This is a genomic window from Marinobacter sp. (genome assembly GCF_048259445.1).
Lineage (GTDB): Bacteria > Pseudomonadota > Gammaproteobacteria > Pseudomonadales > Oleiphilaceae > Marinobacter.
Window position 1 is genome coordinate 1 of sequence record NZ_JBLXHQ010000017.1, and the last position, 57671, is coordinate 57671.

53 protein-coding genes and 1 tRNA gene (1 of these 54 running past the window's edge) are annotated in these 57671 nt (G+C 53.8%); 38 read left to right on the forward strand and 16 right to left on the reverse strand.

Annotation, left to right across the window (positions count from 1 at the left end):
• The 4 genes from ACN0RL_RS12810 to ACN0RL_RS12825 form a co-directional block, all read left to right on the forward strand.
• On the forward strand, positions 1 to 624 hold a 624-nt coding region (locus ACN0RL_RS12810; RefSeq protein ID WP_417517365.1), incomplete at its 5' end, for a bacteriophage T4 gp5 trimerisation domain-containing protein.
• Entirely contained in the window at positions 621 to 1448 is an 828-nt protein-coding gene (locus ACN0RL_RS12815; protein WP_417517367.1) for a DUF4123 domain-containing protein, read from the forward strand. The genes ACN0RL_RS12810 and ACN0RL_RS12815, both read left to right, overlap by 4 nt.
• The gene (locus tag ACN0RL_RS12820) at positions 1445 to 4918 is read left to right on the forward strand and encodes a toxin VasX (protein WP_417517369.1); all 3474 of its coding nucleotides are present in this window, start codon (positions 1445 to 1447) and stop codon (positions 4916 to 4918) included. The genes ACN0RL_RS12815 and ACN0RL_RS12820 overlap by 4 nt, the downstream gene beginning before the upstream one ends.
• 257 nt (positions 4919 to 5175) lie before the next feature.
• A complete protein-coding gene (locus ACN0RL_RS12825) occupies positions 5176 to 6045 on the forward strand; it encodes a hypothetical protein (protein ID WP_417517535.1) in 870 nt (289 codons plus the stop codon).
• Between the two features lie 65 nt (positions 6046 to 6110).
• Here the strand turns inward: ACN0RL_RS12825 and ACN0RL_RS12830 are convergent, their stop codons facing one another.
• On the reverse strand, positions 6111 to 7007 hold the full coding sequence (locus ACN0RL_RS12830; protein ID WP_417517371.1) for a DUF1853 family protein: 897 nt from the start codon (positions 7005 to 7007) through the stop codon (positions 6111 to 6113).
• 55 nt (positions 7008 to 7062) lie between these two features.
• Between ACN0RL_RS12830 and ACN0RL_RS12835 the strand changes: the two genes are divergently transcribed.
• The 3 genes from ACN0RL_RS12835 to ACN0RL_RS12845 all read left to right on the forward strand — a co-directional run bounded on the left by ACN0RL_RS12835 (position 7063) and on the right by ACN0RL_RS12845 (position 9346).
• On the forward strand, positions 7063 to 7503 hold the full coding sequence (locus ACN0RL_RS12835) for a VOC family protein (RefSeq protein ID WP_417517373.1): 441 nt from the start codon (positions 7063 to 7065) through the stop codon (positions 7501 to 7503).
• Positions 7504 to 7578: 75 nt separating this feature from the next.
• Positions 7579 to 9000 (forward strand): hypothetical protein, encoded by a 1422-nt coding sequence (locus ACN0RL_RS12840; protein WP_417517375.1) that lies wholly within the window; start codon positions 7579 to 7581, stop codon positions 8998 to 9000.
• On the forward strand, positions 8972 to 9346 hold the full coding sequence (locus tag ACN0RL_RS12845) for a hypothetical protein (protein ID WP_417517377.1): 375 nt from the start codon (positions 8972 to 8974) through the stop codon (positions 9344 to 9346). The genes ACN0RL_RS12840 and ACN0RL_RS12845 overlap by 29 nt, the downstream gene beginning before the upstream one ends.
• A 99-nt stretch (positions 9347 to 9445) precedes the next feature.
• Here the strand turns inward: ACN0RL_RS12845 and ACN0RL_RS12850 are convergent, their stop codons facing one another.
• The gene (locus ACN0RL_RS12850; RefSeq protein ID WP_417517379.1) at positions 9446 to 10000 is read right to left on the reverse strand and encodes a cold-shock protein; all 555 of its coding nucleotides are present in this window, start codon (positions 9998 to 10000) and stop codon (positions 9446 to 9448) included.
• 255 nt (positions 10001 to 10255) lie between these two features.
• Between ACN0RL_RS12850 and ACN0RL_RS12855 the strand changes: the two genes are divergently transcribed.
• The gene (locus ACN0RL_RS12855) at positions 10256 to 10474 is read left to right on the forward strand and encodes a SlyX family protein (RefSeq protein ID WP_417517381.1); all 219 of its coding nucleotides are present in this window, start codon (positions 10256 to 10258) and stop codon (positions 10472 to 10474) included.
• Positions 10475 to 10545: 71 nt separating this feature from the next.
• Here ACN0RL_RS12855 and dapE read toward each other — a convergent pair whose 3' ends face one another.
• From dapE to map, 6 genes are read right to left on the reverse strand one after another with little or no spacing between them, the layout of a single operon-like run.
• Complete coding sequence (gene dapE, locus ACN0RL_RS12860) at positions 10546 to 11682, reverse strand: succinyl-diaminopimelate desuccinylase (RefSeq protein WP_417517383.1); 1137 nt, start codon at positions 11680 to 11682, stop codon at positions 10546 to 10548.
• A complete protein-coding gene (gene dapD / locus ACN0RL_RS12865; RefSeq protein ID WP_417517385.1) occupies positions 11669 to 12697 on the reverse strand; it encodes a 2,3,4,5-tetrahydropyridine-2,6-dicarboxylate N-succinyltransferase in 1029 nt (342 codons plus the stop codon). Before dapD ends, dapE begins: the two co-directional genes overlap by 14 nt.
• Before the next feature lie 18 nt (positions 12698 to 12715).
• Positions 12716 to 13057, reverse strand: a complete 342-nt coding sequence (locus tag ACN0RL_RS12870) for an ArsC family reductase (RefSeq protein ID WP_417517387.1) — start codon at positions 13055 to 13057, stop codon at positions 12716 to 12718.
• Positions 13058 to 13060: 3 nt separating this feature from the next.
• Positions 13061 to 14257 carry a succinyldiaminopimelate transaminase gene (gene dapC / locus ACN0RL_RS12875; RefSeq protein WP_417517389.1) on the reverse strand — a complete coding sequence of 399 codons (1197 nt, stop codon included), beginning with the start codon at positions 14255 to 14257 and terminating at the stop codon, positions 13061 to 13063.
• Positions 14254 to 16899 carry a [protein-PII] uridylyltransferase gene (locus ACN0RL_RS12880; RefSeq protein WP_417517391.1) on the reverse strand — a complete coding sequence of 882 codons (2646 nt, stop codon included), beginning with the start codon at positions 16897 to 16899 and terminating at the stop codon, positions 14254 to 14256. Before ACN0RL_RS12880 ends, dapC begins: the two co-directional genes overlap by 4 nt.
• Positions 16900 to 17670: a type I methionyl aminopeptidase gene (map, locus tag ACN0RL_RS12885; RefSeq protein ID WP_417517393.1), complete on the reverse strand. Its 771-nt coding sequence runs from the start codon at positions 17668 to 17670 to the stop codon at positions 16900 to 16902. It lies immediately after the preceding gene.
• Between the two features lie 261 nt (positions 17671 to 17931).
• On the opposite strand from map, the gene rpsB reads away from it, so the two are divergent.
• From rpsB to ACN0RL_RS12965, 16 genes are all read left to right on the forward strand, one after another.
• Positions 17932 to 18684, forward strand: a complete 753-nt coding sequence (gene rpsB / locus ACN0RL_RS12890; protein WP_417517395.1) for a 30S ribosomal protein S2 — start codon at positions 17932 to 17934, stop codon at positions 18682 to 18684.
• Between the two features lie 93 nt (positions 18685 to 18777).
• Positions 18778 to 19647, forward strand: coding sequence for a translation elongation factor Ts (gene tsf / locus ACN0RL_RS12895; protein WP_417517397.1), 870 nt, complete (start codon positions 18778 to 18780; stop codon positions 19645 to 19647).
• 181 nt (positions 19648 to 19828) lie between these two features.
• On the forward strand, positions 19829 to 20557 hold the full coding sequence (gene pyrH / locus ACN0RL_RS12900) for a UMP kinase (RefSeq protein WP_417517399.1): 729 nt from the start codon (positions 19829 to 19831) through the stop codon (positions 20555 to 20557).
• Between the two features lie 42 nt (positions 20558 to 20599).
• Positions 20600 to 21157: a ribosome recycling factor gene (gene frr / locus ACN0RL_RS12905; RefSeq protein ID WP_417517401.1), complete on the forward strand. Its 558-nt coding sequence runs from the start codon at positions 20600 to 20602 to the stop codon at positions 21155 to 21157.
• Between the two features lie 70 nt (positions 21158 to 21227).
• On the forward strand, positions 21228 to 21998 hold the full coding sequence (uppS, locus tag ACN0RL_RS12910) for a polyprenyl diphosphate synthase (RefSeq protein ID WP_417517403.1): 771 nt from the start codon (positions 21228 to 21230) through the stop codon (positions 21996 to 21998).
• A gap of 21 nt (positions 21999 to 22019) precedes the next feature.
• Positions 22020 to 22862 (forward strand): phosphatidate cytidylyltransferase, encoded by an 843-nt coding sequence (locus tag ACN0RL_RS12915; RefSeq protein ID WP_417517405.1) that lies wholly within the window; start codon positions 22020 to 22022, stop codon positions 22860 to 22862.
• Positions 22863 to 22864: 2 nt separating this feature from the next.
• Complete coding sequence (gene ispC / locus ACN0RL_RS12920; RefSeq protein WP_417517407.1) at positions 22865 to 24049, forward strand: 1-deoxy-D-xylulose-5-phosphate reductoisomerase; 1185 nt, start codon at positions 22865 to 22867, stop codon at positions 24047 to 24049.
• Positions 24050 to 24096: 47 nt separating this feature from the next.
• A complete protein-coding gene (rseP, locus tag ACN0RL_RS12925; RefSeq protein ID WP_417517409.1) occupies positions 24097 to 25446 on the forward strand; it encodes an RIP metalloprotease RseP in 1350 nt (449 codons plus the stop codon).
• A 44-nt stretch (positions 25447 to 25490) separates the two neighbouring features.
• Positions 25491 to 27809 carry an outer membrane protein assembly factor BamA gene (bamA, locus tag ACN0RL_RS12930; protein ID WP_417517411.1) on the forward strand — a complete coding sequence of 773 codons (2319 nt, stop codon included), beginning with the start codon at positions 25491 to 25493 and terminating at the stop codon, positions 27807 to 27809.
• A 47-nt stretch (positions 27810 to 27856) separates the two neighbouring features.
• A complete protein-coding gene (locus ACN0RL_RS12935; protein ID WP_417517413.1) occupies positions 27857 to 28351 on the forward strand; it encodes an OmpH family outer membrane protein in 495 nt (164 codons plus the stop codon).
• 47 nt (positions 28352 to 28398) lie between these two features.
• Positions 28399 to 29424, forward strand: coding sequence for a UDP-3-O-(3-hydroxymyristoyl)glucosamine N-acyltransferase (gene lpxD / locus ACN0RL_RS12940; RefSeq protein ID WP_417517415.1), 1026 nt, complete (start codon positions 28399 to 28401; stop codon positions 29422 to 29424).
• 10 nt (positions 29425 to 29434) lie between these two features.
• Positions 29435 to 29872, forward strand: coding sequence for a 3-hydroxyacyl-ACP dehydratase FabZ (fabZ, locus tag ACN0RL_RS12945; protein WP_417517417.1), 438 nt, complete (start codon positions 29435 to 29437; stop codon positions 29870 to 29872).
• Positions 29872 to 30663, forward strand: coding sequence for an acyl-ACP--UDP-N-acetylglucosamine O-acyltransferase (lpxA, locus tag ACN0RL_RS12950; protein WP_417517419.1), 792 nt, complete (start codon positions 29872 to 29874; stop codon positions 30661 to 30663). The genes fabZ and lpxA overlap by 1 nt, the downstream gene beginning before the upstream one ends.
• Positions 30664 to 30683: 20 nt before the next feature.
• Positions 30684 to 31865, forward strand: a complete 1182-nt coding sequence (lpxB, locus tag ACN0RL_RS12955; protein WP_417517421.1) for a lipid-A-disaccharide synthase — start codon at positions 30684 to 30686, stop codon at positions 31863 to 31865.
• On the forward strand, positions 31866 to 32555 hold the full coding sequence (gene rnhB / locus ACN0RL_RS12960; protein WP_417517423.1) for a ribonuclease HII: 690 nt from the start codon (positions 31866 to 31868) through the stop codon (positions 32553 to 32555).
• A 67-nt stretch (positions 32556 to 32622) separates the two neighbouring features.
• A tRNA-Met gene (locus tag ACN0RL_RS12965) sits at positions 32623 to 32699 on the forward strand.
• A 122-nt stretch (positions 32700 to 32821) separates the two neighbouring features.
• On the opposite strand, the gene ACN0RL_RS12970 is transcribed toward ACN0RL_RS12965, so the two are convergent.
• On the reverse strand, positions 32822 to 34942 hold the full coding sequence (locus ACN0RL_RS12970; protein ID WP_417517425.1) for a 4Fe-4S binding protein: 2121 nt from the start codon (positions 34940 to 34942) through the stop codon (positions 32822 to 32824).
• 288 nt (positions 34943 to 35230) lie between these two features.
• On the opposite strand from ACN0RL_RS12970, the gene ACN0RL_RS12975 reads away from it, so the two are divergent.
• The 3 genes from ACN0RL_RS12975 to ACN0RL_RS12985 all read left to right on the forward strand — a co-directional run bounded on the left by ACN0RL_RS12975 (position 35231) and on the right by ACN0RL_RS12985 (position 39990).
• Positions 35231 to 36328 (forward strand): porin, encoded by a 1098-nt coding sequence (locus tag ACN0RL_RS12975; RefSeq protein ID WP_417517427.1) that lies wholly within the window; start codon positions 35231 to 35233, stop codon positions 36326 to 36328.
• Positions 36329 to 36563: 235 nt separating this feature from the next.
• Positions 36564 to 37727: a nitric oxide-sensing protein NosP gene (gene nosP / locus ACN0RL_RS12980; RefSeq protein ID WP_417517537.1), complete on the forward strand. Its 1164-nt coding sequence runs from the start codon at positions 36564 to 36566 to the stop codon at positions 37725 to 37727.
• A complete protein-coding gene (locus ACN0RL_RS12985; protein WP_417517429.1) occupies positions 37699 to 39990 on the forward strand; it encodes a NahK/ErcS family hybrid sensor histidine kinase/response regulator in 2292 nt (763 codons plus the stop codon). Before nosP ends, ACN0RL_RS12985 begins: the two co-directional genes overlap by 29 nt.
• Positions 39991 to 39997: 7 nt before the next feature.
• Here the strand turns inward: ACN0RL_RS12985 and ACN0RL_RS12990 are convergent, their stop codons facing one another.
• The 5 genes from ACN0RL_RS12990 to ACN0RL_RS13010 form a co-directional block, all read right to left on the reverse strand.
• Positions 39998 to 40675 (reverse strand): response regulator, encoded by a 678-nt coding sequence (locus tag ACN0RL_RS12990; protein WP_417517539.1) that lies wholly within the window; start codon positions 40673 to 40675, stop codon positions 39998 to 40000.
• A 258-nt stretch (positions 40676 to 40933) separates the two neighbouring features.
• Positions 40934 to 41737: an ABC transporter permease gene (locus tag ACN0RL_RS12995; protein ID WP_417517431.1), complete on the reverse strand. Its 804-nt coding sequence runs from the start codon at positions 41735 to 41737 to the stop codon at positions 40934 to 40936.
• Positions 41734 to 42459, reverse strand: coding sequence for an ATP-binding cassette domain-containing protein (locus ACN0RL_RS13000; protein ID WP_417517433.1), 726 nt, complete (start codon positions 42457 to 42459; stop codon positions 41734 to 41736). The genes ACN0RL_RS12995 and ACN0RL_RS13000 overlap by 4 nt, the downstream gene beginning before the upstream one ends.
• The gene (locus tag ACN0RL_RS13005; RefSeq protein WP_417517435.1) at positions 42456 to 43430 is read right to left on the reverse strand and encodes a YVTN family beta-propeller repeat protein; all 975 of its coding nucleotides are present in this window, start codon (positions 43428 to 43430) and stop codon (positions 42456 to 42458) included. Before ACN0RL_RS13005 ends, ACN0RL_RS13000 begins: the two co-directional genes overlap by 4 nt.
• Positions 43431 to 43472: 42 nt before the next feature.
• Positions 43473 to 44672, reverse strand: coding sequence for an ABC transporter substrate-binding protein (locus ACN0RL_RS13010; RefSeq protein WP_417517437.1), 1200 nt, complete (start codon positions 44670 to 44672; stop codon positions 43473 to 43475).
• A gap of 174 nt (positions 44673 to 44846) precedes the next feature.
• Here ACN0RL_RS13010 and ACN0RL_RS13015 point away from each other — a divergent pair, with 174 nt between their 5' ends.
• Positions 44847 to 46076 (forward strand): histidine kinase, encoded by a 1230-nt coding sequence (locus ACN0RL_RS13015; RefSeq protein WP_417517439.1) that lies wholly within the window; start codon positions 44847 to 44849, stop codon positions 46074 to 46076.
• On the forward strand, positions 46073 to 46729 hold the full coding sequence (locus ACN0RL_RS13020) for a response regulator (RefSeq protein WP_417517441.1): 657 nt from the start codon (positions 46073 to 46075) through the stop codon (positions 46727 to 46729). Before ACN0RL_RS13015 ends, ACN0RL_RS13020 begins: the two co-directional genes overlap by 4 nt.
• A gap of 34 nt (positions 46730 to 46763) precedes the next feature.
• Here the strand turns inward: ACN0RL_RS13020 and ACN0RL_RS13025 are convergent, their stop codons facing one another.
• Complete coding sequence (locus ACN0RL_RS13025) at positions 46764 to 47417, reverse strand: pentapeptide repeat-containing protein (RefSeq protein WP_417517443.1); 654 nt, start codon at positions 47415 to 47417, stop codon at positions 46764 to 46766.
• Positions 47418 to 47490: 73 nt separating this feature from the next.
• Complete coding sequence (locus ACN0RL_RS13030) at positions 47491 to 49347, reverse strand: methanol/ethanol family PQQ-dependent dehydrogenase (RefSeq protein ID WP_417517445.1); 1857 nt, start codon at positions 49345 to 49347, stop codon at positions 47491 to 47493.
• A 357-nt stretch (positions 49348 to 49704) separates the two neighbouring features.
• Between ACN0RL_RS13030 and pedF the strand changes: the two genes are divergently transcribed.
• The 9 genes from pedF to pqqE all read left to right on the forward strand — a co-directional run.
• Complete coding sequence (gene pedF / locus ACN0RL_RS13035) at positions 49705 to 50157, forward strand: cytochrome c-550 PedF (RefSeq protein ID WP_417517447.1); 453 nt, start codon at positions 49705 to 49707, stop codon at positions 50155 to 50157.
• Between the two features lie 75 nt (positions 50158 to 50232).
• The gene (locus ACN0RL_RS13040) at positions 50233 to 51189 is read left to right on the forward strand and encodes a substrate-binding periplasmic protein (RefSeq protein WP_417517449.1); all 957 of its coding nucleotides are present in this window, start codon (positions 50233 to 50235) and stop codon (positions 51187 to 51189) included.
• 211 nt (positions 51190 to 51400) lie between these two features.
• Entirely contained in the window at positions 51401 to 53176 is a 1776-nt protein-coding gene (locus tag ACN0RL_RS13045; protein WP_417517451.1) for a PQQ-dependent methanol/ethanol family dehydrogenase, read from the forward strand.
• Between the two features lie 183 nt (positions 53177 to 53359).
• On the forward strand, positions 53360 to 54880 hold the full coding sequence (locus tag ACN0RL_RS13050) for an aldehyde dehydrogenase family protein (RefSeq protein WP_417517453.1): 1521 nt from the start codon (positions 53360 to 53362) through the stop codon (positions 54878 to 54880).
• A 269-nt stretch (positions 54881 to 55149) separates the two neighbouring features.
• Positions 55150 to 55221: a pyrroloquinoline quinone precursor peptide PqqA gene (gene pqqA, locus ACN0RL_RS13055; protein WP_007153157.1), complete on the forward strand. Its 72-nt coding sequence runs from the start codon at positions 55150 to 55152 to the stop codon at positions 55219 to 55221.
• Between the two features lie 56 nt (positions 55222 to 55277).
• Positions 55278 to 56213: a pyrroloquinoline quinone biosynthesis protein PqqB gene (gene pqqB, locus ACN0RL_RS13060; RefSeq protein WP_417517455.1), complete on the forward strand. Its 936-nt coding sequence runs from the start codon at positions 55278 to 55280 to the stop codon at positions 56211 to 56213.
• Positions 56210 to 56965: a pyrroloquinoline-quinone synthase PqqC gene (pqqC, locus tag ACN0RL_RS13065; protein ID WP_417517457.1), complete on the forward strand. Its 756-nt coding sequence runs from the start codon at positions 56210 to 56212 to the stop codon at positions 56963 to 56965. The genes pqqB and pqqC overlap by 4 nt, the downstream gene beginning before the upstream one ends.
• Entirely contained in the window at positions 56965 to 57258 is a 294-nt protein-coding gene (pqqD, locus tag ACN0RL_RS13070; RefSeq protein ID WP_417517459.1) for a pyrroloquinoline quinone biosynthesis peptide chaperone PqqD, read from the forward strand. Before pqqC ends, pqqD begins: the two co-directional genes overlap by 1 nt.
• Positions 57255 to 57671: the 5' end (the start) of a pyrroloquinoline quinone biosynthesis protein PqqE gene (gene pqqE, locus ACN0RL_RS13075; protein ID WP_417517461.1), read on the forward strand. The gene runs 741 nt beyond the window's last position; the window shows 417 of its 1158 coding nt (coding positions 1–417); its start codon is at positions 57255 to 57257; the stop codon falls past the right edge of the window. The genes pqqD and pqqE overlap by 4 nt, the downstream gene beginning before the upstream one ends.

Sequence of the window (57671 nt, forward strand, 5' to 3'; positions counted from 1 at the left end):
AACGAATTGCGCTTTGAAGACGAGGCCGACAAGGAACAGGTCTACATCCACGCCCAGAAAGACCTGGACCTGCTCACCGAAAACAACCGCACCGAAGTCATCAGGAACGACAGTCATCTGACGGTCGGAAACGACCGTTTCAGCCATTTAAAAGGCAACGAACATCAAACCATAGATGGCGAAAAACGCCAGGCCATCGGCGCAGATTGTAGCCAGAGCATAGGTGGCACCTTCTACCAGAGATGCGGTGGCGCGACCTTGTGCGAAGCCGGCAATGAGATTCACCACAAGGCCGGAGCCAAAGTAGTGCTGGATGCCGGCGTTGAACTCACCATTGCCGGTGGCGGTAGCTTTATCAAGCTGGACCCCGGTGGGGTTACGTTGAGTGGGCCGGGGATCAACATTAATTCTGGGGGGAGCGCCGGGAGTGGTTCGGGACAGAGCTCTGAGATGCCTGTAATGCCGCAGTTTATTGACAGCGACCAGCCCATACCGCCCTCGAAACTGATGTTGGAAGAAGTGGCGCAGCGAAAAAACGTCAGGGCAATCAATGTGGAGTCGCAGCTAGCTGCGCTAACGAAGGGCAATTCAATATGCCCTCTCTGTGAGGTGAGTAGCACATGAATTCTGACTACTTACCAATCTCTGATTCGCCATTTGATCATATTCAATGGCCTGAACATGGCGCTGTTGGGCTAATTCTGGATGGTGTCGCCACTCCGGAACCTGGCAAAAAGATTTACCAATGGGCTGGCGATCAGCCGATCAGTGCAGAGTGCCTGTATGCTGCAACCCGCTGGGAGGCAATTTCGGATCTGTCTCCCTGGCTTGTCTGGTTAAGTGGGCCCGAAGACCCGGTGTTGGAGGGTTTTCTGGAGAAGGGGCCTGCACAAGAACAAGGCTATTTGCTGATTTCTGCCACAGATCGTACGACCTTTACGCGCTGGATGCGATCTCATCTGCAGATTGTGACGGCGCCAGAGTGTGAAGAGTTGGTGCGTATTGCTCACCCAGCGCTTGCCCGATCAGTTATCGGGAACAATTTGACCCGTTCTTCCAGTTTTGTGGTGGAGCGGCTGATCGTACCGGATCGTATCCATCAGCAGTGGCACGTGATCGAACCGCGGGGCATCTGGCCACGAGCGACAGATGATCAAATAAAAGGAATAACCGTTTCGCCGGAATTAATGAGCGCTTTCGAAGACTTTAACCGGCGCAAAGATGCGCTGAGTATATGGGACAGTCTTGAAGAACCGGTGCGCAGTCAGTTAGGTGGCCTCCGGTTGTGTAATGCCTATTCGGCACTCCGGAAAAGTCTGGATGATGCACTTGACGCTGGGTGCAGCAGCCTGCGACAGGTTATGCAGTTCCTGTTCGATACAGTACCCGGCCAGACAGGCGGAAGGCCCCTACTGAACCCGCATTCCCGATGGATCGAGGATGAATGATGGCAAGGATCCAACGCCCTGATAATGACCGAACGAGCAACGATCTGTTGTGTTGGGAGCAGCCAGGCACGCCTGTTGATGAGCCTGCCTCCTGTCCATTGCTGAAAACTGTTCATCTACTGCCTGTTCGTTACGGCAGAGTGGAAGCTGCACCTGTTGATACTGACCCGGGCTATCCATATTCATTGAGCTCCCGCCCCATTGGTTATCGCCTTCTGAGGTATGGCTACGTGTATGTACTGGATGCCGATTCAGGGCAGCTTCATGAGTATCTTCATGAAGACAGAGACCTTACTGGGCATAACGGTGGCAGGCTTGAGTACCCTGTATCTCATACGTTGTATGTCGCTTTTTCTGAGGTTGCGTGGACTTCACGAAAAAAAGCGCAGGTGCTGGATGACCCGGAAGAGCGCGATGCGTTGTTACAGAAAATCGACCTTACCAATGCCTCACCGCTAAGCGGCGGCAAGTACCTTCTTACCCCGGACCAGGCGAAAGCACGGGTAGCTGAGTTTGCCGAAGACGATACCCCGGAGCCAGTCGAAGGTGCCCACCCACAGGAAAGTGAACCTTATCACTGGGAAAATCAGCCCTATTACCATAAAAGCCGGTTCGGCAAGCTGATCAAGCAGCAAGGCATTGACGATACCTCAAATTGTCTCTGCCTGGTCCTGAGGGACGATGTAGGCGTTATGCTGGATCTTGCCCAGCATCAGGACGATGTCGTGGGTTGGATTGAGAGCTGGACAGAAGATGGAAACAGCGAGCGAGATTACGTTCTTGGCACATTGATCGAATTCATGAGCCTGCTGGATGAAAAGGGTCTGGATTCCATGATGGCTAATTCAGACCATCCTGCCATGGCTTCCATGCATGCGGATCTGGAAGCCATGTCAGAAGGTGATCGTTCGGATACCCGGTCGGCCTTGCTGTCGGCGTTGAGACAGTTGGAAGACGAGAAGCGGCCAGGCCCTGACGATGCCTCGCTTCCTGCTGAGATTAAAACGAGAGTTGATGATATTCGGGGGACAGCCAACCGAACTAACGCTTATGGCATTATTCCCAAAATGCAGAGAGCGGTGGATGAATGGTATCTGCGACAAGCAATGGAAGGGGTGCCAACGGATTTTGTGGACGCCCACATCGACGGCATTATTGCTCTGGAGAAGAGCTACCGCGACCACCTGAAGATGATTCTGGAGGGGCAAGGTTTCGGCCATCGTGGGGTCAATGATCTTATCGATCGTGGAGCCATGGACCAGTTCATGATTGCTCAGCGCACTAAGCTTGCGCGCTGGCAGACGCTATTGACGGCTATAACGGACGACCGAGTAAAGCTTCTGACAGACAATCGCTACCATTATGCAGCGTGGTATTTTGACCCGGAAGACAAGGCGCAACTCGAGGCAGCCCTGGATCTGGAATACGCCTGTCTTAAAGACATCTGCCGTTCCGATGAGGCGAGTGAAGGCGTACTGGGGTGGTTGAAAAAGAACCCACAATACAGTCGTCCACTGTTTCAGACCCTGCCAGGGAGTGATCGGTCCTCCGACGGTGAGCTGGCGAAAACCTACGCTGCGTTTACCTCCGCCGGTTACGCCGTAGTAACCCGTGCGGCAGATTGGGCGCAACGCATAAGAGGAGCGGAAAAAGACAAGCTCCCGGATTTTTCCAACTACTCGCGGTTAATTCAACAAAAAGCTGACGCAGTAGGGGATACCATCACTCCGGCTATTGCCCTCGCCAAGGGGCGCGCTATTGGAGAACTATACAAAGCGATTGAAAGCCAGGCCTTGCCTGAATTGGACGATCTTTTTCGGGACCTGCCTTATTTCTTCAAGCGAGGCATGCTGGATGCCATAGATAAGGGCAAAGCGGAATTCCGCATTGCGTCGAAAATCGAGCTATCGACGTTCCAGGACAACCTAAGAAAAATGTTGCAGCTTGATCAACGGATGAAGCAGCTTCAGAGCGACCATGCTGTAGCGAAATCAACCCACGGCCATCATTCGGAAAGAGCCAAAGGGTTGGTGGCTGAATTCAAGGCCACCCGCGAAGAACATCGCGAAATTGGTAAACGCGTGGCGGCGGCCCTTAGCCCGGTTGAAGAAACCGCCACGGGGCTGAAACTGGAAACAGCTGTTACCGGACGTGCTGGTCTGACGCTGGTTCTGCCTGCACTTGAACAGCAAGAGCTGGGGCGCTTGGTTGGGCATTTTCGGCAGGGTTTGGCTTCGGCTCCCCGGGTGAACTTGATGGGGGATGGGCTTGGGGCAATGGTGTTCGTAGCGCAATTGGTTAATCTTGTTGGCGCCGTTGGCGAGGTCAGGGCTCAAGATGCGTCGGACCGTAGTTATGCTCGAGTAGCGGAAAGTGCTCTTGGTACTTCGGGTGCAGGTTTCCTAGCCGCTCAGGGTTTGATGGATACAGCATACAGTGCTAGAGCTCTGGCTCTTTCCAATGCTTGGCAGCGAAGTGCCTTGAAAAGTGCACATATACAAATGGGTAAGTTGCATGTGGGGCTGGGCATTCCTGCGTATCTTTTTGGTGCGTTCAGCGCAGGCATTGGTGTCTATAAGCATCGTGAAAACTGGTCGAGAGCGGTTCAAGTTGGTAATGCGAAAGCCCAAGCTGGTGCGGCACTGGGCATGATCGGCAGCGGGGGACTAGCTGTTACAAATTCTTACGGGTTCGTACGCACCGTACGCACAGGATTAGCCGTCAGCCATGTCAGCAAGGGATTTACCCGTGCACAAGCCTGGGCTACTGCGGGCCAAACTTTATCTGGTATGTTTGCGCGCCTGAATTTGGCAGGGCTGGTGTTTACGGTTTTTGAATTGGGTGGTACCTGGATTTATAACCGTTACAACTTAAGTGAGCGTGACCGCTGGCTGCAAACCACACCTTGGTCTCGGGAGCTTGAACAGTTCCATAACGGCTCGCTTGAAGACTACGAAAAAGCACTTTTCCAGATTTGTAACAGTGTCACCCTTGATGAAATAACAGGGAAAGGCGAAGAATCATCAAAGTTGCAGTTAAACTGCCATAGCCTGCCTGAGGATAGTCTGCTGGATCCCCTGGTGGGTGAGCCGCCTTACCGGGTGTCGATCGCTGCTTGGCGAATTCAGCCAGGGCAAAGGGGGATGTTTTCCCTCCATCCAGAAACCTGGGTACCGTGTACTGGTGCGATTTTGGCTAATCTCGAATCAGCGAATGGTGCCGGGCATCTAAAACTGGTTTTCAGGTCGCCGGTCCATGAGAAAACTCGGCATGGCATCCGAACTCGCGAACTGAGCTTATTGGTCAAACTCGAAACTCTGCAAGCAGATGGGGTTTATAAGGGCGCTGTGTATATGCTGAAAGTGACGCCAAACAGCCTGTATCCCCTGATGCCTTTGCAGGACGCACCGAAAGCTGAGATTTCTTGGTGGAAGCTCCGCCAACCATTCATAGTGATGGATAGCCTTTGATGAACGCGAAAACCAATCAGTCAGAGCTACCGCCTTGCGCGGGGCGTTCGGAACCCTTCCCGAGTGGTCGGCTGACTTTTTTGTCACCGATGCCACTGCCGACGGGTCTGCCGGCGGTAGACCATTGCTATGTTGTGGGAGAGCTTAGGGATGGTTATTTGGATTTCGGGGCGGCGATGACCCCAGTGTTTGGTCTACAAATGGTATTGGGCGGGCCCTTTTTCTGCTTTTTATTTACTGCTTTTCTTATTCCCCTGATGTCCTTTTTGTTGTTTTATTGGTTAGGGAACGGTTGGCCCGATGGAATCCATGCTTTCTGGGGCGTTTTTGACATCACTTTCCCGCTTGCCATCTGGGGTTGTAGTTTTTTCGTTTTCGTTGGCCTCGGTATCTGGTACCGAGAGCATCTGAAACGTGAATCCGTAATCCCAACCCGCTTCAACCGCCAACGCCGCGAAGTGTGTTTCGTACCCGAGGGGCAGAAAGAACCGATCTTCGTCCCCTGGGAAGAACTGGTTGCCTGGGTTACGGAAGCTCAGGGTGTTACCGAATATGGCGTGCAACGGCAGTACGGCTTCGGTATTGGCTTTTACCACCCTGAAACCGGCGAGAAATACACTCTGGAATTTGAGACTCCCGGCCTGCCGCTGGCGATCAGCAACTGGGAAGCGATCCGGGCATACATGGAATATGAAGTTCACACTCTGAAGGAGATTCAGGATCCACTGGAACTTCAGGGGCCGGATGATCCACCGTGGGAAGGCGTTCATGTTTTCCGCAACGCCCGTAAACGCCTTCATGATGAATACAGGGACGGCAAGCGGGGCGTCGTTTATTTAATTGGTTGGTACCTGTACCACCTCATGACTTTCTGGACGATTCCGAACCGACTGGTGGAATGGGAGGTCAAAAAGATCAAGCGCATGAGCCAAAATACTCTGCCAAAAGAAATGTCTGACTGGTCTGAACCATTACCGGAAGCCCAGCGGGCAAAGCCCAGTGACGAACTAAAGCGTCAGAGCAGGCGTGTATCGGAGTTGCGAAAGGCACACCCTGAGAAGCCTGTCCTGGAAATTTTTGCACTCGTAAGCAAGGAGGCCGATGCAAAAGAAGAAATGACGGCATGAGTGAGGGACAGGATGGCAGCGACGAGTTGATCTGATTGAGAGCCAGGGAGGCTATGATAGAAGCTTCACGGCCAGGTTTCCGGCACCACGAACACCCGGTCGGTCTCAAACCATTTTCTCTTTTGCTGATCTCGCTGCATCACAGCGAACAGCTGCGGAACAGATTTGCTCCCGACACGCTGCAGAGCCTCCCGGGTATGCTCTGTATCCGGCGGCTCACTCTGGAACCAGTTACCAATCCAGTGTGGTTTGTTAAGTACAACCCATTCCGACGTGTCCTTTGCTGCAGCATCGTGCGCGTACATCCAGCGCCCGCGCAGGTGCTCAGCCGGAACATACTCAGGCGTTATTGCGGGTTGGTCGTCGGGGTAGAACAGGTATCCGGGCATGAAAATCCGGGGCGTTAACGGGCCGGTTATATGGAATTCCGATAGCAGTGCGATTGTTTCGGGGAGTTGTGTGCGGCGGCTCTGCTGTTCCAGCAGACTGGTTGTCTTCATATCCAGCCGGTCTCGGGCATTGGGTCCGTACCAGAGCGTTGAGCCGGCTCGCTCTGACACACCGAGATAGAATTTGATCGCGATTTCGTGGTGCTCGATGCGATCATCCTTCTTGTTGTGCACCACGAAATCCAGTTCGCCGATGGTGCGCCCGCTTGACTGGATTTGCGTGTTTTTCAGCAGAATGGGCCAGCCAAGCAAGTCTTCCAGAACAACCTGGTAGAGTCGCTCGAAGTAGAAACCCAGGCGGCGTTGTGGTGGTTCGCTGAGCAATGATGGAGCAACCTCAATGTCCCGGTCCCAGGTTTTGAGGATATCGGGATAATCTGAGGGCAGATGCTGTGCGGGCACAAATGTGATTGGCGAGCGCATCAGCTGCGGTGCCTGGCACAACCACGCAAGGTGTCGTATCGCTGGTGTGTGGTAAGAATTGATCAGATCAGAGGCAAGATTTGCATTCATTCCCCCAGAATACCGTAAACTGTTCATTAATAAAGGCGAGCTGGCAGGAGAAAATATGCAATACCTACATACAATGATCCGTGTAAGCAACCTCGAGCAAACCCTGCATTTTTTCTGCGATCTGCTTGGTATGGTTGAGATCAATCGCACAAGCAGTGAGAAGGGGCGCTTTACATTGGTATTTCTCGCAGCCGCGGAAGATGAGGCCCGGGCACGCGAAGACCGGGCTCCGATGCTTGAATTGACTTATAACTGGGACCCCGAGGAATACTCTGGCGGTCGCAATTTTGGTCATCTGGCTTACCGGGTGGATGATATCTATGATTTGTGCGAGACCCTGCAGGCAAACGGTGTGACCATTAACAGACCGCCTCGGGATGGCCATATGGCTTTCGTCCGCACACCTGACAATATATCGATAGAGTTGCTGCAGAAAGGCGAAGCGCTGGCGCCCAAAGAGCCCTGGGCGAGTATGGAAAATACGGGAACCTGGTAAGGACGGGTGTTTGCAAACCTTATCAAAATAACTTTAATGGCATCAGGATGATGCGATAAAACAGGGAGATGTTTCATGGAAGATTGGCAGGGATGCCTCACACCTCAATGCCAGGCCGCGTTATTGAGCGCCCGCGATGATGTCGATCGCCGCGGCGGTGCGGTGATCACGGTTGAAGATTTCCTGCTTGCATTACTGGATTGCAGCCCTTGCGCAAGTAATTTTCTGCGCGGTGCGGGTGTAGACATGGATGAGCTGATCCGGACCATTCAGTGCGAGCAACCCATGGTGACTGAGGTGGGCGGTGAAGATCTGCTTTCCTCCCAGTTGGTTTACTGGCTGGCGACAGCGCGTGAAGCTTTTGGCACGCCAGCCTGGCTGGACTGGCCCCAGCTTCTGGAAGTGCTTGCGCGTAATGCGGAGCGTTTGCAGGGAAAGGCTTATGTTGCGGTGCTTGAACTGGTTTCCCGCTGGCCTGAAGCGGGTGCTGCGGCGCAAACCTTTGCCAATCCAGAGCAACCTGGTATTGAGCAGCATGAAGCAGCGCCAGTTGTGATTACCGATCCGGAGTGGATCGAGCTGGCCGAAGACGTCGCCATCACACTTGCTGCTACACCTGACGCTCTGGTTTGGATCAGAGGCGAGCGTGGCGCAGGGAAGTCCTCCTGGCTGAGCTCGCTGCTGTCGTCATTGGCGCAACCCTATGTCGAAATAGATCTGCGCCGTGAAACCGAGCTAATGGCCAGTGATCTCGCAGTGATTCCTGTGGCTGCGGGAAGACCTTGGCCCGTTCTTGTTCTTGATAACGTGACGCCCTCGGATTTACTGGCTCTGATAGATCTTCCCAACGGCCTTGCATCGGAAATGGTTCTGCGCTGGAAGGGACCTTTGGTTCTTCTGGGGCCTGATGCAACAGACAGCGATGAATACTGCAGCTTGCTGGAGCAGCGCCTGGGTCGTGCGCTGGAAACGTTCGATATGCCCCTTTCGAGTGTAAAGCAGCGTAAGGCTATTCTGGTCGCTCACCAGGCAGCGATTGAGCGCCGCTGGAATGTTCAGCTGCCGTATCCGGTCGCCCAGTTTGCGGCTTCGCGTCGAAGTCGGTGCGTCAGCTCGCCGGGCGGGATGCTGCAGTGGGTTGAGCGCGCAGCCGCAAGGCTAGACCTGTTTGCGCGGCGCGGTGCGGCCAGGTCGGTAGCTCTTTCTGGTCAGGTTGATACGCTCCGGCGCCAAAGCCTGGTGGCTATGGCGCGGCAGGAGTCTGTAAACGAGATTGAGACGTCACTTGCAGAGGTCAGCCTGCTTCGTGCTGCCACTGAAGTGGCATGGCATGAACGCAAAGCTGCGGGTACGCTGCGCCGGCTTACCTTAGAAGACATGCGTCAGGAATTGGAGCGTTGGGTTGCAGCGCGACGCGGGCCGGTTCACTATGTGCTCCATTGTGATCATCAGTATGGAGAATCTGCGAGTGCAGGACCTGGAAATCTACATTCGTGACCTGGAAGCAGGCATGGTTTGCCGCTGGCTGAACAGTCATATTGAGCAGTTAGTTCTTGATGACAGTGATGTTTCATCCGTTATAAAAGGCTCAGCCTGCTTCGGCGAAGCCCCCTTGAAAATAACGCTGTATCCGCAAGCATTTGGTAAGCGCTACACGTCACTGATTATTGAAGGCGCACGGCTGCCCTGGAACAATGATCTGGATTGTGCGCGGAGTGCATGGAGAGCTCTGGATACCGAGGTGCGCTGCAGCCCGGGAGAATGGAAAGAGGGTGAGCCGGCAGAAGATGAGAAATGGTGGCGACTGGATAGTCGGGGCGAACAACTCGTAGTCTGGAATTGAATAGCCTTGAATTGAATAGCTGCAACTGAACAGCCTCAAACGAAAAAAGGCAGCCCCTGGATAACAAGGGGGCTGCCTTTTTTTACGTCAATCGACGTTTCATTCGCTCAGAATAGAAACGTTATCTGCCTGCAGGCCTTTATCCGCATCAACTACACTGAAACGAACCAGTTGGCCCTGGCGCAGTACCCGACGGCCACTGCCGCGAATAGCGCGGAAGTGTACAAAGACTTCGTCTCCGCTTTCACGAACGATAAAGCCGAATCCTTTTTTAACGTTGAACCACTTAACAGTACCTTCTTCGTCGCCTTCCGGGCTGTTGTCATCGTAGCCGTCATCTTCGTCGGTATAGTTCTGGCCAGAACTCTGATTGGAACTCTGGCTCCGTGACGGTGAACTGCCGCGCTGAGATGTGTTACGGGTAGCCTGTTGCTTGGCTGAGAATGTGACGGCCAGAAAACCTGCAATACCGAAAACAATGAAGGTAATGATGTATGCGGCGATGCCGCGGGTGCTGCCAAGAGCCTCTACAAATTCGCCAATGGCGATCAGGCGAAGTGGCTCAGGGGTAAACGAGAGCAGCAGGGCAAGTACCAACGGTGCTGGAATAGCGATCAGGAGAGCAACAAGGATCGCTTTGGCTGGATTACGCATTGATTGAGAATTCTCCGTTATTTATTAACGCTGACGATAAAAAACCGGATATCGGGTAAAATCGCACACCCGGCCAGTGAATACCGCCTGATTTCCGGGAAAACGGAAGCTCTGGCGGGCAAAAGCGGCATGATAACAGATTATCCCGACCGCTTACCAAACCGTCATAACATGCATTGCCTTTTATAGAGTGCTTTTGATCACATTCTTCAATCATCCACGTGAGCGATTGATGCGAGGGAGTTTTAGTACCCGATGAGCCATAACGATCTGCAAGCCAGACTGGACGAGCTTGAAACGCGGCTGGCGTTTCAGGACGACATTATTAATATCCTGAGCGAACAGGTGACAAAACAGGAAATGGATATCCGCGAACTCTGGAACGCAAAGCGGTTGCTGCATAACCAGTTGAAAGATATGTCGCCTTCCAACCTGAAGAGTGAAGAGGAAGAAACGCCTCCGCCTCACTACTGATCCAGTGAACGAAAATGCCGAAGCAATTGCTTCGGCATTTCGGGTGCGTCAGTCAGTCTGTTAAAGCCCGATCAGGTCAGCAGCTCTTCAAGTATCCGTTCGTAGATCAGGGAGAGCGTATCCAGGTCATCGGCTTTCACGCACTCATCTATCTTGTGAATCGTGGCGTTTATCGGTCCAAGCTCCACAACCTGGGCTCCGGTGGGCGCAATAAAACGCCCGTCAGACGTGCCGCCTGTCGTCGAAAGCTCGGTTTCGCGCCCGGTCACGTTTCGGATGGCACTTTGGCAGGCGGCGACCAGTGCACCTTTATCCGTCAGGAAGGGTCGACCGCTGAGATGCCACTGCAAATCGTATTTAAGATTGTGCCTGTCAAGAACGGCTACCACGCGCTCCTCAAGGCTTTCCGCCGTATTTTCAGTGCAGTATCGAAAGTTGAAGTGCACAAGGCACTCGCCGGGAATGATGTTGCTACCGGTGCCGGCTTCAACTTTCGTGATCTGAAAGGTTGTGGGCGGGAAATAATCGTTGCCGTTATCCCAGAACTCATTAGCCAGTGTATGCAGGGCAGGCGCAACCGTATGAACAGCGTTCTCCGCAAGGTGCGGATAGGCCACGTGGCCCTGAACCCCTTGCACCGTAAGATAACCGTGCAATGAGCCGCGACGGCCGTTTTTGATCACGTCTCCGACATCCCGGGTGCTGGAGGGCTCGCCTATCAGGCACCAGTCCATTTTTTCCGAGCGGGCTTCGAGTGCTTCAATCACCTTTACGGTGCCGTTCTGGGCCGGGCCTTCTTCATCGCTTGTGATCAGCAGGGCAATAGAGCCGTGATGGTTCGGATGAGCAGTGACAAAGCGCTCGCAGGCAGTGATGAAAGCCGCAAGGCTCCCCTTCATGTCAGCGGCGCCACGCCCATGCAGAAAACCGTCTTTGATAACGGGATCAAACGGCGGGTGTGCCCATTTGCTTTCCGGCCCTGTGGGGACCACATCGGTGTGCCCGGCAAAAGCCAGCACTGGCCCCTCTGAACCTTTGCGGGCCCAGAGGTTGTCTGTGTCGCCAAAGTGCATGTGTTCCCCGGTAAAACCCAAAGGCGCCAGCCGGGACATCATCAGTTCCTGGCAGCCGGCATCATCCGGTGTTACCGATGGCCGGCTGATCAGATCGATAGCCAGTTCGAGGGTTTGAGAATCAGTTGTTTGCATGCAGCTCTTCATTCAGCTCGATCGCGGATTTGTTGGTTTTGCACTCAACCGCGCCGGTCTGGCTGTTGCGGCGGAATAGCAGGTCCGGAGTGTTGGCCAGATCACGAGCTTTGATAATTTCTACGAGCTCATTGCTGTCATCCAGCAGGGCAACTTTCGTACCGGCCGTTATGTACAGACCCGCTTCAACCTTGCAGCGGTCGCCCAAAGGTATGCCGATACCCGCATTGGCGCCGATCAGGCAGTTTTCACCAACGGAAATAATCATGTTGCCTCCGCCAGACAGGGTGCCCATGGTTGAGCAACCGCCACCAAGGTCAGATCCCTTACCTACCATAACGCCCGCCGAGATGCGGCCTTCAATCATGCTGGTGCCTTCGGTGCCGGCGTTGAAGTTGATAAAGCCTTCATGCATAACGGTTGTGCCTTCGCCCACATAGGCTCCGAGACGTACGCGGGCTGTGTCTGCAATGCGAATACCTTTGGGTACCACGTAGTCTGTCATCTGCGGGAACTTGTCTACGGATTTGACTTCCAGGGTGCGCCCTTCGAGGCGTGCCTTCAGCTGGCGCTCCGGCAGTTCGTTAAGATCAATAGCGCCTTCGTTGGTCCAGGCCAAGTTCGGCAGCAGCCCGAAGATACCATCGAGTTTAACGCCATGAGGCTTGGCCTGACGATGGGAGATCAGGTGTAGCTTGAGGTAGACCTCGGGTGTGCTGGATGCGGTGTCATCCGTTTCCAGAACTGTAACAACAACCGGACGTTTGCTGCCGGCTGCTTTTTCCGCCAAAGAAGCCTGATCCGTTGCGCCGATCTGGCGCAGAGCGTTGGCAAACTGCACCAGCTGCTCGGCAGTTGCGTGGATAGCCTGGTTGCCACCCTTGTAGTCGAGGGTAGCCTCTACCACATCGATCAGCTCTCTTTCGGGGGTCATAGTCGGCTGCTGGTAAAAAACCTCCAGCCATTCGCCCTGATTGTTTTGGGTGCCGATACCGATACCGAATGCAAAGCTCATGTGGTGATTGCTCCTGTTTTAGTTAATCAGTGTTGCCCAGTCGTCAGCGTTAAAGCCGACATAAACGGATCCATCATGCTCGACCACCGGCCGTTTAATGATGGAGGTGTTTTCAAGCATGATGTCGTGGGCAGATTGAGCGCTAATGGTATCACGAACCTCGTCGCTGAGTTTGCGCCAGGTAGTGCCTCTGCGGTTCAAAAGGAGTTCCCAGCCAACCGCGCTTTCCCATTGGCTCAGTCGAGCCTCGTCGAGCCCTTCCTTTTTGAAGTCGTGAAACTCATAGGAAACACCTTTTTCATCAAGCCATTTTCGGGCCTTTTTGACGGTGTCGCAGTTCCGGATTCCATACAGCTTCATAAATCAGTTTGCCTTTACAAATTCAACGATGCGCTTTGCGGCTTCAACACACTCTTCCAATGGCGCAACCAATGCCATGCGCACTCTGTTCTCTCCCGGGTTATGACCGTTCACCGTTCGGGACAGGTAGCGACCGGGTAGAACATGAACGTTCTGCTGGGCAGACAGCTCCTTCGCAAAGGTTTCGTCATCCATTGGAGTAACCGGCCAGAGATAGAAACCAGCGTCGGGGAAATCCACCTCCATTACTTCGCGCAGGATGGGTACCACGGCCTCGAATTTGGCGCGGTAAGCCGCCCGGTTGTCCCGCACGTGGCTTTCATCTTGCCAGGCAGCAATACTGGCCAGTTGGTTGTGAACCGGCATGGCGCAGCCATGATAAGTGCGGTAGTTAAGATAGCCTTTCAAGATGTTCGCATCGCCGGCGACAAAGCCTGATCTCAGGCCTGGCAGATTACTGCGTTTCGAGAGACTGTGAAAAACCACGCAACGGGCAAAGTCATGCCTGCCAATAGCGGCACAGGTTTGGAGAAGGCCTTCAGGTGGATTGTTTTCATTTGGGTAGAGCTCGGAGTAGCACTCGTCTGAAGCTACGATAAAGTCGTGCCGGTCAGCCAGTTCAATGACCTTCGTGAGGGTTGCCCGAGGCATGATGGCGCCGCTGGGATTGCCCGGAGAGCACAGGAACAGAACCTGGCAATCCTGCCATACAGACTCAGGGACGGCGTCGAAATCCGGGATGAAACCGTTGGATCCATCACAGGGCAGGTAAACCGGCGTAGCGCCTGCCAGAAACGCTGCACCTTCGTACACCTGATAAAAAGGATTCGGGCTAACGACTGTTGCCTGCTTGCTTGCATCAACCACTGCCTGAACCAGTGAAAATATTGCCTCCCGCGTACCGTTTACCGGAACGATGTTCTGATCCGGGCTCAGAGAGCCTGCTTTCAGCTCAAATCGTTGCGTGGCCCATTTACTGATTGCCTGTCGCAGCTCATCCAGGCCTTTTGTGGTGGGGTAGTTGGCCAGTCGGTCGAGATTATCGGCAATCACCCGCTTCACAAATTCGGGGGAGGGGTGTTTGGGTTCGCCAATGCCCAGAGAAATCGAGCGGAGATTGTCCGGCGGTGATATGCCAGCTTTTAATTCAGCCAGTTTTTCGAACGGGTAGGGGTGGAGCTTGTCCAGATTCGGATTCATTGAATATCATCCAGCATTTTACATAGATCCTGCTGCAGGGCGTGGCATACGGAGGGATCGCTGATAGGTTCGCCGTTTTCGTCGGTCACAAAGAACACGTCTTCCACGCGCTCGCCTAATGTCGCAATTTTGGCATTGCTCAGGCGTATACGATGATCCAGCAGAACCTGCCCAACCCGTGCAAGAAGCCCGGGGCGGTCAGGTGTAACCACTTCGATAACGGTGCGCTCGTTAATGGTGTCGTTGGAGAACACAACTTCCGTCGGGAACGCGAAGTGCCTGAGTTGTCGGGGTGTGCGGCGGTGAATAATGTCAGGGTAGTCTTCCGGGTCATCCAACTCTTCGATCAAGCGCTTGCGCACCCGCTCTTTGCGGGCGGGATCCACACCCAGAGGCTGGCCTTTCTCGTCCAGCACGACATAGGAACTGATGGTGTTGGGGCCTTCGTTAGAGCTGATACGGGCGTCAACAATGTTCAGGTTTAGTTGTTCCAGTACCGCGGTTGTGGCTGCAAACAGGGTTGGCCGATCTTTCATGTAAATAATGATCTGGGAGTAACCATCGGTCGGTCCACCGCGTGTGTCGCGGATGAGCACCAGTGGTCCCGGCGTATCGCCATGGTTGATGATCGCTGCGGTTTGCCAGGCGATATCAACTGTTGAATCCTGCAGGAAGTAATCTTCGTCAACCGTGTCCCAGATGGCATCTATCTGTTCATCGGTAATGCTCTGGGCATGGAGAATTTCCCGGGCCTCGGTCTGAGTGGCCCGAACCCATGTCTGTCGGTCAACAGGAATCTCTGTGCCGCGCCGCAAGGCACGTTTGGCTTCTATATATAACTGACGCAGCAGAGACGCCCGCCAGGTGTTCCAGAGCTTCGGGTTGGTGGCGCTGATGTCGCATACCGTGAGGATATAAAGGTAATCCAGATGCGCCTGGCTGGGCAGGGCCCGGGCAAACGACTGAATAATATCCGGGTCAGAAATGTCCTTGCGCTGGGCTGTCATTGACATCAGAAGATGGTTTTCCACAAGCCAGGACGCCAGCTGGGTATCTCGTTCCCCAAGATGATGACGCTTACAGAAGGATTCGGCATCTTCGGCGCCAAGCTCTGAATGATCCCCGCCACGGCCTTTGGCGATGTCGTGATACAAGCCGGCAATATAAAGAACTTCCCTTTTGGGAAGCCCATGAATCAGTCGCGCTGCCAGGGGGTAGTCGTCCCGGGCCTCCGTGCCATTCAACCGTACCATATTGCGCACGACCCGCATGGTGTGGGCGTCAACAGTGTAAATGTGGAAAAGATCGTGCTGCATCTGGCCAATAATCTGGCCGAACTCTGGCAAGTAGCGGCCCAGCACATTGTATTTTTTCATGGCGGAGAGGGTTTCATCCAGCGCATGGGGTGTTCGCAGCAGTTCCATAAAAAGCGAGGTTACGGCCAGATCCGACCGGAAAGCATCGTCAATCAGGTGTCTGTGTGCCCGCAAAGACCGTATGGTTGTTGCCCGAATACCCTTTATTTCAGGGTGCTGGGCCATCAGCACAAAGATTTCCATGATCGCGTAGGGAGAGTAAGCAAATACCTGGTTGTTTACCGCTTCTATATAGCTGTTGCGAATCTGAAAGCGTTTGTTGATTGGCTGAATATTGTCTTCTGTGCCTGTACCGAGTATCGCCTCATCGTAAAACTGGAGAATAACGTCGGCGAGTTCTGCCAGCGCCAGCACGGTACGATAATAGGACTGCATCATCAGCTCGACATCCAGCCGCTTGCCTTCGTCTTTATAACCCAGCATTTGCGCCAGGGCTCGTTGATGATCGAACAGCAGCCGGTTTTCATTACGGTCCGCGATCAGCTGCAGTCCGTAGCGCAGTTTCCACAGCAGGGTCTCACCCTGAACCAGAATCTGGTGTTCCTCGTCGGTGAGAATGCTGAAGCGGGTAAGATCGGCGATGCTTTGAAGGCCGAAGTGTCGCTTGGTAATCCATCCGATGGTCTGAATATCCCGCAGGGCGCCCGGGGAGCTTTTTACATTAGGCTCCAGGTTGTATTCGGTATCACTGTATTTTTTGTGGCGTTGCTGTTGCTCTTTGCGCTTGGCAATAAAGTAGTCACGATCGGTGATGATGTTATCGGAGTAGGCTTGTTCACTGAGCTCTTTACGCAGTTCATCCGGGCCGGCAATTGTGCGGGTTTCCAGCAGGTTGGTCAGTGTGGCTATGTCGCCCCGTGCCGCCGCTTTACTTTCTTCAATGCTGCGAACGCTGTGGCCTATGTCGAGTTTCAGGTCCCACAGCAAAGTAACGAAAGCGCCAAGATCCTCCTGCCAGCCCGGTTCAATTCCATCACGGGTCAGGATCAGAAGGTCGATGTCGGAGTGCGGGTGGAGCTCACCACGGCCGTAACCGCCAACGGCGATCAAGGCAATATCGGGCGAGCTGGAGTAGGGGTAGCGGTTCCAGATTAACCTTAGTGCTGTATCGACAGTGTCGGCTCTGGAATGAACCAGAGCCCTTACATCGGCGCCTTGTCGAAAGGCTTCAGCGTCAGCATCGTAGCGCTGTTTCAGCAGCTCCCTGGCCGCCATTACAGGGGATGTGTCACCACTGATTCTGGCCTCCAGCTCCTGACGGTCCACTTAGAAGGGTTCCTCCGATCGCCTGGTCAGTACTTCATAGCCATCAGCGGTAACAAGAATCGTATGTTCCCATTGCGCGGAAAGCTTGTGATCTTTGGTCACTACGGTCCATTGATCCGGGAGCAGTTTGGTGTGGTACTTGCCCTGATTGATCATTGGTTCAATCGTAAAGGTCATGCCTTCCTGCAGCTCCATTCCGGTGCCTGGCTTGCCGTAATGCATCACCTGCGGCTCCTCATGAAACACCTTGCCGATACCGTGGCCGCAGTAATCCCGCACTACGGAATAACGGTGTTTTTCAGCGTGTTGCTGTATCACATGGCCAATATCTCCCAGGCGCGTTCCGGGCTTGACGAGCTCGATGCCTTTATACAGGCATTCCTGGGTAATTTTGATCAGTCTTTCTGTGCCCGGCTTGGGTTTGCCAACAATCCACATCTTGCTGGTGTCGCCGTGATATTCATCCTTGATCACGGTGACATCTATATTCACGATGTCGCCATCTTTCAGGATTTTTTTCTCTGAAGGTATGCCATGGCAGATAACGTGGTTAACGGATATGCACACAGATTTCGGAAAACCTTTGTAGTTAAGCGGAGCGGGAATAGCCTCCCTCTCGTCAACAATATAGTTGTGACATATCTGATTGAGCTCTTCGGTGGAAACACCAGGCTTGACATGTTCCCCGATCATTTCGAGAACGTCAGCCGCCAGGCGACCGGCCACGCGCATCTTTTCAATTTCTTCCGGAGTCTTGATCGATACCTGCATCGGGTTTCCTGTTGATTTGTGTCAAACAAGTATTTTAAGGGGCTCAGGCTCAGGGTACAAGGAAGCCTCGATGCAAAAATAATGGCGGGAGGCCTGTGTTTTATGATATAAACGCGCCCGCTGGAAACGAATCCGGCAAATTCGCACACGTGTCAGCACGTTGTCCCAGGGTGCCTGCTCCTGCTTTAGAGTTGTAAAGGAGCCTGGTTGGGGCAATCGGACGCGTGGAGGACTAACCCGAAGCTAAACTAAGGTAATAACATGGCTCAGGTAAATATGCGTGACCTGCTCAAGGCAGGTGCTCACTTCGGTCACCAGACTCGCTACTGGAACCCGAAAATGTCGAAGTTCATCTTCGGCGCCCGTAACAAGATTCATATCATCAACCTTGAACAGACTGTTCCTGCCATGAACGAAGCACTCGACTTCGTTCAGAAACTGACAGAGAGCAAAAACAAGATCCTGTTCGTCGGCACCAAGCGCGCCGCGGCCAAGGTCATCAAGGAAGAAGCAGAGCGTTCCGGCCAGCCTTTTGTTAACCATCGCTGGCTCGGCGGCATGCTGACCAACTACAAAACCATCCGCCAGTCCATTCGTCGCTACCGTGACCTGGAAGCCCAGAGCAAAGACGGTACCTTCGACAAGCTGACCAAGAAAGAAGCTCTTGAGCGCACCCGTGAAATGGATAAGCTCGAGCGTTCCATTGGTGGTATCAAGGATATGGGTGGCCTGCCTGACGCGTTGTTTGTTATCGACGTTGATCACGAGCGCATCGCTATCAAAGAAGCCAACAAGCTGGGTATTCCTGTTATTGGTGTAGTCGATACCAACAGCAACCCTGACGGCGTAGATTTCGTGATCCCGGGCAACGACGACGCCATCCGTGCGATCCAGATCTACGTGAAAGCTGTAGCTGATACGTGCCTTGAATCTGCACAGGCCGGCGGCGCAGGTGCTGACGAGTTTGTAGAAGTCAGCGAAGAAGCTGCAGGAACCGCTCCAGCTGCTGAGTGATGCGTCAGCGTCACGTTTGAGATGTAAAGCCCGCCTGGAGGTTTCTCCGGGCGCGCTTCCCCACCGTATTCGAACAAGTTAAGAGGATTGAACATGGCTGCAATTACCGCTGCAATGGTCAAAGAACTGCGCGAGCGCACTGGCCTTGGCATGATGGAGTGCAAAAAGGCTCTGGTTGAATCTGAAGGCAGTGTAGATGCCGCAATTGAAGAATTGCGTAAGTCTTCTGGCCTCAAAGCCGCCAAGAAAGCCGGCCGCACAGCCGCTGAAGGTGTGTCGCTGATCAAGATTTCTGACGACAACACCGCTGCTTACATCATCGAAGTTAACTCCGAAACCGACTTCGTTGCTCGCGATGATAACTTCATCAATTTTGCCAACGACGTTCTGAACGTTGCCTTCGAGAAAGGCGAGACCGACGTTGCCAAACTGATGGCAGGTGATCTGGAAGCGAAGCGCGAAGCGCTGGTTCAGAAGATCGGCGAGAACATCACCGTACGTCGTATCGTTGAAATCAAAGGCCCGGTTGTTGGTGGCTATGTGCACAGCACCAATAAAATTGCCTCCGTTGTTGCTCTGACAGCAGGCGACTCAGAGCTGGCTCGCGATATCGCTATGCATGCTGCTGCGGTTAACCCGCGTGTTGCACGTCCGGAAGATATGCCTGCTGACGAGCTTGAGAAAGAGAAAGAGGTTATCAAGGCCCAGCCGGATATGGCAGGCAAACCCGACGAGATCGTTGAAAAGATGATGGGTGGCCGGATCAAGAAGTTCCTCAAGGAGCACAGCCTTGTAGAACAGCCTTTTGTCAAAAACCCGGAGCAGACCGTGGGTGAGCTGATCAAGACCGCTGGCGGCGAACTGGTCGGTTTCATTCGCCTGGAAGTGGGTGAAGGTATTGAAAGAGAAGAAGTAGACTTTGCTGCTGAGGTTGCTGCTGCAGCCGGTACAGGCAAGGCCTGATTTTTCTGGGCGCTGTGACAGCCAGTCGCAGTGCCCCTTGAGTCTGCCACGTTAGCTGGATTTTTCCGGTTCTCGTGGCGGGCTTGTATCTGAGATCCCCCTTTTTCGAGGAGTATGTCAGATGCAAGCCTGCAATGCGTATCACGCCGGATAGCAGTTAACAGACGAAAAGGGGATCAGTATGCCGACAACACCGAAAAACCAGCCAAGATACAATCGTGTTTTGCTCAAGCTCAGTGGCGAGGCCCTGATGGGTGACCACGATTTTGGCATTGATCCCAAAGTTCTTGATCGCATGGCCCTCGAAATCGGTGCGCTGATCGGCATCGGTATCCAGGTAGGTCTCGTTATTGGCGGGGGTAATCTGTTCCGGGGGGCGTCACTCAGTGCTGCCGGAATGGATCGGGTTACCGGAGATCACATGGGTATGCTGGCAACCGTTATGAACGGTCTGGCCATGCGCGATGCTCTTGAGCGCTCGAACATCCGTACCCGTGTAATGTCGGCCATTCCCATGAGTGGTATTGTTGAGCACTATGATCGCCGCCGTGCTGTTCGCGATCTGAAAGACGGTGATGTGGTTATATTTTGTGCAGGCACCGGCAACCCCTTCTTCACAACAGATTCGGCAGCTTGCCTGCGTGGCATCGAGATTGAGGCCGACGCAGTGCTGAAAGCAACCAAAGTAGATGGTGTCTATTCTGCAGATCCGCACCTTGATCCGACTGCAGAAAAGTACGACAAACTGACTTATGATGAGGTGCTCGACAAGAAGTTGGGCGTGATGGATCTGACAGCTATCTGTCTGGCCCGGGATCATGGTATGCCACTGCGTGTTTTTGATATGAATCGGCCTGGCGCCCTGACGCGCATCGTGACCGGTGAGAAAGAAGGTACACTGATCGAATAACGGGTATCACAACGCCCTGACGAACGAATTGAGGATGACTACGTGATTAACGATATTAAAGCTGAAGCCGAAACGAAGATGAAAAAGAGCCTTGAGGCTCTGCACTCGGCGTTCAACAAAATCCGTACCGGCCGTGCCCACCCGTCTATTCTGGACAGCGTGATGGTTAACTACTACGGTCAGGAAACGCCGCTGAAGCAGGTTGCGAGCGTTAACGTGGAGGATAACCGTACGTTAGCCGTATCTCCCTGGGAGAAGAATCTGGTCCCGGTTATCGAAAAGGCCATCATGACAGCCGATCTTGGCCTGAACCCGGCAACCAGTGGTGATTTGATCCGTATACCCATGCCGATGTTGACGGAAGAAACCCGTAAGAACATGGTCAAGCAGTCGAAAGCTGACGCAGAAAATGGCCGCGTTTCTATCCGGAACGCCCGTCGTGATGCAAACAGCATGATGAAAGAGCTGCTGAAAGATAAAGAAATCAGCGAAGATGACGAGCGCCGGGGCGAAGAAGAAGTTCAGAAGCTTACCGACCGCTATATCGCTGAAGTCGAGAAAATGCTCAAAGCTAAAGAAGAGGATCTGATGGCGGTCTGATCGCCCGGGTTCACTTACAAGCGAAACATGCTGCTGGCGGGGTATTGCTGCTGGCGGTACAGGGGATTTCATGACGGGAACAGTATCCGCGGAGATTCCGGTGTCGGCTGATAGCCGGCCCCGGCATGTGGCCATTATCATGGACGGTAATAACCGGTGGGCAAAGGCACGTCGGTTGAAAGGGGTGGCAGGACACAAGGCTGGAGTAGATGCGGTAAAAGCTGTTGTGGAAACCTGTGCCCGCGAAGGGGTGGAGGTGCTCACCCTGTTCGCTTTCTCAAGCGAAAACTGGCGCCGACCGAAGGATGAAGTGTCGGCCCTGATGAAGCTGTTCGTTTTTGCCTTGGAGCGGGAAGTCAGAAAGCTGCACCGCAATGATATACGCCTGCGCATTGTCGGGGACCGTTCTGCCTTTAATTCGACGTTGCAAGAGCTCATGGCCAAGGCGGAGCGTCTAACCAGCAATAACACCCGAATGACGCTCGTTATTGCCGCAAACTACGGTGGACATTGGGATATCGCCCAGGCCACCAGACAGGTTGCTGAAAAAGTGAAAGAGGGGGAGCTCCAGCCCTCTGATATTACCGATGACCTTATTCAGCAACACCTGAGCATTGGTGATCTTCCCATGCCAGATCTTATGATCCGCACGGCGGGTGAGCAGCGGATAAGTAACTTCATGCTTTGGCATCTGGCCTATACCGAGCTGTACTTCTCGCCTGTATTCTGGCCCGACTTCAAAGAAGATGAGATGCGCAAAGCGTTGCAGGCCTATGCCGGCCGTCAGCGCCGCTTTGGACAGACGGATGACCAGATTACGGCCAGGCCGTCACTACAATAACGAACCATAGCGACCTCTATTTTGTTAAAAACCCGAATCATCACCGCTCTTATCCTTGCCCCCATCGCTATTGGTGGAATATTTTTCCTGCCGCCCCTGGGTTTCGCGCTTTTTACCGCTGCGATTATTACACTGGGTGCCTGGGAGTGGGCCAACATGTCTGGTTTTGAGCAGCAGTTGGGGCGCATTGGTTATGCGGCAGTGATTGCAGTCATTCTGTACGGCCTTCTTGATGTCCCCGCAGCTGCAGTGCTGTGGCTTGCGCTTGTCTGGTGGTTTGTCTGCTTTCTGCTGGTACGAAGTTATCCTGCGGGCTCAGAGCGCTGGGGCAGTGTGCCGGGCAGAGCGCTTATGGGCGTATTTGTTCTGGTACCCGCATGGGTTGGCCTGAATCATCTCAGGGCAGGCGGGTTTCAGTTCGGGAATGCGGACAATAATCTGCTGGTTATTCTTTACGTATTCTGTGTTGTCTGGGTGGCGGATATTGGCGCCTACTTCGCCGGCAGAGCCTTTGGTAAGGCCAAGCTGGCGCCGAGAGTAAGCCCTGGTAAATCCTGGGCCGGAGTTTGGGGTGGTCTCGCAGCTGTTGGTGCTTTTGCTGTTATTGTCAGTTTTCTTGCCTCCGCTAGCGCTGTCGAAACAATACTGCTGGTGGTCGCGAGCCTGATAACAGGCTTGGTTTCCGTGCTTGGTGACCTGCTGGAGAGTATGCTCAAGCGGTTCAGGGGCATAAAGGATAGTAGTGGGTTGCTACCCGGGCACGGGGGGATTATGGATCGCATCGACAGTCTTACCGCTGCAATTCCGGTATTTGCGTTAATTATCACTCAACTTGGGTGGCTGACGACGGTCGGGCATCTTTGAGTATGGCCGCTCGCTCGATTACGGTACTCGGGGCCACCGGGTCAATAGGCCTTTCCACTCTGGATGTTGTTCGCCGCCATCCCGGGCGTTTTTCCGTTTATGCGCTGACGGCGGGAACCCGCTCTGAGGAGCTTGCCGCGCTATGTCGTGAGTTTCGCCCGAAAGTTGCTGTGATGGCAGATGCGCAAGCGGCGCAAAAACTGGCAGAGATGCTTTCGGATCTTCCGGACATTTCCGTGCTGAGCGGGGAGCCCGGGTTGTGTGAAGTCGCTGCCGCCCCGGAAGCCTGTACCGTTATGGCGTCCATCGTGGGAGCTGCCGGGCTTGCGCCGACTCTTGCAGCTGTGCGCGCCGGCAAGCGTGTTTTGCTGGCCAACAAAGAAGCGTTGGTTATGTCCGGCAAGCTTTTTATGGACGCAGTATCTGCCTCCGGCGCTGAGTTGTTGCCCATCGACTCCGAGCACAACGCCATCTTCCAGTGTTTGCCCCCCGATAAAATTCGCGATCCCGACGCAGCCGGCATCACTCGCGTTCTGCTGACTGCGTCCGGCGGGCCTTTCCGCGAGCACACCGCAGAAGCCTTGCGCTCTGTTACGCCTGCTCAGGCCTGCGCTCATCCTAACTGGTCTATGGGGCAGAAGATCTCCGTGGACTCGGCAACCCTGATGAACAAGGGGCTTGAGCTGATTGAGGCATGCTGGCTGTTCAACGTCACGCCAGACCGGATTGAGGTTCATGTTCACCCGGAAAGTATCATTCACTCCATGGTAGAGTATGCCGATGGTTCGGTGCTGGCCCAGTTAGGCAGCCCGGATATGCGTACACCGATTGCAAACGGGTTGGCATGGCCTGAGCGTATTGATGCCGGGGTAGCGCCGCTGGACCTGTTCAGTATCGGACGGTTTCACTTTGAGCGCCCGGACTTGCAACGCTTTCCCTGTTTGCGTTTGGCGGCTGAAGCTTTTGAAATAGGTGGCACAGCACCTGCAGTACTGAACGCGGCAAATGAGGTTGCGGTAGCCGAGTTCCTCAAGGGAAATCTGGCTTTTACAGATATACCGATTGTTATTCAGAGAACCCTTGCGGTAACGCCCGTGGTGCCTGCAGACAGCTTTGATATCATCTTCGCGAAAAACTCCGAAGCACGACAAACGGCGCTGGAACAGATCGCCTTGTTAACGGTCTGATGTAAGGCAAAAAATTTCACCGGGCTGGCGCCAATACCAGGAAAGATATGCAGATTATTCAAACCTTACTTGCTCTTGCGCTTACCCTGGGCATACTCGTCACCCTCCATGAGTATGGCCATTTCTGGGTAGCGCGTCGCTTTGGCGTGAAGGTGCTTCGTTTTTCAGTCGGTTTTGGCAAGCCGCTGTTTTCGTGGTACGACCGTCATGGTACCGAGTTTGCCATAGCGGCTATCCCGCTGGGCGGCTATGTCAAAATGCTGGATGAGCGTGAAGGGCCGGTCCCTGAAGAGCTCAGAGATCAGGCTTTTACCTCCAAACCGCCTTCCCAGCGGATCGCCATTGCGGCAGCGGGCCCGATTGCTAATTTTATGTTTGCAATTTTTGCATACTGGCTGCTCAGCGTTGTGGGTGTTACCCATGTTGCGCCTATTGTTGGTGAGGTTGCCGATGAAAGCGTTGCGGGGCAGGTTGGCTTGCAGGAAGGCATGGAGATTCACGCGGTTGACGGGCACCGGATAAGCTCCTGGCGCGACGTGAATATGCGCATTCTTGAGCGTGCGGGTGAGCAAGGCCTGATAACACTGGACGTTTCCAATGGTGGAGCTCGTGGAACCTTGAGTGGCGAGCTTGGCGGCTGGCGCCTTAGTGACGACACACCGGATCCGCTTGCAGAATTCGGTATTACGCCCTGGCGACCTGATGTGCCTGCCGTTCTTGGCCAGATTTCAGATGGCGGACGTGCCCAGGCGGCAGGTTTGCGTACAGGTGATCGCATTCTGGCGGTGAGCGAACAGCCTGTGGGCAACTGGTTTGAGCTCGTTGATTTTATTCGTAATGCACCCGGGCAAACACTGACGCTTGTTATCGAACGTGCCGGCTCGGAGCAATCTGTGCAGATTACTCCGGAAGCAAAAACACAGGATAATGGTGAGACAATCGGCTTTGTAGGTGCCGGTGTCGAGACAGTATCCTGGCCTGATAACGTGCTGCGAGAGGTCCGCTATGGTCCTCTGGCAGCGATTCCTGTTGCGCTGGATGAAACCTGGGCGGATACCCGCCTTACGCTTGTTGCGATCAAAAAGATGGTTACAGGGCTGCTTTCCCCCAGTAATCTCAGTGGCCCGATTACGATTGCCCGGGTGGCAGAGGCCAGTGTCAGCTCCGGATTTGAAGGCTTTATTCGTTTTCTGGCTTATCTCAGTGTCAGCCTGGGTATTCTTAACCTGTTGCCTGTACCGGTTCTGGATGGTGGTCACATCGTGTACTACACGATCGAGGCAATCCGCAAAAAACCATTATCGGACGAGGTTCAGGCGCTTGGATTACGAATTGGTATGGCAATGATCCTTACATTAATGGTGTTTGCTCTTTACAACGACCTGATGCGGTTGTGAGAATTGCGGGCTCCTTACGCGCATTAACCAGGCGAAATAATTGAATGAGACGTTCTCTTCTAGGTTTAGCCGTTGGCCTCGCTGTTGCCGCAACCGGCATGACGCCAGCATTTGCAGATGAATTTACGGTTGCAGATATCGAGGTGGAAGGCTTGCAGCGTGTTTCTGCAGGTACCGTGTTTTCCGCTTTCCCCGTCAATATCGGCGAGCAGATGGACGAAGCCGAACTGGCAGATGCAATCAAATCACTGTTCCGGACTGGGTTGTTCACCGACATAGAGGCTAGCCGCGACGCCGGTATTCTTATTCTTTCGGTGCGCGAGCGCCCTTCGATTGCATCGATTGAAATCGAAGGCAACAAGAACATCGAAACCGATATGCTTATGGATGCGTTGGCAGGTGCCGGCCTCCAGGAAGGTCAGGTTTTCCGACGGGCGACACTGGAGCGGTTGGAGCTGGAGATCTTGCGCTCCTACATTGGTCAGGGGCGTTATAACGCTCGGGTAAAAGCAACCGCCGAGGTGCTGCCGCGTAATCGTGTGGCCATTCGCCTGGATATCAACGAAGGCACGGTTGCTGCTATCCAGCACATTAATCTGGTGGGTAACCGGGACTTCAGCGACGAGCAATTGCGTGATCTGTTTGAACTGCAAACCAGCAGCTGGTGGAACTCTCTCACCAACTCAGACAAATATGCCCGGGAGCGACTGAGCGGCGATCTTGAAACGCTGCGCTCATTCTACCTCGACCGCGGTTACCTTGACTTCAATGTAGAGTCCAGTCAGGTGTCCATTTCGCCGGACAAGCGTCAGGTCTTTATCGCGATAGCGTTGAATGAAGGGCCTCAGTACACAATATCCGAGATCCGGCTTCGCGGCGATCTCATTATTGATGAAGAAGAGTTGCGTGAGCTGATTCCTGTAGACGAGGGGGATGTATTCTCCCGTGCCCGCATGACCGCAATCTCCGAAACATTGTCGTTCCGGTTGGGCAGGGAAGGTTATGCCTTTGCCAACGTGAATGCCGTGCCTGAACCGGGTGAAGGCAACACTGCTGCCGTTACGTTTTATGTTGAGCCGGGTAAGCGGGCTTATGTTCGCAGGATCAATTTCGACGGTAATGTGTCCACGCGTGACGACGTTCTGCGCCAGGAGATGACGCAGATGGAGGGCGGTATTGCGTCCTCGGATCGCATCGAGTTTTCCAAAACCCGCCTGGAACGGTTAGGTTTTTTCCAGACGGTCAATGTGGAAACTGTTCCCGTACCTGGAACTGACGACCTGGTTGACGTTAACTACTCGGTGGAAGAACAGCCTACTGGCAGTCTTTCTGCATCCGTCGGTTTCTCACAGGATTCTGGTGTTATTCTTGGCGCCAACGTTTCTGAAAACAACTTCTTCGGCACGGGTAAGCGTGTATCGTTTGGTGTGAATGTCAGTGACTCCGTAAAGAGCGCCAATATTTCCTATTCGGATCCTTACTACACCGTAGACGGTGTTAGCCGGGGATTCAGTGTTTTTGCCCGCGAAACCGATTTTGAGGAAGAGGATATTACCTCTTACCTTCTGGATGAGTACGGTGGTCGTCTTACGTTTGGCTATCCTACCGACAACATCACTCGGTTGAACTTCGGGGTCGGATACACACTTTCCAAAGTCAAAGGTGGTGTGTTTACTTCACAAGAAGTAACTGACTTCATCGATGAGGAAGGTGACTCCTTCAATAATTACTTTTTGTTCGGCAGCTGGCGTCGCAGTACTCTTAACCGGGGGGTGTTGCCAACGAATGGTTACAGCCACTCGCTGTCACTGGATGTTGCGGTGCCCGGAAGTGACCTTACGTTCTACAAGGCCAGCCACAAAACCGACTTCTACTTCCCGCTGTCAGACACTGGTCGTTGGGTATTTCGGACAAGAACGGACATCGGTTATGGCGATGGTTACGGAGATCGCTCGATCATGCCGTTCTATGAGCACTTCTATGCAGGCGGGTACGGTTCGGTAAGGGGTTATCAGGCTAACTCACTTGGACGCCGCGCAACTAACGCGCCTAACGATTTTTCAGATCCTGATCCTTTTGGTGGTAATTTCCTCACTGAAGGTTCTCTGGAACTGATTTTCCCGACCCCGTTTGCCGGTGACACCCGATCCATGCGTACGGCGTTCTTTGTGGACGCAGGGCAGGTTTTTGATACGGATCGAGGTTATGACGCGGAGCTGTCGGAAGTGCGTTTGTCAGCAGGTATCGGATTTCAGTGGATTACGGCAGTAGGTCCTCTGGCGTTCAGCCTCGCCAAGCCGCTTAACGACAAACCCGGAGACGATACCCAGATATTCCAATTCTCGCTTGGTCAGACATTCTGAATCAGACATACGTGAAACAATAACGAGTGAAACTCAGGAGACCCATTATGTTCAGAACCGTGTTGATGTTTGTTGCAGCGATGGCGCTGGCATTGCCCGCAATGGCCGAAACCCGCATTGGCGTTGTAGACCTGCGTCAGGCTTTGTTTTCGTCGAATGATGCCAAGATCTTCAGTGAAAGCCTCCAGAAGGACTTTGCTGGTGATGAGGAAAAAGTTCGCGCAACCCAGGAGTTTGCCCGCGAACTGAAGGAGCGTCTGGAAAAAGACGGCGCTATGATGAACGAAAGCGAGCGCAACAAGCTTGCAAGTGAATTCCAGGAGAAGGTCAAGGAGTTCAACTTTCTCAAGCAGCGCCTTGATTCCACTGTGAACCAGCGCAAACAGGCGTTTCTGGAAGAGGCTCGTCCGGAAGTCGATGCAGCGGTTAAAGAACTGCTGGAAGAAAACGATCTTGATCTGATTCTGCCGAGTGAAGCCGTTGTTTACGTGAAGCCGGAAATGAACCTGACCTCACAGCTTCTGGATAAGCTTAACCGTTAATTTCTGCCGGAAAGCCCCCGGGCTTGTGAGCGGTTGTGGAGCGAGTGATGACTGACCAGTCTTACCGACTTGGAGAGATTGCAAAGGCGCTGGGCGCAGAGCTTCGCGGCGATCCTGAAATCCGGGTTTCGGGTCTCGCGACTCTTCAAGCAGCAGGCCCTGAGCAGATCAGCTTTCTGGCAAATCCTACCTATGCAAAGCACCTGGCAGATACCCGGGCCGCGGCCATTATTATATCGCCTGCGGCCGCGGGAGACGGTCAGACCAATGTCCTGTTACTCGATAATCCGTACCTGGGCTATGCTCGACTCAGCCACTGGTTTGATCCGTCACCCGTCGCGCCGCCTGGTATTCATCCTGCAGCCGTTGTTGATGCGAGTGCGCAAATAGCGGCCAGCGCCAGTGTTGGCCCCAATGCTGTTATCGAAGCGGGTGTTGTGATTGATGAAAAAGTTGTTATCGGGCCTGGTAGTGTAATCGGAGCTCGAAGCAGGATCGGATCTGGTTCTATTATTCGATCCAGAGTTACCCTGGCTCACGATGTGGTTATGGGACAGCGTTGCCATATTCTTAGTGGCGCAGTGATAGGTTCTGACGGGTTCGGTTTTGCGAATGAGAAAGGCCAATGGCACAGGATTGCGCAACTCGGGCGCGTTATTCTTGGCGATGATGTTGAGGTTGGCGCTAATACAACGATTGATCGTGGCGCCCTGGACGACACTGTGATTGGTAATGGTGTCAAGCTTGATAACCTTATTCAGATCGCCCACAACGTCCGTATCGGGGATCATAGCGCCATGGCTGCTATGGTCGGGATTGCGGGCAGCACGAAGATTGGTAGCCACTGTGTGTTCGGAGGAGCCTCCGGAGTGGCCGGGCACCTGGACATTGCAAGCCAGGTTCACCTGACGGGTATGACTCTGGTGACCGGCGACATTCAGGAGCCTGGTGTCTATTCTTCCGGAACCAGCGCAGATAAGAACCGGCAATGGCGTAAAAACGCCGTTCGTTTCCGCCAACTCGATGCTCTGGCGCGGCGCGTTAAAGAGTTGGAAAAGAAATTAGAGGGCTGAGGCCGATAAAATGATGTATATCAACGAAATACTTGAATATCTGCCGCACCGCTACCCGTTTTTGCTGGTGGACCGGGTTACCGAGATTGAAAAGTCCAAATCGATCAAAGGCTACAAGAATATCTCCTTTAATGAGCCATTCTTTACTGGTCATTTCCCGGAGAATCCGATCATGCCGGGTGTATTGATTATCGAGGCCATGGCTCAGCTTTCTGGCATTCTTGGTTTTGTGACTGTGGGTCGGAAACCCGCAGACGGAGTGGTACAGTATTTAGCCGGGTCCAGTAAGGCACGTTTCAAGCGTCCGGTGTTGCCGGGAGACCGTCTTTGTATGGAGTCGGAGCTTATTTCGGGCAAACGTGGAATTTATAAATTTGATTGCCGCGCACTGGTCGACGGTGAAGTCGTCTGTGTGGCAGAGATACTGACCGCTGAGAGAGAAGTTTGATGGCGACAAATGATTGGTCGGGTATCCATCCTCAGGCGATTGTAGACCCGTCAGCCAAAATTGCGGATAACGTAACGGTTGGCCCGTGGAGCTATATTGGCCCAAATGTCGAGATTGGTGAAGGTACAGAAATCCTTTCCCATGTGGTTGTTAAAGGGCCAACCGTAATTGGTCGGAATAACCGGGTTTTTCAGTTTTGCAGTATCGGTGAAGAGTGCCAGGACAAGAAGTACGCCGGAGAGCCGACCACACTGATTATCGGCGACAATAACGTGATCCGCGAGAATTGCACGATTCACCGCGGTACCGTACAGGATCAGGGTGAAACCCGTATTGGCAGTGACAATCTGCTGATGGCTTATGTGCATGTGGCCCATGACTGTGTTATCGGCGACAACATCATTCTCGCCAACTGCGCAACGCTTGCCGGCCACGTAACAGTAGGCGATTACGCCATTCTGGGCGGTGGCACCATGGTGCATCAGTTCTGCCATATAGGGCCCCACAGTATGGCAGCGGGGGGAAGTATTGTCCTCAAAGACATACCGGCTTACGTTATGGCCGCTGGCCAGTCAGCGGAGCCCCACGGTATGAACGTTGAAGGCCTTAAGCGGCGTGGGTTCGGCAAAGAAGTGCTGATGACCCTGAGGCGGGCCTATAAGGTTATCTACCGTCAGGGCCTGACGACAGAACAGGCCGTTGAAACCCTGGAAGATGCCTATTCGGATACGCCAGAAGTGCGCGTGCTTATCGACTCCCTGCGTGGAGCTCATCGCGGAATTATCCGCTGAGCTGGCAGGAGCCTTCTTTGATGGATAATCCTCTGGCCTCGGTTGTCAGTGATCGCAGAATAACCTTTGGAATTATTGCCGGTGAGGCGTCTGGGGATATTCTCGGCGCCGGACTGATTCGCTCGCTTCGCATCCGATATCCGAATGCGCGGTTCGTCGGCATCGGCGGCGATGAGATGATCGCCGAGGGCTTTCACTCTCTGATTCCCATGGAGCGCCTGTCCATCATGGGGCTGGTGGAAGTTCTTGGTCGCATACGGGAACTCTTCAGTATTCGCGCCCGGCTTCTAAGCTATTTCTTTGCTACGCCGCCTGATGTTGTCATCGGTATTGATTCCCCGGATTTCACCCTTGCTATTGAGCGACGCTGCCGAGAAGCGGGTATTCCATCCGTTCATTACGTCAGTCCTTCGGTTTGGGCATGGCGGCAGAAGCGGATCTTCAAAATTGCCAAATCTGTTGATCTTATGCTTACCCTCTTGCCATTTGAGGCCAGGTTTTATCAAGAGCATAACGTACCCGTAGCATTTGTAGGGCATCCGCTTGCGGACCGAATCCCGGTTGTTCCCGAGACAGGCAGGGCTCGTCAGGAATTGGGGCTTGATGAGAATGTTCCCTTGTTGGCCTTGTTACCAGGAAGTCGAGCAGGAGAAGTTGATCGCCTGGGCACTCTGTTTCTGGAAGCGGCGCGCTGGATTCAGAGTAAGCGCCCGGATGTGCAGCTGGTCATCCCCTGTGTTAACCGTGAGCGGGAACAACAAGTGCGCGACCTTATCGGAGCGCTGGAGGTAAAGCTGCACGTCACCATAGTGAGAGGTCGTTCACGTGACGTTATGGCTGCCTCAGACGTTGTGTTGCTCGCCTCCGGAACGGCGACCCTTGAAGCCATGCTGTTGAAAAAACCCATGGTCGTAGGTTACCGGCTGAGCAACATCAGCTACGCGCTTGTTTCCCGTCTGGTTAAAGTGCCTCACGTTTCATTACCCAATCTACTGGCAAAGAAGCCCTTGGTGCCTGAGCTCCTGCAGGATGATGCGACACCGGAATCGCTCGGCGCGGCGGTGCTCGAACGCATGGAGAACCAGCAGGAGCGTGATCGACTTGTGGAAGCGTTTACGGAGCTCCACCATACATTAAGACAGGATGCCGATGAGAAGGCAGCCCAGGCAATTTCCAGGCTTGTTGAAGAGAGGGCTCACTGAATGGCCCGCGCGCCTGCGCTACCGCCTTTCGAGTGTGCCTACCAGGGGAGGCTTCTGGCCGGCGTTGATGAAGTAGGTCGTGGCCCGCTTATAGGCGCGGTTGTAACGGCCGCTGTAATTCTGGATCCTGAGCGCCCCATCGCCGGGCTGGCAGACTCGAAAAAGCTCACAGAGAAAAAGCGTAATGCGCTCTACGATGAAATCCTGGAGCACGCCATCGCCTGGAGTTTAGGCCGCTGTGAAGCTCATGAGATCGATCAAATCAACATTTACCAGGCCACAATGATTGCCATGGAGCGAGCCGTTTCCGGTCTTGGTATTGCACCTGAATACGTGCTGGTGGATGGAAACAAATGCCCGAAGTGGCACTGGCCTTCCGAACCGGTGATCAAGGGAGATAGCCGGGTACAGGCGATCAGCGCCGCCTCTATTCTCGCTAAAGTAACCCGTGATCGCGAAATGGAAGCGATGGAGCAGAAGTATCCGGGTTACGGCCTTGCCCAACACAAGGGCTATCCTACACCTGTGCACATGGAAGCCTTGTTCCGGTTGGGCGTAACGCCAGAACATCGCAAGTCATTCCGGCCGGTTCAGGAGGCGCTGGAACAGGTTGGTCTCTTTAAGGAACCGGTGGTACCTGTGACAGAAGAACTTGATTACCCGACAGACCTATTTGAAAACAGCAATTGACAATGTTCTCGAGAGTCCTTAATATACGCGCACGTTGATCGGGGTGACCCGGCAACAACCAGTTTGATGCGGGGTGGAGCAGTCTGGTAGCTCGTCGGGCTCATAACCCGAAGGTCGTAGGTTCGAATCCTGCCCCCGCTACCACATTAAAAGGCAAATCAGTAACTTACTGATTTGCCTTTTTTCGTTCCAGGCCTCGAAACTTCTCTGCGTAAGCTCATTTATTTAATATTCGATTGATTTTGTTGTTGCTCGAATGAAACCTTTCAGGGGTGGCTAGCATCGGTGGCCAGTATGTTGGCTTGGCGCCGATGCTTCTTATTCTGCACGCGCTTGTCTACGCACTGTTGTTCGTCGTTGAGTATGACCACGCATTCCAGACATTGGATACACTCGTCGTAATCAATTCTGCCGTCTTTGCGAATGGCATTAATGCCGCAGGCATTCTTGCAGTGCTGGCAAGGGCTGCCACACAAGTCCACCCGATCCAGCCAGCTAAACAGTCGCAGTCGCCCGATAATTGCTAATCCGGCACCCAGCGGACACAGATAGCGGCAATAGAATTTGTGAATAAACATTCCGATTACCAGTAAGCCGACTGCATAAACCACGAACGGCCAATGGCGCACGAAAAACAGAGTGATGCTGGTTTTGAAGGGCTCCACCTCGACCAGCTTTTCTGCCAGTGTCAGGGAATAAAAAGCCGTGCCCACCAGACCGATCAAAATGGGGTATTTGATAAGAATCAGGCGGCGATGCCAGTGTTCCGGCACTTTAATCTGGCGCAGGCCAAGTTTTTCACCCAGCCAGGCAGACATCTCCTGCAGCGCACCAAACGGGCATAACCAGCCGCAAAACAGGCCGCGCCCCCAAATGAAAAGGCTGATAAACGTGTATATCCATAAAATGAAAATAATGGGGTCAAGCATAAACACATTAAGTGAAAAACCATCCCATATTGCGATGAAAAGCGTGTAGATATTCACGACCGACAGCTGTCCCTGAGCAAAAAAGCCAATAAAAAACAAAGTGAAAAACAGAAAGCCCCAGCGGAATCGGTGCACCAGCTTCGGGTATCGGCTGAATGTTTTCTGGCGGGCAAAGAATACCGTCAACACAGTAAGCGCGATTAACACAATGGTGATCTGCCACCAGCGCTGTTTCCAAAGCCCCACCCAGACTGGCTCGCGTTCATTCATTACCAATGACGACACATCGACCGTCTCAAATAGATCCCCATTAAAGCGGACAGGCACTTCCATAACGACCCGGTCTTTTACCAAATGGTTGCGGGAAAGTTCGATGTTGAAATCTATTGTGGCATCGGCGCCGGGGCTGAAGCCGGCACTCCCGCCCACGCGAAAGAAGTTATGGGCGGCCAGGTCCGGCATGCCGGCAGCCTGTAAGTTCAGATCCTCGGCGGATATGTTTAAATCCCGCATTTCTACGGCTAATCCGTTCTGTTTGAGGCTCAGGCGCTGCGGGTTGCTACCGGGGATGAAATTCGGGGATACGTGGGGGAACGCCCCTCTGGACATAACGATCATCACCTGGACATCCGGGTCAAGCTTCTCGATCAGCTTCTTATAAGCATCGTCTCCGAGCAGGTTTCGACCGACCATGGGCGAGTTGATATAGCCAAAGAAAAGCTGAGTGAACGGGCCCTCGTTGGTATCGCCAAAATCCCGGGGATAGTCTGCCAATGGTCTTCCCAGCTCAGATTCAATTTCCTCGTGGCTCAGGCTCCATTGCCCTATATAGCCGCGTTCGAGCAATTGTTGCCATGAGAGAGGTTGAAAAAAATCTGTCTTTGCTTTTGTTGCAGCGGCCTGCGCGAAGCCTTCAAGTTTGCTACGCGCCACCTGCAGAGCCGACGAAAGTACGGTGTCGTTGATGATCAAAACCGAAACCGTGGCTTTGCTGACACCGTCAAAATACACGGTGTCATTATTGTCAGCCGCTCGCCCGGAGCCTCCTGTATTGGAGGTGTTGATGATGATCTGTTCGCGCAGTGATCTGCCTTCATACTGATCAACAAATTCGAAAAGTGGGGCTTCACCCAAGCCGTGCAGAAATACCGGCTCGTGATGATGCAGCACTTTTACCCCGGTAAAACGGCCGCGTGTGTCCAGGCCTATCAACATACTGATGGGCTTGCCGGCAAAACCCTGAAGGGCGCTAAGATCCACTGACTCATACGCGAAGCCCAGCAGTTCCTGCAGCTGGTACACCGGATAGACAGGAAAATCGGCGAGTTTGTCCTCAATAACCGTTGCTGATGGAAAAAGTTGTTGAATGAGGGCTGTCTTCTGCTCGGACAGCTCCGCCCGGGCGCCGGGGAGAAACATAAAGATGCAGATAAAAACGAGCAGTGTGCGCCCGGCCATGGATTACCCCTGATATTTTTTTTGTAGGAACTCTCATGCTATGGGGTTTGTATTCGGACTCAATGCGACCTCAGAACCGGTCGCCTGCTACTTTATGGTTGGCCTTATTTAACGTCGTAGTCCCAAAGTGCTGTTTCCAATACCTTCCAAGTAACCATAAAACCGACTCCCTCGGCCGATATCTCGGGTTTCTGCATTAGTCGATTATGGAATTCAAGCGAGAGATCACGCTTGTGGCGCCTGCAACAGGTGCCGTACCCATAATGTCTTTAATGTTCCGGGGGAAATATGAATAACAAAATCAGAAGATCTGGGCTGGTAGTCGCAATGGTAGCCGCAATGGGTGCCAGTCCTGGGGCAAACGCCGCGGTAGAGCTGTATAACGAAGGTGGCACAACATTTTCTGTCGATGGCTACTTCAATGCTTTTTATGTCAATCGCGACAACGACTTGGCTGACACGCGGGATTCCCGTATCAAGATGGGCTTTCTGCCAAACACGATCGGGTTTAATTTCAGCAAAGAAATGGGTGACCTGACTCTTGGGGGGCGCTCCTCGTTCTGGACTTCGATCAATGACAGCCTGGACTCGCCGACAGACACCTCAATTGATGTACGCCAGTTCTACGCAACCGTTGATGGTAGCTTCGGGCAGGTGTTGATTGGTAAAGATTTTGGCCTTTACGCGCGCTCCAATATATTCCTTGATGAAATTCTCATGGGCTTCGGTTCTCCGGGCGCGCCCGGCGGTGTATCTTTCGGCAACATTGGCGCCGGATATGCGTACCCGACGCCATCCGCTCAGATAACCTATCGCGCTCCGGAGATGTCGGGCTTCAATATCGCTGTTGGTGTTCTTGATCCGGCGGATACCGTTACCGGCGCAAACGACGAGAACTCAGCCCCGCGGTTTGAGTCGGAAATAACCTATAGCATGGATGTAAACGGGCTGGGGTTGACCGGCTGGGTCAACGGTCGTTATCAGTCGGCGGAAAATGCCGGCACCACAATTGATAGCACAGGTGTTGGCTACGGTATTAAAGCCTCGCTGCAGGGGCTGACTCTGGCCGCGTCAGGATTTACCTCGAAGGGCGACAATCCGGTGTTGATTTCCAATGGCCCCGTAACGGAAGACGACGCTGACGGTTATCTCGTTCAGGGCTCCTACACCTTTGGACCCAACCGCCTGGTCTTGTCTTACGGTGAGACCGACGCTGAGATCCTGAATCTTGAAACGGAAAGCACAACGATAGGTTTCTTTCACGATGTGAACAGCAACTTCAAACTGGTGGCAGAGTACAACATGTATGAGGGAAAGAACCGGGCAACTGACGTAACCAGTTCTGACATCAATACAATCGCGCTCGGCGCAATCGTTACCTTCTGATCGGTACTTGCGGCGGACGGTTTGATGGGTACCCACCCGTCCGCCCGGCTCTATGGTCTAGGACTAAAGTGCCGGTTTTTCACATGTAGCATCATCGGGTACTGATACTGGGGTAGTCTGATCAATGACTTACGATCATTTCGGCGCACCTGTAAAAAGCACTCAAGTCGCATTGGCGGATTACGCTGAGGCTGTAGAATGGTCGGATCGTTCTCGTTCTGCGGAAGTGCTCTCCATGTCATCAGTAACGGACTTGCCTCCCGCCCAGGTTGCCAGCACTTGCCTTCGTGATCCGGTCCTGGCGGCGAATAAACTTGCCAGTGAACTCAACCATCCCTATCTCGGCAGTGTTCTGTTTTTCTGTTCTGCAGAGTACGACCTTGCATCTTTGGGCCCGGCTCTTGAACAAGCATTTCCGAATGTGCGCCTTTCAGGTTGTACGTCGGCCGGAGAGATAACCACCCGGGGCTATGATCGGGGTAGTATCACAGCTATCGGTTTCGACCGCCGTTTCTTTTCGATTGAATGTGCCCTGATTCGTGAAATGGATCAGTTCTCGCTGCACGACGCTCAAAGCTTGATTGACCGCCTGTTGAATAATTGTCGCAACGCACGACTGGCACCCATTAAAGGCAACACCTTTGCGATCACACTACTGGACGGGCTTTCCAGTCGTGAAGAACTCGTGCTTTCAACATTAAGTGCCGCGCTTGGCAGTATTCCGCAATTTGGCGGGTCAGCGGGCGATGACGAGCGTCTTACAAACACTCATGTATTTTACGATGGGCGCTTCTACGCTGGAGCGGCAACGGTTCTGTTGGTAAATACCCCATTGGATTTCCGCGTATTTTCATGCCATCACATGATGGGAGGCGATGAGAAGCTGGTCGTCACCAATGCCTGCTCTGACAGTCGAACAGTTTATGAGCTGAATGCCGAGCCAGCTGCTGATGCATACGCCCGCGCTGTTGGCGTCGCGGCTGATGAACTGGACCGCACGGTATTTGCACTGCGGCCCCTGGGCGTAAAAATCGGCGGCCATTACTTTGTGCGATCAATACAGCGCGTCAATCCGGATAAAAGCTTGACCTTCTATTGTGCGGTGGAGACCGGCATTGTAATGACGGCGATGGACCCTGGATCCTTGCTGGAAACCGTACAGCAGCAACTTGAAATATCGGAAGACGTCGTAGGGTCGCCGCTGGTTACCATTGGCTGCGATTGCTTTCTAAGGCGCCTTGAAGCTGAGTTAACTGGTAAAGCGGAACCGCTCTCGGACTTTCTGCGCGAACACAAAGTGGTTGGTTTCAACACTTATGGTGAGCAGTTCAACGGCATACACATTAACCAGACGTTCACGGGGGTGGTTATTGGCCAACCTGATGCCCGTTCCTCGTAACGAAAAGCCGCAGCCTGAAACCTCGCTGCTTCAGCGTATTGAGACGCTTGAGGCAGATAACGAGCGCCTGCGTAAAATTTGTGACGCACTAATTGTGCGTGTGGAGTCCGGAGCGGCCCATAAACCTGAACCTTATGCTGCGTTTGAGCATTCGGTAGTCCTGGCCGAGCAGGTGAGAGAACGCACAGAAGCCTTGAGTCAGGCGATGGAGGAGCTTCGCGACAGTAACAAAGCGCTTAACAGAGCCCGTGAAGAAGAAGAAACGACTCGCCAGCGGCTGAGCGATGCGATCGAGAGTATCGCCGATGGCTTTGTGCTCTTTGATAATTGCCATCAGCTGATCCAGAGCAATAGCCGCTTTCGCAGTTATTGGCGCTACGCCGGTGTTGAGATTCCCGCTCCTGGTACCGATATCGACACTGTTTGGCAGCTGGCGCTGACGTCGGGTTTGATTGTGGAAGAACATCGTGAGCCAGATTCTGACGGCGTGGTGCTCCTGCTCTCCAATGATCGCTGGGTACAAATGACTGAAAGGCCCACTCGTGAGGGTGGTCTGGTGGTTCTGTACTCTGATATCACTGATGTAAAAAACAGCGAAATGGCGCGTCGAATCAAAGCGCTTGAAGAGAGCGAACGCTGGGTCCGCGTGGTAACGGATCATGTGCCGGCGCTAATAGCCTACGTTGGTGCCGACTTGAGTATCCAGTTCTGTAATCAGGTATACGAAGCCTGGTATGGCCTGAATGGAGAGTCGCCTCTGGGGAAGCGTCTTGAGCATGTGCATTCCGAAGAGCTGTACCAACGGCTATTGCCGCAGATGCTGGAAGCGCTCGCCGGTTACAATGTCAATTTCGAATTTGAAGAAATGGATGGGCAGGGTCAGGTTCGCCATATGATGCGCTCCTACGTCGCGAATTTTGATGAGCAAGGCGACGTTATCGGCTTTTTTGTGCTTATTCGGGACATTACGGAGCGCCGCAAAACTGCGCTCGCCCTGGAGCAGGCTTACGACGACCTTGAATGCAGAATCGAGGAACGCACCTCGGCTCTGACCGAGGTGAACAGCCAGCTGCGACAGGAAATCAGTGAACGCGCCTCGGCAGAAGCCCGGTTGCAGGAGGCGAAGCAGGAAGCCGAGAAAGCAAACTTGTCCAAAACCAAATTTCTGGCAGCGGTTAGCCACGATCTGTTGCAACCCTTGAACGCTGCCCGGTTGTTTACCAGCGCTTTGCTGGAGCAGTCTTTTGGCCCGAAAGCCGAGGGGCTGGTGCACTCGGTAAGTACGTCGCTGGACGACGTAGAGAGTTTGCTAGGTACCCTGGTGGATATTTCGAAACTGGATGCAGGGGTTATAAAGCCCGATGTCACGGCGTTCGACCTGCGCGACCTGCTGAATAACATCGCCCGCGAGTGCCAGCAGATGGCGATTGCAGAGAATCTTACACTGGACTTTGTAGCGTCTTCAGCAATCGTGGAGTCTGACTCGCAGTTGCTGGCACGCATACTTCGGAATTTTCTGACCAACGCCATTCGTTATACCAGCAGTGGACGTATTCTGCTGGGCTGCCGGCGTCAGGCAGGCCATGTTGTGTTGCAGGTATGGGATACCGGCCCTGGCATTCCACAGGACAAGCTCAGTGAGATTTTCCAGGAATTTAAACGGATACGACCTGACGGTTCTCGTCCTGATAAGGGTTTGGGCCTGGGCCTTGCTATCGTTGATAAAATTGCACGTATGCTTGGCCACGAGATCACTGTGTCGTCTATTGAAGGCAAGGGCTCGATGTTCAGTGTCCGGGTACCGCTCGGGAAATTACGGCCGCGACGGGAGGTAACCGAAAAAACACTTCGTGTGGTTGCAGACCAGGGTCTGGGCGGTGCCAGAATATGGGTGATCGACAATGATCACGCTATCTGTGAAGGCATGAGAGTATTGCTGGAAGGCTGGGATTGCCAAGTAACCGGCGCCACGTCGCTGGCTGAACTGGAGCGCCAGTTAGATCCGGTTGTCAGCCCTGTGGATCTGATACTTGCAGATTATCATCTGGACAACGACGAGACAGGTGTAGACGCTGTGGCCAGTATTAATCAACGGCGTAAACATCCGGTTCCGGTGGTAATGATTACGGCAAATTACACCAACGAGCTCAAGCAGCACATTCGTGAGCTTGGTTATGTGCTGATGAACAAGCCGGTAAAGCCATTGAAGCTAAGAAGCACGCTCAACCACATGATCTCAGGCCACGCTCGCGTGCGTTGCTGATAAGAGCCTAGCGTTTCAGGTACTGACTGAAATCTACATCACTGGCGGACAAAATAGCTTGAACCCTGTTATGCACACTGAGTTTGCGCAGTATCGCGGAAACGTGAGCTTTTACCGTTGTCTCTGCGATGTTCAGGTTGTAGGCAATCTGTTTGTTTGATTCGCCTTTTGACATCCGCTCCAGCACCAGCAGCTGGCGTCGGGTCAGGGAATTAAGCAATTCAGGCGAAATCGGATTGTCATCGTTACGTCTGCGACGGCCTGCGCTTTCTTTACCCGTGCGGATGATGTCTGAGGGAAGATATACATTACCGTTAAGGATTTGCTGGATGGCTTCTGTCATTTGCGCACGTGGCGATGATTTTGTAATAAAGCCAACAGCGCCGTAAGTGATGGCTTGCAGTACCACTTGCTTTTCTTCCTCTGCTGAAACAATCACGACCGGAATTGTTGGGGCTTCGTTTCGCAGCGTGATCAGTCCGTTCAACCCATGCATGCCAGGCATATTCAGATCCAGCAGAATCAGGTCAAGATCATCGTTTTCCCGGGCGATGACCAGCGCGCTATCGAGATCGTCCGTTTCAAGAATTTCACTGCCTTCAAAGCCTGACTCGATAACACTGATAATCGCTTCGCGGAACAGTGGATGGTCATCGGCAATGAGTATCTTGTATGCGGGCTCCATGAGTGTTTCTACCTGTTTGTTTTCAGCATCAAGGGTCGTGGGGCGACCATCATAGCGGGTTTCGGGAGTATGTGCGGCATGGGGTTCATCAAGCATGGCAACCTCCTGTTAAAGGTTTCCGGCGACGAGTAAGGCTCGCGGAACCTCATTATTATTGTGTCAGCCTCATTACACGCCATATCGGGGTTCAGTAGAACGCGACTATCGCACCAAAAAACTGGCACTAAAGTACTATTCTTGCTGGTTGTAGACATTCGATCACGCTGGCTTACTGCCCAGGATTTTGGTTCTCTGTGGCCGGAAGCCGGTTGTGGCCAAGATAACCAGTGTCAGTGTAACTCCTGCACTGACCCCCCAGGCTAAAGGACTCCACTGCAGATAAAGTGAGAAACGGATAGTTTCCACTGCGTGGGTAAAGGGATTGAACTGGCACACCCAGTACAGCCAGGGGCTGGCTTCATTCATGCGCCATAGCGGATACAGTGCCGAGGACAGAAAAAACATCGGGAAAATGACAAAGTTCATCACCCCTGCAAAGTTTTCCAGCTGCTTTATCCAGGTGGCAATCAGCAGCCCCAGCGCACCCAGCATTAAGCTTGTCAAAATCAGCGATGGAATTACAGCGAGGTAGCCCCACATTGGTGGTTTTACATCCACCAACAAGGCGATAAACAGAAAGATATATACCTGAATCACCGACACCGAGCCCATCGCCAGAAGCTTTGTCACCAGCAGAAAAGGCCGCGGTAGGGGGCTCATCAAGAGAACTCGCATGCTGCCCAGCTCACGGTCGTAAACCATCGATAGCGCTCCCTGCATGCTGTTGAACAGTATGATCATGCCGCAGAGCCCTGGCGCAATGTAGGTTTCGTAGGTGATATAGGTCTGATAGGGCGGAATAATGGATATACCGAGAACCGCCCGAAAACCGGCTGCAAACACCACTAGCCAGAGCAGTGGTCGCACTAACGCACTGGCAAACCGTGTGCGTTGTTGCCAAAAGCGCAGCCATTCACGAGTTTGAATGCCGGCGAAACAATGCCAATAAGCCACGAGCTTCATGAACATGCTCCGGTAAGCGACTCGAAGGTTTCAGCGAGATTGGCTGTGCCCGTCTGTTTGCATAATTCGTGACCGGAGTCGTCCGCCATCAGGTGGCCGAGGTGTAAAATCATCACACGGTCGTGCTCTTGCACCTCTTCAATCAAATGGGTAGCCCAAAGTACTGTCAGTTTGTCTTCGCTGCACAGCCGGCGCACATGTTCGTTCAGGGCATTTCGGCTGGCGATATCCAGGCCTGCGGTGGGCTCATCCAGTAACAGCAGTGCGGGTTGGTGCAGCAGAGCACGGGCAATTTCTACCCGTCGCCGGTGGCCGCCGTTGAGGGTTCTAACCGCATCGTCGGCCCGGTTCAGTAAATCAAACCGCTCCAGCTCCCGGTCGCCGCGCAGTCGCGCCTGCTTGCGTGAGAGTCCGTGCAGAGCGCTGTGATACATCAGGTTCTGGCGTACGCTCAGATCCAGATCCAGCGCATTTTGCTGAAACACCACGCCAATCTGGCGCATGGCCTCGGCGGGGTGTTTTTTCAGTGATTGTCCGGCGAACAGTATATCGCCCTGTTGCATGGCCAGCAGCCGGGTCAGCAGGCCGAACAGAGTCGACTTGCCAGCCCCGTTGGGACCCAGCAGGGCGTGAAAACGCCCGCTGTCTAAAGCAAAACTGATATTGGTGAGTACCGGTTTGTCACCGTAGCGAAACCCGATATCACTCGCGGTCAGTGTCATGAGTTTGGATCAATCACCACACCCCAGGGGTAGCGGCCTACCTTGATGGATTTGATGACCTTCATATCGTCCAGATCAATAACCGACACATCGCCAGACACACCGTTGGTGGTGTAAAGCTGGGTTTCGTCTTTGTTCAGATCCAGCTGCCACACGCGGCTGCCTACTAGCAGATAGTCCAGAACTTCATAGGTTTGGGCGTCTACCACCGCTACATGATTGGCCGGCCCTAATGCGACAAAGGCGTATTTGCCGTCAGATGTCAGCTCAATACCCACGGGTTGCACCCGGTCCTGATTCACGCCGGGCACTTTGAACGACATTTCATGAACCTGCTCGAGTTTGTCCACATCAATAATGTGCACGGTGCCGCCGATTTCGGCGGAGGCCCAGGCGATCTTGCTGTCTTTGCTGAATTCCACGTGGCGAGGGCGCTGGCCAACTACAATGTTCTCCTCGATTTCAAAGGTCTCGGTGTTGATCCAGTGCAGCATGCTGGTGGTTTCGGAGGTGTTCACCGCCCATTTCCCGTCCGGGCTTACGGCCATGCCTTCGGGTTCAATACCCACATCTATTTGGGCTAGAACCACTTTGGTGGCTACGTCGACCACGGTCACAATGGCGTCGTCTTCGTTGGCAATGTACAGGTGTTTGTTGTTCGGGTGCAGGGCGAACTGCTCAGGGTCTTCACCCGAGGGCAGGGTGTCAATAATTTTGCGGGTGGCCAGGTCCAGCACCTGAACGGTATCGTCATCACTGGCGCAGATGTATAGCTTGCTGTAATCCTTGGACAGCAAGATGCCCCGCGGCCGCGCGCCAACATCGATGGTTTCGATAACCTCCATGGTTTCGGTATCAATCACCGACAAGGTGTTGTCTTTCTCGTTGGACACGTAGGCAAGACTGGCCATCGCAGGGGCGGACAGCCCGATCAATGTGGCCAAAGCAGTTTTTCTGAGCAGTGATTTCATCGGTAAACTCCTTATTGTTCTGAATGCCGAGCGCTCAGGCGATCAGCCGTTGATACGACAAGTACTCTCCGGCTCATCAAAGCCGAGGGTGTCCATTTCTGTGCGCGGATGAATAAAACCTTCGAACGGCGCGGTTGCCACCAGACCTCTCGGGTGTATAAGGGGAATGGGCTGGCGCAGCTGGCCATTCCACTGCCGGTAGTTCAGCTTTCGGCCCTTGAAAGCGGCCAATTGAAAGCGGTCACTGAAGATAAACTGGCGGATACTGCTGGCATCGGCCTGTCCGGTCTGGGTAACAGCGGTGCCCATTGATCGCACGGCAGCCCAGGCGGCGTAATCGGCGCTGTTCATATTGCGGCCGGCCAGTTCCTGAAAACGGCTTTGCAACTGCGCTGCACCCCAGCTTTCAACAACCCGATGCCAGGCCACTGGTGACATGCCCTGGGTGCCTACCACGGGCCGCGGCAGCCACGTATTGAACGGTACATATTCTCCAAAATCGCCGCGCACATCGGCCACTACCACCGCGTCGTAGTCTTTTGCCTGAGTGAACAGTGGTAACTCCCTGGCGGCTGTGCGGCGCAGGTCTGCATCGAAGGTCCACGGCTTGTCTTCAATAATTTTCACTCCGAAACGCTTGGCTGAACGGCGAAAGGCGTCGGCCCATGCAAGATCGTCTGCGGTGGGGCCGGTGATCAGAAATACCTCGTTCCAGCGCCGCAGTTGTAACCACTGGTTAAGGGCGTCTGTGAGCATGGCATAACTGGGGATGGTGTGTAGAAGGTTGCTGTTGCACTCCCGGGTTCGCAGCGTGTCGTCGGCGGCACCTGCATTGAAAACCAGGGTGTCGGCGTTTGCTTTGTTCATCATGGCAGCCAGTGTGCTGGCAGGCACGTTGGCCACGAACATCTGAACGCCTTGCCGTTGTAGCGCCTCGAATTCAGTTATGGCTGCCTGCTCCGAATCCGCCACGTGGGTGGTCAGCTCATAGCGGTGCCCCATGAACTTGCCCGTTGTGCTGTTGTCGGCGATGGCCAGTTCGGCACCACGTAAGCCGGCATCTTTCGGTTCGGGCAATATATTGGATAGCACCGGTCCAGTATCTGGTTTCCATTGCAGGTAGCCGACGTGCACGTTTAACGTGTCTGTCGCAGCGGCGGGTAGTGCGGTCAGAGCGGTAAGCAGAAATGCTGCGACCACAAGCGATGATCGGAACCTTGAATGGAACACATAATGAAACATGGCGTTCTCCGGTTTTTATTGTGTAACCAGCTTAGTGAAGGGAAAAAGTCCCGGGAATATTCAGAAAGTATGAAACTGGCAGTACTAAAGGACTATTCCGCTCCCGGACAGCTTGTTTAGCATGGGATGAAAGCATGCGTGCTAGCTTTCTATGCACTTTATCGGGCACTGAAAATGACGGTTTTCCGAAAGATTTCCCTGCTGATGCTGCTCCTGTTTACCGCTATCTATGCAGTGGGTGCAGTACTGTATGTGCAGCAGGCTCAGTACGATATTGGTCGCGAACTGGCGGCGGCATCCGGCGTTGCTCAATCTTTGGGTGCAGCGGAAACCTTGCCTCCGGATGTGGTCCAGTCCCTTCGTCACATGCGCCCCGCACAGGGCTCCGGTTCAGCTGCCAATCATGAAGTACCTCTCTGGTTTGCAAGCATCGTTACTGGCGATCGCGTTTTTGACGTGGTGAACGGCTGGCGCATAGACCCCGCGGACGAAGTGGAGGAAGTCTGGGAGGGCTTTTTGTTGATATCGGCTTCCTATGCTGTGGGGATGGTGTTGTGTTTTTCGGCGCTGTTCTGGATGGTAAAGCAAGGAGTGCGGCCGTTGACCGAACTGTCCTCTGCTATGGCTGCCGTTGCCGACGGTTGTCTGGCGTCGCGTTTGCCCAGCCAGCGGGTTATGGAGCTGGACACTCTTGCGCAGCGCTTCAATCACATGGTTTTAGCGCTTGAGAACGAGCAGAAAACCGTTAGCCGTCTGCTCAACGAGTTGTTGCAGCTGCAAGACAGGGAACGCGAGCACATTGCCAGGGTGTTGCATGATGATCTTGGTCAGTACCTGACGGGTATTCGCGCCCAGGCAAGAAGCTGGGTTTATGATCCGGAACTGAACGAGCGCCAGAAACAGCAGGCGCAGGACCTGGCAGGGCACTGTGAAACGGTTCAGCGACACTTTCGTCACCTGCTTCAGGACTTGCACCCCCTGGCGATGGAGCAATTGGGCCTGTCAGGTGCCATTCAGCACCTGGCCGAGCAATGGCAGCACCTGAGTGGGCTGAATTGCCAGCTGACGATGGATGAACACTTGGCAGAAATGTCTGGCGAGCAACAAACGCACCTGTATCGATTTTTGCAGGAAGCCCTGAATAATGTATCGCGTCATGCAAATGCAACCTGCGCCACACTTGCGGTCACACAGAATGCAGATGAGCTGCATATTGAACTGCGTGACGATGGCGCAGGTACCGACAATTTCCCGGAAAAAGCCGGGCTGGGGCTGCGCTCAATGCACGAGCGAGCTCGTTGTCTGGGAGGCCGTGTACGATTTTTGAGCAAGATTGGCGAGGGCACGAAAATACAGCTGGCCGTTCCGTTGCATCCGTCCTGTGCGGTTGGGAGTCTGATGTGAAACTGATGATCGTGGATGACCACCAGGTGGTTCGCCAAGGTATTGCAAACCTGCTTCGTTCGATGATTCCTGGAATCGAGATCACCGAGGCAGAGAGCGGTCAGCAGGCGGTCACTCAGTATGGGCAGTACCGACCCGATGTGTTGTTACTTGATATGGGGTTGCCGGATATCTCCGGGCTTGAGGTGGGACGACGCGTTCGCCAGCGCTGGCAGGGTGCCGCTATCCTGTTTTTTACTATGCACGATGAACTGCCCCTGGTGCGTCAGGCGCTGGATGTTGGCAGTATGGGGTTTGTATCCAAGAGCTGCGCGCCGGAGGAACTGGCAGAAGCCGTCAGGCGAGTGGCGGCTGGCCAGCCCTACATTGAGCATGCCATTGCTACACGCCTGGCAATGAATAGCGAGCGGCCTGTTGATTATCGCCTGAAAGATATGACCCAGAGAGAAATGGAAGTTCTGTTGATGTATGCCCGAGGTGACAACGTTTCGGGTATTGCAGAGCAGCTTTGTATCAGCAGCAAAACCGTGTCCAATCATTTGGCGCTGCTGAAAAGCAAGTTACAAGTTGGTTCCTCCGTAGAGCTGATACATCTCGCGGTAGACGCGGGCCTCGTACGTTATGGCCAGCGAGGTGCTGGCCAAAGATCCTGAAACCGGCTCCTGACGACAACCCTCATAGACTCCTTTACCAGTCAAACGGGCATCCTGTGCAGCCTTCCATATACGTACCTTCAAAGGTAGCGTAGTGAATTCTGCTGTTGGTCAGGTTTGCATCAGCCAGATTGGCCAGCCCGAGCTTTGCCTCCTGCAAGTTGGCTCCATGCAGATTGGCACCCTGAAAGTCAGCCTTGGGTAGCCAGGCAATTTCAAAATTGCTGAAAGACAGGTTGCTGCCTTGTAGCTTGGCGCCGGAAAACCTTGAAAAGGAAAAGTTGGCTCCGGTCAGATCTGACTGGCTGAAGTCGGCGCCTTGCGCAAACAGGTATTCGGCCTGCATGCCCTGAAGTTTTGCGTCTCGCACCTTTGCGCCGCGCATCGTGGCCCGGTAAGCCTGCAGACGATAACCGCTGACACCATTGAGGTTGGCGCCGTCCAGATTGGCGCCGCGCAGGTTGGTGTGGTTCAGGTTAGCACCACTCAGGTTGGCGCCTTTGAAATTGGCACCGCGTAAATCCATATTCGACAGGTCGGCGCCTTGCAGGTCAACGCTTTCGCACTTGGCGTTGTGCTCCAGGACGCAGCCATTGAGCACCGGTGCCTGGTCTTGTCCGGCCATATAGTCGCCGGCGATAAGGGGGGATGTGAGCAGTAAAAGCGAAGTGCTGATAAGCAGTTTCATAATGTAAACTCTACAGTTATGTGCTCAGGAGAAGGGCCTGGTGCGTTCACACCAGGCCCTGGCGGTTTGGAACTTAACGGGAAGCCTGCGCCCAGGAGGGCAGTTTGAACACCCAGAACGAACCGCCCTGGGAGATCGGCTTGGTCAGTTCGGCCATATCACCACCCCACAAGGGAACTGCTCCACCGTAGCCAGAGGCCACGCCGACATATTGCTCACCGTCCATCTCCCAGGTGATGGGTGAGGAGATAATTCCGGAACCTGTCTGGAATTGCCAGAGCACCTCACCGGTTTCGGAGTTAAAGGCCTTCAGGTAGCCATCACCTGTACCCGTAAACACCAGTCCGCCTTTTGTGGTGAGCACGCCGCCCCACAGGGGCATATTTTCTTTGTGTTCCCATTCAATTTCGCCACTGACCGGGTCCATAGCTCTGAGAATACCGACATGGTCGTCGTACATGCGCTTGATGCGGAAGCCTTGTCCCAGGTAAGCAGCACCTTTTTTGTACGTGACTTCTTCTGTCCAGTAATCTTCTTTCCAGTGATTGGCTGGAATGTAGAACAAGCCGGTGTCAGGGCTATAGGCCATCGGGTTCCAGTTTTTGCCACCCAGGAACGGTGGTGACACTTCAATGGATTCGCCACGGGTTTCGCCTTCTTTGACGGGTGGTGGGCGCTGACCTTTATTTTCCATCGGGCGCCCATCATCACCAATGCCTGAGGCCCAGGTAATGTTGTCAACAAATGGGAAACCCTTTTTGAACTCGCCGTTGGCGCGGTCAACTACGTAGAAGAAACCATTACGGTCTGCATGGCCGGTGGCTTTAACAGTTTCGCCGTCTTCGGTGTATTCGAATAGGACCAGCTCGTTGTTGCCGGAGAAATCCCAGGCGTCGTTAGGGGTGTGCTGATAGAACCATTTAACTTCGCCTGTGGTTGGGTCTACACCCACCTGGCCGGAGGTATAGAGGTTGTCATAATCGGCCGGATCGCCGCCGGGAGAGGTTCGGTGCCAGGTATTCCAGGGTGCCGGGTTGCCTGCGCCAACAATAATGGTATTGGTTTCAGCGTCAAAACTGGCGCTTTGCCAGGGGGCGCCGCCGCCCTGGCTCCAAGCCTCTACTTTTCCGGTTTCAGTGTTGGGGTCATCAGGCCAGCTGGGTGCATTTGCATCGCCGGTCGGGGTGCTTTGCTCGCCATTCAGACGCCCGAAATGGCCTTCCACGAATGGGCGCATCCACACTTCTTCACCGGTTTCAGGGTCACGGGCAAACAGTTTACCCACAATGCCAAACTCATCGCCGGAAGATCCGTGAATCAGCAGAACTTTGCCGGTTTTCTGATCTTTGACCAGAGTCGGAGCTCCCGTCATTGTATAGCCCGCTTCGTGATCGCCGAACTTCTCGCGCCAAACCACTTTGCCCGTATCTTTATTAAGAGCAACAATGCCGGCATCAAGGGTGCCAAAGAACACCTTGTCCCCAAAAATTGCAGCACCGCGGTTGACCACGTCACAACAGGGGCGAATGCCTTCGGGCAGGCGGTGGGTATACTCCCATAGACGTTTGCCAGATTTTGCATCCAGCGCGAATATGCGCGAGTAGGATGCAGTCACGTAAATCACGCCGTCGTGAATCAGCGCCTGGGATTCCTGTCCGCGCTGCTTCTCGTCACCAAACGAGAAGGACCAGGCCGGAACCAGCCTCTCCACATTGTCCCGGTTCAGCGTGGTCATGGGGCTGTAACGCTGGGCTTTTGGGCCGATTCCGTAACCCAGCACGTTATGCACGGATTCAGCATCGTTGGCAATATCGTCCCAGGTTACCCCTGCAGCGTGACTTTGCGTAGCGACCAGTCCGCTACCTGAGCCCAGAAGCAGGGCCAAACCGATTCCGCGGATTAATGGGCGTTGTTTGCTTATGATTTTCATATTCATTCCTCAGGTTATTGTTGTGACGTCTTCGCTGTTGTACTCGACGCACCGAGTATTGGCCTGAGGCGCCGCCCACAGCGACGGCAAAATCCATTGAAGAATCGGGAAAAAACCACAAAAAACCGGGAAAAATGCCCGTAAGCCCTCTTTGTTGCTGATAAATGGTCGCTTTACGGGGCGCAGATGTGCCTGTCGTGCTTTGGGCTTCGCTCCGACTGCCTACTACCAAGGAACTAAGCCGAGACCTCGAAAGTGGCATTCGGATTCACTGGTGCTGTTCTTACACTGGTTACAGTTGCTGGCAGCTCATAAATCCAATAGCCAGAGCATCAGGCATCAACAGAGGTAAGAATCATGGCACGCTACTTTTCATTCTCGCTTTTCCGTTCATTAACCGTCAGAGCGCTGTCAACGGCGGCCCTGTTAAGCGCTGCAGGCTTGGTTGTAGCGCATGGCAACGTGACGCCGCAGGCTGTTGATACCGGCGACCTTCCGGTTCTGGGCGAAGAGATTCTGTATGAAAACCCGTTCCGTGATGGCGGTTCCCACAGCGATGCAAACTCGCTCGCGGTACAGATCGGAGAGAGTGCATACGCTGGCAATTGCGCTGCCTGCCACGGTATCAGGGCAATGTCGGGTGGATTGACTCCGGATTTGCGCGAACTTTCAGAGTGGGACGATGAGTACTTCATGACCCGGGTACAGAATGGTACCGACCGTGGTATGCCGTCCTGGAAAACGACCCTGGATCAAAACGCCATTTGGGCAATAAAAACCTACGTCGAATCATTACCCAAGCCTGAGTGAACGGCTTTGGTGTCAAAAAATGTGTTCGATAATGGGCTGGCGTTGCGCTGGCCCTTTGCCGTTGGGGAGAAAACAATGAAAGCGCTATTTCTGTGTTTGATGATGATGCTGGTGTTTCAAGCGGGCGTTGCACAGGAGGTAGACGATGGCGATTTGCTTCTGAACCGCCCGGCGGAGCGCAACTACGACATCATTCTTCAATCCGGGTATCTGAAAGTCGGCGTTTATCAGAACTTCCCGCCGTATTCCTACATGGCCGACGGGGAACCGCGGGGAATTGATGTTGAACTGGGCAAGCGCATTGCGGCAGAGATGGGTGTTGAGTTCAAAGTGCACTGGATAGTGCCGGATGAAAACCTGGGTGATGACCTGCGCAACAATGTATGGAAAGGACACTATCTTGCCAAGCGACGGCTGGCGGACGTGATGATGCGGGTGCCCTACGATAAAAAATACGCCTATATGCAAGACTCCACTGGCGAATACATGAATGAGCAGGTTGTGCTATTTGGCCCTTATCAGCAGGAGACCTGGCAAATTGCCTATAATCCGCAAAAACTGGAGTCGGTCGACACCATAGCGATGTTTCAATACCACCCGATTGGCGTGGAAATTGACACCCTGCCAGACTTTTACCTGACCTCGGGGTTGAACGGTCGTATCCGTGACAAAGTGCGCCACTATGCCAATGTGCAAGAGGCGTTTGGTGCTATGCGTAATGGCCAGGTAAGCGCTGTAATGGGCATGCGCGCCGAAATCGACCATGAACTGGCCAGGCAGGAAAACAGTAATTTCAAGGCGGCCGGCAATGGTTTTCCGGGTATTGGCAAGCAGGTTTGGGATGTGGGTATGGCCATCAAACATACCCATCGTCAGCTGGGTTACGCGCTGGAAGAGATCATCGGAACCCTGGTGAAGTCGGGCGAGCTGGACGCTTTGTTCACCGCGCAGAGCTTGCGCTACAGCCTGCCGCAATACTACCGGGCATTTCTGAGTGAGGAAGCCATTGCCCGAGCTGAAGGTGCGAACTGACACGCCTTGGTTAGTATTTTCAAACTGCAAATCTAACCGCAGCCCGTGCACTCAGCACGGGCTTTTTTTTGGGTAGTACGACCAAGTGATGAGAAAACCACTTCCGCGGTGGCATTGTTGATTGGACGGGCAAAGCGAAGAATCTGCTAACAGCCGGGAAAACTTCCCGGCTTACCGAAAACCGACAACAAGAGACTCGGAGAACGCAATCATGAGACCCAACAGATTCGGCATTCGCATTGCAGTCAGCACCCTGGCGTTGGCTGTGTCATGCGGCACCCAGGCCGTCACCGATAACGATATCCTTAACGATGCCAGCACGCCAGAGGACATCGTCAGCTATGGCATGGGTACTCAAGGCCAACGGTTCAGCACCATTGACGACTTGAATACCGATAACATCCGTTTTTTGCAGCCGGCCTGGGCATTTTCATTTGGCAGCGAAAAAATGCGGGGCCAGGAATCGCAGCCCATGATCAAAGATGGGGTGATGTATGTGACCGCCTCTTATTCCCGTGTTTACGCAATCGATGCGCGTACTGGTGAAGAGCTTTGGCAATACGATGCTCGCCTGCCGGATGGCATTATGCCTTGTTGCGACGTGGTTAACCGGGGTGTTGCTCTGTACGGCGACAAAGTGTATTTCGGCACTCTCGATGCCAAGCTGGTGGCTTTGAACAAAGATACCGGCAAGCCTGTCTGGATTAAAAAGGTTGCCGACTATCAGGCTGGTTACGCCATCACGGCTGCGCCCATTGTGGTCAAGGGAAAGCTGATCACAGGCGTGTCAGGCGGTGAGTTTGGTGTGGTGGGCAAAGTCGAAGCCTACGACCCTGAAAGCGGTGACCTGATCTGGACACGACCTACGGTTGAAGGTCACATGGGTTATGTCTACAAAGACGGAAAAGCCGTTGAGAACGGTATTTCCGGCGGCGAAGCCGGTAAAACCTGGCCAGGCGATTTGTGGAAAAACGGTGGTGCTGCAACCTGGTTGGGTGGTACCTACGATCCGGACACCGATTCACTGTTTTTTGGCACAGGCAACCCTGCGCCCTGGAATTCACACCTGCGCCCGGGCGACAACCTGTTTTCATCCTCGCGTCTGGCTATCGACCCTAATGACGGTAGCATCAAATGGCACTTCCAGACCACGCCCCACGACGGTTGGGATTACGATGGTGTGAATGAGCTGATTTCATTCAACTACGAAGATGATGGCAAAAAAGTGATGGCAGCGGCCACAGCTGACCGTAACGGATTTTTCTATGTTCTGAACCGCGAGAATGGCGACTTCATTCGCGGTTTCCCCTTCGTCGACAAAATCACCTGGGCCACCGGACTTGATCCGAAAACTGGCCGGCCTATTTTTGCAGAAGGTGGGCGTCCGGGTGATCCGTCTTCAGTAGATGGCGCAAAAGGCGAAACGGTTCTGGCACAGCCGGCGTTCCTTGGGGGTAAAAACTGGATGCCAATGGCGTTCAGCCAGGACACGGGCCTCTTTTATGTTCCTTCGAACGAGTGGTCGATGGACATCTGGAATGAGCCAGTGTCTTACAAGAAGGGCGGCGCCTATCTGGGCGCAGGCTTCACCATTAAACCTGCGAATGACGATTACATCGGTGTTCTGCGGGCAATGGACCCGAAAACCGGAGAGGAAGTGTGGCGCTATGAAAACCCCGCACCTTTATGGGGTGGAGTAATGGCCACCGCCGGTAATCTGGTCTTTACCGGCACTCCGGAAGGTTACCTCAAAGCGTTTGATGCAAAAACTGGTGAAGAACTTTACAAGTTCAACACTGGCTCCGGTGTGGTAGGCACTCCAGTCACCTGGACCATGGATGGCGAGCAGTATATTTCTGTTGCGTCGGGTTGGGGTGGAGCTGTTCCTCTATGGGGTGGCGAGGTAGCCAAGGTCGTTAAAGATTTTAACCAGGGCGGTATGGTGTGGACCTTCAGACTGCCGAAGGACCGCGTTGCCAGTCAGTAACTCCCAAGTGCTATGAATATGGGCGCCAGGGGGCAATAGTGAACAGCTCTGGCGTCTACTACCAAGGGAGGAGTTTTTCGCCTCTATCGCAGCATTCAACAGAGAACCGTTAGTGCCTATATTGATTTCGTTAACGTGAAAGCCCACCTTGGCGAGCAACAAACACAAAAAGAGGTTTAAACCATGATCTACGCACAACCAGGAAAGGAAGGCTCGGTCGTTTCTTTCAAATCCCGATATGGAAACTACATTGGCGGCGAGTGGGTTGCCCCGGTAAAAGGGCAGTATTTTGAAAACATCACGCCGGTTACCGGCGATGTGATCTGCGAGATTCCGCGCTCAACCGAGGAAGATATTGATCTGGCTCTGGACGCTGCACACAAAGCTGCACCGGCCTGGGGCAGAACTTCGCCAACCGAACGCTCCAACATACTGTTGAAAATTGCGGACCGCATTGAAGCCAATCTGGAAAAACTGGCTGTAGCGGAAACCTGGGATAACGGTAAGGCCGTTCGTGAAACCCTGAACGCCGACATTCCACTGGCTGCCGATCATTTCCGCTATTTTGCCGGCTGTATTCGTGCCCAGGAAGGCCATATGGGCGAAATCGACCACAATACCGTGGCGTATCATTTTCATGAGCCGCTGGGCGTGGTGGGGCAAATTATTCCCTGGAACTTTCCGCTGCTGATGGCGGCGTGGAAGCTGGGCCCGTGTCTGGCCGCTGGTAACTGCACAGTATTGAAGCCGGCGGAACAGACGCCTGCGAGTATTCTGGTGCTTATGGAAATCATCGGTGATTTGCTGCCACCGGGTGTTCTGAACGTGGTCAATGGCTATGGCATCGAAGCCGGTCAGGCTCTGGCGACCAGCAAGCGTATTGCCAAGATTGCTTTCACAGGCTCAACTCCGGTCGGATCACACATTCTCAAATGCGCTGCTGAAAACATCATTCCCTCCACTGTGGAGCTGGGTGGTAAGTCGCCCAATATCTATTTCTCGGACGTGATGAAGGCAGAGCCTGAGTTCGTCGATAAGTGTGTAGAGGGTCTGGTTCTGGCGTTCTTTAACCAGGGTGAAGTCTGCACCTGCCCATCCCGCGCTCTGGTGCAGGAAGATATGTATGACGAATTTATGGAAAAAGTTGTTGCCCGTACCAAGTCGATCAAGCGTGGCAATCCGCTGGACACTGATGTTCAGGTAGGCGCTCAGGCCAGTAAAGAACAGTTCGACAAGATAATGTCCTACCTTGAAATCGGGAAGCAGGAAGGCGCGGAGGTTCTGACCGGTGGTAATCGTGAGCATCTGGAGGGTGATTTGGCTAACGGTTTCTATATTCAGCCGACGCTGTTCAAGGGCGATAACAAGATGCGGGTTTTCCAGGAGGAGATCTTCGGCCCTGTCGTAGGTGTGACAACCTTCAAGACTGAGGAAGAAGCTCTTGCGATCGCCAACGATACTGAGTTTGGTCTGGGCGCTGGTGTCTGGTCCCGGGATACCAATGTGGCGTATCGCATGGGTCGCAACATTCAGGCCGGCCGGGTATGGATGAACTGTTATCACGCGTATCCGGCTCACGCAGCGTTCGGTGGTTACAAAAAGTCGGGTGTTGGGCGCGAAACCCATAAACTGGCGCTGGATCACTATCAGCAAACCAAGTGCATGCTGACTAGCTACGATATTAATCCATTGGGCTTTTTCTGACGAAGACGCCACCGTCTTGCTCCCCACACGGGTCTGATGGTGGAACTGCACACCGGGTGTGCACCATCTTTCCCCCAGCGTTTGCTGGGGGTTTTTTTTGGCGGGGGAGAAAGCTACGCGCTGAACCCAACTAAAGGCGCCCCTAAAACAGTGCGAAAGTACCATATTGGTTGCTGCCGTCTGGCTTTAGGATTGTTATGGGAATGCGGTAAACAGGCCGTCATTCTCCTGACACGCAAGCAATCATGATAAAAAAAGAGGTAAGTGTTATGTGGACAAAACCAGCTTATGAAGATCTGCGTATCGGTTTCGAAGTTACTATGTACTTCGCCAACCGCTGAAGTCTGAAGCGGCCAGCGCCCCGGCGCTGGCCGTTTTACTTCCGGAGCTTCTGCTTATGTATATTCAGGTTCTTGGTTCAGCGGCTGGTGGTGGTTTCCCCCAGTGGAACTGTAATTGTGCGAACTGTGACGGTTTTCGAAAAGGTACCATTAACGCCCACGCCCGCACGCAGTCATCCATCGCGGTCAGTGAAGATGGCGAGCGTTGGATTCTGTTTAATGCTTCTCCGGATATTCGCGCCCAGCTATCCGCTTTCCCCGCCATGCAGCCGGCGCGAGAACTTCGCGACACTGGCATTGCAGCTGTTTTGCTGATTGACAGCCAGGTGGATCACACCACCGGCCTGTTGACCTTGCGAGAAGGCTTGCCGCTGGATGTCTGGTGCACCGCCCAGGTTCATGAAGACCTGAGCGCTGGTTTTCCATTGTTCCCGATGCTGGAGCACTGGAACGGCGGACTGCACTGGCGTGAAATACCTCTTGGCGACGGTGCGGGAGAAACCTTTGTAATACCCTGCGCGCCAAATCTGAAACTGACTGCGATACCTTTACTGAGCAACGCACCGCCATACTCTCCGCGCAGGGATCAGCCACATCCCGGAGACAATATTGGCGTGTTTATAGAAGACGCTCGCACCGGCCACACCCTGCTTTACGCGCCAGGGCTGGGCAAACCCGATCCGCATATTCTGCAACGGATGCGCCAGGCCAATGTACTGATGGTTGATGGCACGGTATGGCACGACGATGAAATGATCCGCCAGCGGGTTGGCACGAAAACAGGCCAGGATATGGGGCATCTTGCTCAGAGTGGGCCTGATGGCATGATAGAAGTGCTCGATGCCATGCCGGCCAGGCGCAAGATTCTGATACACATTAACAACACCAATCCGATTCTGAACGAGGACTCTGCCGAGCGGGTTCAGTTGGCCCGGCACGGAATTGATGTGGCCTGGGACGGAATGCACATTGATCTGTCGGGGACGCTATGAACGCCATTGTTAACACCACCCTTAATCCCGTGGACTTCGAGCGCGCGTTACGCAGCAAAGGGCGCCTTTACCATATTCATCACCCCTACCATCAGGCCATGTACGGTGGCCAATGCAGTCCGGAGCAGATCCGTGGCTGGGTGGCCAACCGTTATTATTATCAGGTGATGATTCCGCGCAAAGACGCCGCCATTATGGCTAATTGCCCGGATGCCGGCGTGCGGAAACAATGGTTGCAGAGGATTCTTGATCACGATGGCCATGATGGCGATGTGGGCGGCATTGAAGCCTGGCTTTGCCTGGCAGAAGCCGTAGGTCTGACCCGGGAAGAAGTGATTGATCAGCGCCACGTGTTGCCCGGTGTGCGCTTTGCGGTGGACGCTTATCTGAACTTTGCGCGCCGCGCCAGTTGGCAGGAGGCGGCCTGCTCCTCGCTAACGGAGCTGTTTGCACCGGAAATTCACCAATCCCGACTCGACAGCTGGCCCCGGCATTATCCGTGGATTGACGAAGCCGGCTATAGCTATTTCCGCAAACGTCTGTCTGAAGCACGGCGCGATGTGGAACATGGCCTGGCAATAACCCTGAAGTATTTCACTACGGCCGCTGATCAGGCCCGTGCCCTGGATATTCTGCAGTTCAAACTGGATATTCTGTGGAGCCTGCTGGATTCTCTGACTATGGCCTATAGCCACAAAACGCCGCCGTTTCACACGGTTACCGACCAGCAAGTCTGGCATAGGGGGCTGTGATGGCAAGCTCTGCAGCGGTTGGTGAAACAGCGGAAAACGTGCCTCGCTTCCGCCGTGGCTTTCGGTTTCAGTGGGAGCCGGTTCAGAACGGCTACGTGCTGCTTTACCCTGAAGGTATGGTGAAACTTAACGATAGCGCGGGTGCGATTCTGCGTGAAGTTGATGGTCAGCGTACTGTGCAGGATATCGTATGCGCTTTGGAAAACGCCTTTCCTGAGGCCGGGCCCTTGGCTGGCGATGTTAACGAATTTCTACAGCATGCCTGCGAACAACACTGGATTGATTTGTCATGACTGCGCCATTTGCTACGCCAGGCGTCGACAAGACAGCCAATATCGGGCCACCACTGTGGTTGTTGGCCGAGTTGACCTATCGTTGTCCGTTGCAGTGTCCTTACTGCTCGAACCCTTTGGATTTTGCCCAGACCCAGCGTGAACTCACCACGGAAGATTGGGTGAAGGTGTTGCGACAAGGGCGGGACATTGGTGCGGCCCAGTTGGGGTTTTCCGGCGGTGAGCCTCTGGTGCGGCCAGATCTGCAGGAGCTTATCGCAGAAGCCCGCCACCTGGGTTATTACAGCAATCTTATTACCTCGGGCCTGGGCCTGACCGAGCGCAAAGTCGAGGCGTTTGCCAGCGCCGGGCTGGATCATATTCAGGTCAGCTTTCAGGCTTCCGATCCGGAACTGAATAACGCCGTGGCAGGT

Bases quoted from the DNA above. Each gene is read 5' to 3' on its own strand.
- ACN0RL_RS12815 (WP_417517367.1), top strand. From the start codon at position 621: ATGAATTCTGACTACTTACCAATCTCTGATTCGCCATTTGATCATATT.
- ACN0RL_RS12820 (WP_417517369.1), top strand. From the start codon at position 1,445: ATGATGGCAAGGATCCAACGCCCTGATAATGACCGAACGAGCAACGAT.
- ACN0RL_RS12825 (WP_417517535.1), top strand. From the start codon at position 5,176: ATGTCCTTTTTGTTGTTTTATTGGTTAGGGAACGGTTGGCCCGATGGA.
- ACN0RL_RS12830 (WP_417517371.1), bottom strand. From the start codon at position 7,007: ATGAATGCAAATCTTGCCTCTGATCTGATCAATTCTTACCACACACCA.
- ACN0RL_RS12835 (WP_417517373.1), top strand. From the start codon at position 7,063: ATGCAATACCTACATACAATGATCCGTGTAAGCAACCTCGAGCAAACC.
- ACN0RL_RS12840 (WP_417517375.1), top strand. From the start codon at position 7,579: ATGGAAGATTGGCAGGGATGCCTCACACCTCAATGCCAGGCCGCGTTA.
- ACN0RL_RS12850 (WP_417517379.1), bottom strand. From the start codon at position 10,000: ATGCGTAATCCAGCCAAAGCGATCCTTGTTGCTCTCCTGATCGCTATT.
- ACN0RL_RS12855 (WP_417517381.1), top strand. From the start codon at position 10,256: ATGAGCCATAACGATCTGCAAGCCAGACTGGACGAGCTTGAAACGCGG.
- dapE (WP_417517383.1), bottom strand. From the start codon at position 11,682: ATGCAAACAACTGATTCTCAAACCCTCGAACTGGCTATCGATCTGATC.
- dapD (WP_417517385.1), bottom strand. From the start codon at position 12,697: ATGAGCTTTGCATTCGGTATCGGTATCGGCACCCAAAACAATCAGGGC.
- ACN0RL_RS12870 (WP_417517387.1), bottom strand. From the start codon at position 13,057: ATGAAGCTGTATGGAATCCGGAACTGCGACACCGTCAAAAAGGCCCGA.
- dapC (WP_417517389.1), bottom strand. From the start codon at position 14,257: ATGAATCCGAATCTGGACAAGCTCCACCCCTACCCGTTCGAAAAACTG.
- map (WP_417517393.1), bottom strand. From the start codon at position 17,670: ATGCAGGTATCGATCAAGACTCCGGAAGAAATTGAAAAGATGCGCGTG.
- rpsB (WP_417517395.1), top strand. From the start codon at position 17,932: ATGGCTCAGGTAAATATGCGTGACCTGCTCAAGGCAGGTGCTCACTTC.
- tsf (WP_417517397.1), top strand. From the start codon at position 18,778: ATGGCTGCAATTACCGCTGCAATGGTCAAAGAACTGCGCGAGCGCACT.
- pyrH (WP_417517399.1), top strand. From the start codon at position 19,829: ATGCCGACAACACCGAAAAACCAGCCAAGATACAATCGTGTTTTGCTC.
- uppS (WP_417517403.1), top strand. From the start codon at position 21,228: ATGACGGGAACAGTATCCGCGGAGATTCCGGTGTCGGCTGATAGCCGG.
- ispC (WP_417517407.1), top strand. From the start codon at position 22,865: ATGGCCGCTCGCTCGATTACGGTACTCGGGGCCACCGGGTCAATAGGC.
- rseP (WP_417517409.1), top strand. From the start codon at position 24,097: ATGCAGATTATTCAAACCTTACTTGCTCTTGCGCTTACCCTGGGCATA.
- bamA (WP_417517411.1), top strand. From the start codon at position 25,491: ATGAGACGTTCTCTTCTAGGTTTAGCCGTTGGCCTCGCTGTTGCCGCA.
- ACN0RL_RS12935 (WP_417517413.1), top strand. From the start codon at position 27,857: ATGTTCAGAACCGTGTTGATGTTTGTTGCAGCGATGGCGCTGGCATTG.
- lpxD (WP_417517415.1), top strand. From the start codon at position 28,399: ATGACTGACCAGTCTTACCGACTTGGAGAGATTGCAAAGGCGCTGGGC.
- fabZ (WP_417517417.1), top strand. From the start codon at position 29,435: ATGATGTATATCAACGAAATACTTGAATATCTGCCGCACCGCTACCCG.
- lpxA (WP_417517419.1), top strand. From the start codon at position 29,872: ATGGCGACAAATGATTGGTCGGGTATCCATCCTCAGGCGATTGTAGAC.
- lpxB (WP_417517421.1), top strand. From the start codon at position 30,684: ATGGATAATCCTCTGGCCTCGGTTGTCAGTGATCGCAGAATAACCTTT.
- rnhB (WP_417517423.1), top strand. From the start codon at position 31,866: ATGGCCCGCGCGCCTGCGCTACCGCCTTTCGAGTGTGCCTACCAGGGG.
- ACN0RL_RS12970 (WP_417517425.1), bottom strand. From the start codon at position 34,942: ATGGCCGGGCGCACACTGCTCGTTTTTATCTGCATCTTTATGTTTCTC.
- ACN0RL_RS12975 (WP_417517427.1), top strand. From the start codon at position 35,231: ATGAATAACAAAATCAGAAGATCTGGGCTGGTAGTCGCAATGGTAGCC.
- nosP (WP_417517537.1), top strand. From the start codon at position 36,564: ATGTCATCAGTAACGGACTTGCCTCCCGCCCAGGTTGCCAGCACTTGC.
- ACN0RL_RS12990 (WP_417517539.1), bottom strand. From the start codon at position 40,675: ATGGAGCCCGCATACAAGATACTCATTGCCGATGACCATCCACTGTTC.
- ACN0RL_RS12995 (WP_417517431.1), bottom strand. From the start codon at position 41,737: ATGAAGCTCGTGGCTTATTGGCATTGTTTCGCCGGCATTCAAACTCGT.
- ACN0RL_RS13000 (WP_417517433.1), bottom strand. From the start codon at position 42,459: ATGACACTGACCGCGAGTGATATCGGGTTTCGCTACGGTGACAAACCG.
- ACN0RL_RS13005 (WP_417517435.1), bottom strand. From the start codon at position 43,430: ATGAAATCACTGCTCAGAAAAACTGCTTTGGCCACATTGATCGGGCTG.
- ACN0RL_RS13010 (WP_417517437.1), bottom strand. From the start codon at position 44,672: ATGTTTCATTATGTGTTCCATTCAAGGTTCCGATCATCGCTTGTGGTC.
- ACN0RL_RS13015 (WP_417517439.1), top strand. From the start codon at position 44,847: ATGACGGTTTTCCGAAAGATTTCCCTGCTGATGCTGCTCCTGTTTACC.
- ACN0RL_RS13025 (WP_417517443.1), bottom strand. From the start codon at position 47,417: ATGAAACTGCTTATCAGCACTTCGCTTTTACTGCTCACATCCCCCCTT.
- ACN0RL_RS13030 (WP_417517445.1), bottom strand. From the start codon at position 49,347: ATGAAAATCATAAGCAAACAACGCCCATTAATCCGCGGAATCGGTTTG.
- pedF (WP_417517447.1), top strand. From the start codon at position 49,705: ATGGCACGCTACTTTTCATTCTCGCTTTTCCGTTCATTAACCGTCAGA.
- ACN0RL_RS13040 (WP_417517449.1), top strand. From the start codon at position 50,233: ATGAAAGCGCTATTTCTGTGTTTGATGATGATGCTGGTGTTTCAAGCG.
- ACN0RL_RS13045 (WP_417517451.1), top strand. From the start codon at position 51,401: ATGAGACCCAACAGATTCGGCATTCGCATTGCAGTCAGCACCCTGGCG.
- ACN0RL_RS13050 (WP_417517453.1), top strand. From the start codon at position 53,360: ATGATCTACGCACAACCAGGAAAGGAAGGCTCGGTCGTTTCTTTCAAA.
- pqqB (WP_417517455.1), top strand. From the start codon at position 55,278: ATGTATATTCAGGTTCTTGGTTCAGCGGCTGGTGGTGGTTTCCCCCAG.
- pqqC (WP_417517457.1), top strand. From the start codon at position 56,210: ATGAACGCCATTGTTAACACCACCCTTAATCCCGTGGACTTCGAGCGC.
- pqqD (WP_417517459.1), top strand. From the start codon at position 56,965: ATGGCAAGCTCTGCAGCGGTTGGTGAAACAGCGGAAAACGTGCCTCGC.